The sequence below is a fragment of the Oceanobacillus saliphilus genome (assembly GCF_023522835.1).
Classification (GTDB): Bacteria; Bacillota; Bacilli; order Bacillales; family Amphibacillaceae; genus Oceanobacillus; species Oceanobacillus saliphilus.
The window spans coordinates 115,344-173,014 of sequence record NZ_JALCZU010000003.1 but is presented as its reverse complement, the minus strand read 5'-3'; the positions used below and the strand labels follow the sequence as shown (position 1 = coordinate 173,014).

The following is a 57,671-nucleotide window of genomic DNA, read 5'->3' as shown; positions in this document are numbered from 1 at the left end:
TGGAATTATCCGATTCAAATTATTTCACGCAGCGTTGCGGCGGCTATTGCAATGGGCAATACGGTAGTCGTGAAAAGCGCAGAGGATACACCGATGTCCGCCAATAAACTGACACAATACTTTGATGAACTGGAACTTCCAAGTGGCGTATTCAATCATGTGACAGGATATGGCTATGAAGCCGGTTCAGCATTATCCGGGCATCCAGCTGTGAATCATGTGACATTTACGGGTTCCGTTCAAACAGGGATAGCAGTAGCACAGGCAGCAACTGCGAATGTCGTGCCTGTCACGTTAGAGCTTGGCGGGAAGTCACCGAATATCGTTTTTGCCGATTGTGATATGGAAAAGACAGTTGATGGTGTTGTCCGCGCGATTATCCAAAATGCAGGACAGACCTGTTCAGCAGGCTCCAGATTACTAATTGAGGAATCATTCAAGGATGAATTTTTGGGCAAGGTTGTCGATCGGTTTAAAAGTCTGGAAGTAAGTGCAGGCATCGAAGATAAGGATATTGGTCCGATCCTGAACGAAAAGCAATTCAACCGCATTATGGAATTTGTTGAACTTGCAAAAGAGGAAGGGAAAATCCTAACAGGCGGAAATCAGGCAAACGTTGAAGGCTATGAAGGTGGCTTTTACCTCGAGCCAACAATCATCGATGGGATCACTCCTGAAAGCAAACTTGCCCAGGAGGAAATTTTCGGACCGGTCATGACTGTATTTACATTTAAAGATACGGAGGAAGCACTTGAATTAGCGAACAGTACGGAATATGGCTTAGTCGCTGGAATTTGGACGAAGGATATCAATCGTGCACATTTCCTGGCAAGCAGAATTGATTCCGGGCAAGTGTTTATTAATAATTACGGAGCCGGCGGCGGTGTTCAGATGCCATTTGGCGGCTATAAGAAAAGTGGATTTGGTAGGGAAAAGGGCTGGATTGCGCTTTATAATTATACGGTCGTTAAGAATATAGCGGTAAGGTATAAAGACTAACATCCTGCCAAAAAATGGAACTGTTTATCTCAGCAAGAATCGAATGCTGAGATAAACAGTTCTTTTTCTGCTTTTAGGTATTCCTAAAAATTTCCCAACTGCATACGTACAATGATGATATTTTCTAAAGGCTTGGTGGATGAAACGTATTCTATGTGTTCTAGCTAAAAAAAAGTGTTGCTATAGACTAACGGCTGAATTTATGGAAGAATAGAAATAAAAAGAAATTCAGGAGCAAATACAATATGAAGAAAGTAAACCAATGGGGACTCACCCTTTCCATAATCATCTTTACCATACTGCATTTCTACACTTATTTTAATGCAAATGATAGTTTATTAACTTTACTGTCCATTAGTGGAATGGGCATTTTCGTATTTACAGTGATTACCTATACACCGCCAAAGATAAAAATGCCGTTCGGTCTGTTTATCGTAGGCATCGTGATTTTATTATTCTCGGATACATCAATTACGCAAGGTATATTGAATGGCTTTCTGCAGATGCGGAATATGATTGGGTTGCTTGTTATTGTACCGATGATCAGCTGGGTACTGCGTGAAGAATCCTATCTGGAATCCATCATGGGGTTTGGCCATCGCCTTCTCAATACAAGCAGAAAGTTTTATTTCGGTATGATTTCATTTACGCAAATCATCGCTTATTTCTTATTGTTTGGATCCATCCCAATGATGTATCAATTTGTAAATATGATTCTGAAAGATGAAAAGGGAGAAGCATGGGAGCACTTTAAAGGAACTGCCATCCTTCGGGGATTTGCACTGTCTGTTATGTGGGTTGTGAGTATCCCAAGCTTTGCATATGTCGTGGAGACAATGAATGCCTCGCTTGGAGTTTCCATCTTACAGGGGATGCTTGTAGCTGTCGCTGGTGTTATAGTTGCACTTGTCTTTTCAAAATTTGAAGAGCGAAAATATAGCGTGAACCTGACTGCTGGGCTAAGATCAGAAATAGAAGAACTTCTCAGCCATACTTCCAATAAGAAGACGATGAACCGAAATGTTATCGAATTTACAGTGTTGTTTATCTCCCTCTTCGGTTCGATTTTTATTTTAAGCCCTTTCGTACAAATCGAATTGCTTGTGCTAATCCCGCTGGTCGTTATGGTATGGATTGTTTCATACTATGTTTTCAAGCGCAAAGTGAATCGACTGATCGATACTGCAAAAACATATGTTAGAGAAGATATGGCACATCAATCCTATCAGCTCTGTGTCATGCTTGGAGCTGGGATACTTATTTTTGCCCTGAGCCAAACTGGTTTTGCAAGCTTCTTCGTGAATGGTATCTATTCCTTGCAGGAGGTGCTTCCTTTCCTGAATGTCTTATACTTCCTTCCTTTTATGATTATCATTCTGGGATTTGTGGGGCTCGGACCATTAACGGTAATGGTTCTCGTTGCAGGGATTCTGGAAAGTATCTATCTACCGTATCCACCTGAACTTATCGTTCTGGCTGTAACGTTGGGAAGTTCGATTTCAATTCTGCTGTCCCCAGTACTGATGCCGATTATCGTGCTGAGTGGTGAAAATGGATTGAGTGGGTTCAAGAATGGTGTGAAGTTTAATTGGAAGTTTGCGCTCGTACTGTATGTGATGGTGATGGGGTATGTGCAGTGGAGGGTTTATGTGGGGTGGTGAATCCCCTATATTTCCCGTTTTTTTAGTAGGTAAGAAAACCTACCTACTACCAATAGTATTCTAACGTTTGCTATTAAGATATGATTATAGTAGAATTTAAGTTAAATATTCTAAAAAGTCAATCATAATATTGATAGCGCATACATATACCTATGTGTTCGGTACAAAATATTCCCCAAACATAGGTATGAACTAGTTAAACATAATCCAGGTTTTACAATCAGTTGATCCTCGCTTACAATTCTTTGCTTCTCCCGAATTCTTAAGTGGGGTAAATATCTGTCAGCGCGGGATAAATAATAGCAAGTTGGAAAAGAGGCATAACATGAGCACAGTAGCAAAATTATACAAGGGACAAACAGCGACTTTGGAACGTACGTTTACGGAATCGGATGTGAAAAAAAGCAGTGATTTAACGAGGGATTTCAGTCCGGTATACAATCAGAGTGAAGAGGTTTGGAAAGCTTATTATGATCGTCCTATTGTTCCTGCTTTATTGACCGAGGGATTAATTACGGAAATAATCAGTACGAAGCTTCCCGGGGTACCGAGTGTCTTATTGCAGAAGGATCTCGTTTTCTATTCTCCTGTCCACGTAGGTGATGTCATAACAGCCGAAATGGTAATTATTGATATAAATCTGGAACGAAATTGGTTAACGCAAAAAGTTACTTGCTATGACCATAATGGAATTGAAGTAATAAAAGGTCAGGTTGTTGTATTAGTTTTATCAAATCAGAAATGATAGGTGATTATAATGCAGAAAGAACTGGATCGTTTAGGCTTAACAGATGATTGGGGAGCCATAAAAACGGACAAAAATCAAAAAGTATTATTTGTTAGTTCCACGTTCTGTAATAAATTCTCTAAACACGAGAAAGATTTGATTGGAGTCTCCATTCATTCCATCATCCATCGCTCATCATCCTATGAAAAGCAGAAAATCAGTTTTGCTACTGTATTTGGGCATTCCTGCTTAATCAAGGTGTATCCCGAAAATAGTGGCTTTTTATATAGAATCTTAATTAGGCAGGAAGATATTGCCCCTTCAGAAATAGTTTCGTTTCTCAATTCTATCGATTCCCAAAAGTATAAGAAAAAGTCGATCAAGAAAAATCGCTATAGCTTTGAAGATATTATTGGAGAAAGTCCAGCTATACAACGTGTTAAAGAATTAGCTGCTAAAATATCATACAATAATTCTACGATTCTATTAACCGGTGAAAGTGGCACAGGTAAAGAACTGTTTGCCCAGGCCATTCATGGTTTAAGTGGCAGGAGCCACTCACCGTTTATAGCTGTAAATTGTGTAGCTATTCCCGATGAATTATTTGAGTCTGAACTTTTTGGATACGAATCGGGTGCTTTTAGTGGTGCCAAAAAAGAAGGAAAGCCAGGTAAGGTGGAACTGGCCCAGGGGGGTACGTTATTCCTTGATGAAATATCCGAACTCACCTACCAATCACAAGGGAAGTTGCTGCGAGTCTTGCAGGAAAGAGAAGTGGAAAGACTCGGTGGAACAACACGTAAGCAGGTAAATATTCGTATTATAGCTGCCACAAACCGAGATCTTAAAGAACTCGTGAAAAAGGGAGAGTTCAGAGAAGATTTGTTTTTCAGGCTGTATGTATTTGATTTGCAAATTCCTCCACTTCGTAAAAGGAAAGAAGATATTTTACAATTGGCATATGAATTTGTTGATTATTACAATGAGAAGTTCAACAAAGAAGTAAATTTTATTGACTCAAAACTGGAGGAGTGGCTTTTGAACTATCATTGGCCTGGCAATGTCCGAGAGTTAAAGTCTAGTATTGAACGAGGCATGAATATAATTGAAGGAGATACACTGACTGTGGATATGCTCTATCTTACTTCAAGTGCACCTGAACCGATGCAAAAAGTGGAACCATATGTTATTGAAAGCTTGGAGCATGAAGTCCGAAAAGCAGAAATACAGGCAATCCAACAAGTATTAAAAGAAACAAATGGTGACAGGAGTTTAGCTGCCCAGAAATTGAATATTCATATTGCCAGTCTCTATCGTAAAATTTCAAAGTATGGATTAAAGTGAATCGTATGTTGATGCGAGCAAATCATTATTCTTGATTTGCTCGCATTTAGCATGTAAATAAAATAAATTCGCAATAATAATTCGCAAAATTAAGAATGATAATCCAATTGCGAATAAAATTAATTGCCATTGCCTATTTATGACGTAACTAATGTTGGCATGAATTTTGCAACTATAAAGAAGAAAGGGAGGGAACTGAATGCTTAACTTTTCATTTACAGAGGAGCAAGAAGATTTTCGGAAAATCTTAAAGAAATTCTCATTAGAAGAATTGCTTCCCAACTATACGAAATGGGATAGGGAAATGGTTACACCAAAACATTTATGGAGAAAACTAGGTGATTTAGGTGTTAATGGACTAAGAATTCCCATTGAATATGGTGGAAGTGGAGCAGATTGTGTAACAACAGGTATAGCTGCTGAGGAAATCGGAAGAGGTGACTTCAATCTCACCTATGCGGTCATGTTGAATTCCCTAATTGGTGAAATTATCAATAATCATGCACGAGAAGAATTGAAACAGGAATGGCTGCCACAAATTGCAAGTGGCGAAAAGATTGTAGGTATTGCCATTACAGAGCCTGCTGCAGGAACGGATGCTGGTGGAATTCAATCGACTGCAATACGTAAAGGGGATGTTTATGTATTAAATGGAGAGAAATCTGGCATCAGTGTAGCAACGGCAGGGGATGCCTTTATCATCTTTGCGAAAACAAATCCGGAAGCTGGAAATCGGGGAATCAGTGCATTTATTGTCCCGTCTGATCTTCCAGGAGTGGAATGCAGGGGTTATGAGGATATGGGAAATATTCCAATCGGCAGAGGTTCCATTTACTTAAATGATGTAGAAGTACCAGAGGAATACTTAATTGGCCTTGAAAACAAGGGATTCTCACAGGTGATGAATGGTTTCGATCTTAGTCGATTACTAATTGGGCTACAATGCATTGGTGCAGCAGTACAAAGTCTGGATGAAACAATCGAACATGTGAAAACAAGACATTCCTTTGGAAAACCGCTTGCAAAGAACCAGGGTGTTTCTTTTCCAATTGTTACGCATTATACACAGCTGGAAATGATCAAGTGGCAGGCTTACCGGGGGTTATGGCTTCGCGATCAAGGATTGAAACATACGAAAGAATCGGCTTCCGTAAAATGGCTTGGCCCGAAATGCAGTCAGGAGGCTATCCATGAATGTCTATTGCTAAATGGCCATTACGCCTATACGAAAGAAATGCCACTTGAACAGCGGCTTCGTGATGTCATCGGGCTTGAAATTGGAGATGGAACTGCACAGGTAAATCAGATGGTAATTGCCAATGATATTATCGGAAAAGAGTTTCGTTCTTATGAAAGCGCTGTATCAAACAAATAATGGATGGAGGAAAAGTAATGGAACTGACAGATGTACTTTATGAAAAAGTAGATGGGATAGCCAAAATTACCATCAATCGCCCACAGGTCTATAATGCATTCCGTGCAAAGACAATTGAAGAGTTAATCTGGACATTCCGTGATGCTTGGGATGACAATCGGATTGGCGTCGTAACCTTAACAGGAAGTGGTGAGAAGGCTTTCTGTGTCGGTGGAGATCAGAAGGAAAAGGGAAATGAAGGAGGTTATGATTACTCGGGCGGTTTAGGAGGAGGTATTGGACTTGAGGTAGAGAATTTACACCAGACGATACGTAATATCCCGAAGCCTGTCATTGCATCTGTGAATGGATTTGCAATCGGCGGTGGGCATGTTCTGCATGTGATTTGTGATCTAACCATTGCGGCAGATACAGCAAAATTTGGTCAGAGTGGTCCGAAAGTAGGCAGTTATGATGCTGGTTTTGGCTCAGCCTATTTAGCAAGAATCGTTGGAGAAAAGAAAGCAAGAGAAATCTGGTACTTATGTGAGCAGTATACAGCAGAGGAATGCAAGGATATGGGGTTAGTAAACAAAGTAGTTCCTGCTAATCAGTTAGCAGAAGCAACGGATGAATGGGCCAGAAAAATACTAGAAAAAAGTCCAACAGCATTAAAAATGCTCAAGTATTCGTTTAATGCAGATTCTGCAAATATCCAAGGAATATCTCAACTCTCGATGGGGAGTTTGGCAATGTTTTATAATACGCCTGAATCGGAAGAAGGAAAGAATGCTTTTCTGGAGAAAAGATCTGTTGACTTTCAAAAATTCAGAAAATAATAGGAGGCTAGTAGATGAAATTCGAAACCATTTTAACGGAAGATTATATCCGGGAGTATCAGGATCTTTGGCCAAATAAGACAATCTTGGATTATTTAAATAAAGCAATTGAAGAATACCCTGATAAAGTAGCGATCATCGATAAGAAAAGCCGTTATACGTACAAAGAGCTGGGTAAACTTGTTGATCGGGTCGCATTGGGTCTATTGGAATATGGTTTAGGAAAAGGGGATGTCATTTCACTCCAATTACCAAACTGGAATGAATTTATTATCCTTCATTATGCTGCAACAAGGATTGGAGCAATTACAAATCCATTAGTACCTATTTATCGTGATAGGGAAATCAATTATATGGTTAATATGGCCGAATCAAAAATGATTGTGGTTCCAGATACGTTTCGAAATTTTGATTATCCGGAAATGATTGAACGTCTCCAGCCAAAATGGCCTTCCATGGAAAGTGTATTTGTATTGGGTGAAAATGTACCATCGGAAATGAATCCGCTTACAGTGTTGTTTGAAGAACCATGGGAGGAAAAGGTAGACAAAGCAATACTCGATGAAATAGAAATGGATCCAAACGACATAACAGAAATCATTTTTACCTCAGGCACTACCGGTGACCCTAAAGGAGTTATGCATACACATAATACATTATGTGTATCGACAGACTACTGGATTGATAGATTACGTTTGAGTAAAGATGATGTTATGTTTATGGCTTCCACTTTCGCACACCAGACTGGATTCGGATATGGCGTTAGACTGCCCACTCATATTGCAGGTACAGCAGTTTACCAGGAAATATGGAACCCGCATGAATTTGTAGAGCTAATAAAGAAAGAAGGAATAACCTTTACAGCATCTGCAACACCATTTCTTCAGGATACGATTCAACTGGAAGGAATTGAAAAGGAGGATATCCGTTCATTCCGCACATTTGTTGCACTTGGTGCTCCCCTTCCAAGACCGCTTGTAAAAGAAGCCAATAAAAAAGTAGATTTTAAAATAATTGCAGGCTGGGGTCAATCGGAAAATGGCCTGGTAACATTAACTGCTTTGGATGATTCAGATGAAAAGTTAACGACGACAGATGGTTTCGCTTTCCCGGGAATGGAAGTTAAAGTTGTCGATTCCAATGGAGAAATCTGCCCTCCGAACGTTGAAGGGGCATTACTCAGCAAAGGACCTGCACAATTTATCGGTTACTTGAAGCGGATGGATATAACAAGAGCTGAACATACAGACGACGGCTGGTTTATTACTGGTGACCGTGCAGTCATGGATGAGGATGGTTATATTCGAATTACTGGAAGAAATAAAGATATTATCATCCGGGGTGGCGAAAATATCCCTGTTGCATATGTAGAAAATATCCTACATGAAAATCCAGATATATCTGTTGCGCAACTGATTGCAATACCAGATAAGCGACTTCAGGAGAAAGCCTGTGCAATTGTTAGTATGAAACCGGGAAAAGAGCCACTAACTTTTGAAAAACTAAAGGATTTTTTGAAGGGAAAAGGAGTGGCAAAACAGTATTGGCCGGAACGCTTGGAGATTGTGGATGATTTCCCCCGTACACCAAGTGGTAAAATTCAAAAGTTTCGCCTGAGAGAAGAATTGAAGGAATCTATTGATCAATAAAAATTAACAAAGGAGTTTGGATATGACAAAACAAGTAGCTTTTGTTACAGGAGCAGGTAGTGGGATTGGTAGAGAGATTGCCAGAACATTAGGTTCAAAATCGATGCGTATTATTGTTGCGGATATTAATATGGAAGGTGCTGAGAAAACAGTAGCTATTTTAAAAGAAGAAAATGTGGAGGCTCTTGCGGTCTATTGTGATGTAACTACATTGGAAAGTGTACAGGAAGCAGTGAAGGAATCCTTAACCCACTTTGAAACGATAAATGTTTTAGTAAATAATGCTGGTTGGGATAAAGTAGAACCTTTCCTGAAAAGTGAACCGAGTACATGGAAAACGATCGTTGATATTAATTTAATGGGGCAAATTCATACGTGCAAGGAAATACTGCCGATTATGATTGAAAATGGCTCTGGAAAAGTAGTTAATATTGCATCGGATTCTGGAAGAGTCGGTTCAAGTGGTGAGGCGGTCTACTCTGCAGCTAAAGGAGGAATTATTGCGCTGACAAAAACTCTTGCCCGAGAAATGGCGAGACATAAATTAAACGTTAATTGTATTGCCCCAGGTCCAAGTAATACACCGCTTATAGCAGAAATTGGTTCATATAATCAAGGGATTGTTCAGGCATTGGAAAAAGCAATTCCATTCAGAAGGTTGGCGGAAGCAAAAGATATTGCGAATGCCGTTGCATATTTTACCTCACCTGAAGCTGACTATGTAACAGGTCAAACATTATCGGTAAATGGCGGGTTAACCATGGTATAGGCAATTACTAGTTTAAATTGGAAGGGGTGGACTTTATGGCGGCTGTATATTTGATAGATTCTATAAGAACAGCTATCGGGAAAATGGGTGGCGCATTGAAAAATGTACCAGCAGATTTTCTTGCTGCAAAAGTAATTGAAGAAATCATTGATCGAACGGAAGTTGATAAGCGTTTGGTAGACGAAGTCATACTTGGACATACGAAGCAAAGTGCAGACAATCCAAATATCGCAAGACTTGCTCTCTTGCGGGCAGGTCTGCCTGTGGAGGTGCCGGGATATACGGTACAACGGCAATGTGGATCTTCCCTTCAGGCAATAAATAATGCGGCACTCCAGATAAACGGAGGTGTTGGCGATATGATTATTGCTGGTGGTGTGGAGTCTATGAGCACTGCACCTTTTTATATCCGTCATGCGAGATATGGTTTGGGGACAGGATCCACTCAATTATTGGATTCCAATACGGAAAGTCAGCTCCGATCACAACCAATGGAAGAATATGGAGAACTGACAATGGGATTAACAGCTGAAAATCTGGCTGAAAGATATCGGATCTCCCGAAGTGAACAGGATGCGTTTGCATTCAGTAGCCAGGAGCGGGCAAGTCAGGCAATAAATACGGGTAAATTTGAAAAAGAGATTGTCCCTTATGAAGTAAAAGAAAGAAAGACAATTAACATATTTAAGACGGATGAACATCCACGTGCAACCAGTCCTGAAAAACTTAGTACGTTAAAAGCGGTTTTCAAGGATAATGGTACCGTTACTGCCGGTAACAGCAGTGGCAGAAATGATGGTGCATCAGCTGTTTTGCTTATGTCAGAAGATGCGGTACAAAAACATGGTGTTAAACCAAAAGCAAAAATTGTATCGCATGCTGTCAGTGGCGTTTCACCTCAAATCATGGGCATTGGCCCCGTAAGCTCCACCCAAATTGCCTTAAAACGAGCCGGTTTGACATTGGATGATATCGGACTAATAGAGTTAAATGAAGCTTTCGCTGCCCAGTCTCTAGCTGTTATGAATGAATTAAAGCTGGATCTGAACAAAGTTAATGTGAATGGAGGAGCTATTGCTTTAGGTCATCCTTTAGGTGCTACTGGAGCCATTTTAATGACGAAACTGCTTCACGAAATGGAAAGAAGTGGAGAAAAGTATGGACTTGTAACATTGTGTATTGGCGGAGGCCAAGGGATAAGTACGATTATTGAAAACTGCCAGGTGTAGAGGGGGAATTGTTCGTGGTGGTGAATCATATTGGAGTTATCGGAAGTGGAACTATGGGACGTGGTATTGCATATCAGGCAGCATTATCCGGATATGATGTTATCTTGCAGGATATTTCCAAAGAGGCTATTGAACAAGCAAAGAATTACATTCATGACCTGGCAGCTAAAAGCGCTGAGAAAGGTTACATTAAATCTGATCAGCAAGAGTTAATCCACAGTAATCTCGTCTACACGACAGATATAAGTGTGGCGGTGAAAGAGGCAGATGTGGTTATTGAAGCTGTTTTGGAAAAGATGGATCTTAAAATAGAAATCTTTAAACAGGTAAATGAATTTGCCCCGGCTCATGCTATTTTAGCTACCAATACATCAACAATGAGTCCGACAGAAATTGGAGCTACTACAAAACATCCGGAAAAATTTGTGGCGATGCATTTCTTTAACCCGGTCCACCGAATGAAACTGATTGAAATTATCCGGGGAATGGATACTTCAGATGAAACAGTGAAGATTATTAAGTCTGTCGCAGAAAGAATGGGAAAAGAATCTGTAGAAGTGAATGAATTTCCTGGTTTTGTTACGAGCCGGATGAATTGCATCATTGGTAATGAAGCGATGAACATGCTTATGGAAGGAGTCGCTTCTGCTGAAGATATTGATAAAGCGATTAAGCTCGGTCTGAACCATCCAATGGGTCCGCTTGAGATGGCTGACCTGGTTGGACTGGACAGCAGGCTGCGCAATATGGAATATCTCTATTACCATTTAGGAGAAAAATATCGCCCATCACCATTACTTACGAAATATGTGAAGTCAGGCAGATTCGGAAGAAAGTCAGGACAAGGAATTTATGACTATAGCGCAGAGAGGAGTTAGGATAATGAATTTTGAATTACCAGAGGATATTCAGTCGCTAAAAGAAGGTATACGTGATTTCATTGACAAGGAAGTAGAGCCACATGCAATGACCATTGAAGAGATGAATGAGATTCCGGATCATATTATGGAAAAGTCAAAGCAAATGGGTTTATTCGCACTAAGTGTTCCGGAAGAATACGGTGGTCTTGGATTAAGTATGCTCGGAAAATGTGCGGTTCTTGAAGAAGTTGGCAGAACACATAATGGCTATACAACGGTTATTGGAGGACATACCGGAATTGGTGGAGTCGGTATCGTAGAAATGGGAACCGAAGAACAGAAGCGTAAATATTTGCCAGGGATGGCTTCAGGAGAACGGATTGGTGCATTTGCCCTGACCGAACCAAGTGCAGGATCACATGCATCCAATCTTAAAACGACAGCCGTCAAAAAAGGAGATAAGTACATCCTTAATGGTAGCAAGCATTATATAACCAATGCTCCGATAGCTGATATATTCACAGTAATGGCAGTCACAGATCCATCCAAGGGGGCTAAAGGGATCACTTCGTTTATTGTTGAAAAAGATACTCCCGGATTTCAAATTGGTGCAGTTGAAAAGAAAATGGGACTACATGGCTCTCATTCATCGGAAATATTCTTTGAAGACTGTGAAGTACCTGAAGAGAACGTCTTGGGGGAAGTGGGACAAGGGTATATGAATGCCCTGAAGATCTTAGCAAATGGACGTGCGGGAATGGCTGCAAGAAATCTTGGGTCCAGTGAAAAGCTGCTGGAAATGTCCGTTGATTTTGCCCATAACCGGATTCAGTTTGGTAAACCTATCTTTGAACAGCAAATAATCCAGCACTATATAGCTGAAATGGCAATGGAAATAGAAGCACTTCGCTCCTTTGTGTATCGTGTTGCATCCATGGTGGACCAAAAGAAGAAAGTGATTAAAGAAGCGGCGATGGTTAAATTAATGGGATCAGAGACATATAACCGAGTGGCTGATAAGGCACTCCAGATTCATGGAGGGATTGGCTATATTTCTGAATATCCAATTGAACGCTTCTATCGTGATGCTCGAATTACAAGAATCTATGAAGGAACCTCGGAAATACAGAAAAATATCATTGCAGCGCAAATACACAAAAACTATGAAAAAGGAGGTGTACGACATGGAATATGAAACTATTATTCTTACAAAGGAAGATAAAGTTGCAACCATTACGCTGAATCGGCCTGAAGTAAGAAATGCATTGAATGGCAAAACCGTTCAGGAAATTTCAGCTGCTTTGGAAACTATTGAGAAGGATGATAACATAGGCGTCATAATCTTTACCGGTAAAGGGGAGAAATCCTTTGCTGCAGGAGCCGATATTAACCAACTGACGAAACGTTCATCAATGGATGCCTTTGCTCCTGGAAGTATGACCGATGTCTACCGAAGAATAGAAAACAGTAAGAAAGCAACGATTGCAGCGATTAATGGATATGCTCTTGGGGGTGGATTAGAGCTTGCATTAGCCTGTGATATTCGAATTGCCTCGGAAAATGTAAAATTAGGGCTCCCGGAATTAAATTTGGCTGTCATTCCTGGAGCGGGAGGAACCCAGCGGCTTTCCAGAATAGTTGGTAAGGGAAGGGCATTGGATATGATCTTGACAGGGGAGTTTTTAGTAGCTGATGAGGCAAAAGCAATTGGCCTGGTATCGTCCATTGTGCCGCAGGAAGTTCTACTTGAAAAAGCAAAGGAAAAGGCGGATCGTATAAATCAAAAAGGACCTATCGCCGTACAAATGGCTAAGCTTACTGTCAATAAAGGCCATGAAGTTGATATGGACACAGCCTTAATGATTGAAAACCTAGCCCAGGCTGTACTATATGGAACAGAAGATAAAGTAGAGGGAACAACAGCATTTCTTGATAAGCGGACAGCAGTTTTTACAGGGAATTAAGAAGGAGTGCACTACAATGGATCTTGGAATAAAAGGGAAAAATATACTCATCACCGGAGCAGCAAAAGGAATCGGTCGTGGCATTGCCCTGGCAGCTGCCAGGAATGGAGCAAATATAGCAGTACACTATCTTGGATCAGAGGAAGCGGCATTTCAAACAGCTGAGGAAATTAAGGTATTAGGTGTAGAAGCCATTACCGTGAAAGGTGATATCGCCAGTTTCAAAGATGTTCAAAAGATGAAAGAAATACTAGATCAAGACTTCGGCTCCATTGATGGGATTGTAAATAATGCTGGCTGGGCGCAAATGAAACCGTTCTTTAAATATGAACCAGAGGAATGGCGGCGGGAAGTGGATGTATGTTTTAATGGAGTATTAAACCTGGCGTATACCTTCGTACCAGATATGAAGAAAAACAATCAAGGAAAGCTTATCAATATCGTTGGGGACTCAGCAAGAACCGGTGACAGAAACTTAATTGTTTCTGCAGCTGCAAGAAGCGGGGCCATTAGTTTTATTAAATCGCTGGCAAAAGAAGTTGGCAGGAATAATATTCAGTGTAATACCGTTTCACTTGGGCTGATAGATCAGGGCACATTCGACTTTGATGAGGAAACGATGAAGAAGCTTGTGAAGCAGTATCCTCTTCAACGACTCGGCTCTGTTGATGATGTTACAGGGATGGTGTTGTTTCTATTAGCGAATGCATCGGATTGGATAACCGGGCAGGTGGTTAGTGTGAACGGTGGGCATAGTATGTTGGGGTGAAGAGGATAAAGTTAGAGAATCAGCGAGGATGCTGATTCTTTTTTCCATTTATAATCTTTTTACATCCAACGTCCGGATAAAACGAACAAATGCATGAACAATATTCATCCTCAATGATTCTTCATGATAATACATCCATGTTTTACGTGTAATAGGATTACCTAAATGATTATATATAGGTTTAGTGATAAGTTCGGGGTGTGGACGGACCACTAAGTCTGCCAAAATAGCATATCCCAACCCATTGATAACCATCTCTTTACATGTTTCTACTTGATTGACTTGAATATTTATATTGGGACTTTGCTTATAATTATTGTACCACCAATGATCTACGAGATTTTTCATTCGTTCATCCGTAAAATAATCGATACGCGGTAATGTAGGAAGGGATTCCCATTCGAAATTCCATGGAGATGCGATGCAAATATTCTCTTCATAGAGTAATTCTTTTTGCTCCTTCCAGGGGTAGTCACCTTTGATAAAGCTAATATGTACATCATTATTCAAAATTAACCGATGCATTTCACTACTCCATCCAGAAACAACTTGGAATTCCACGTTTGGATATTCTTTTTTAAATAAACGTAGCAATTTAGGCATTTTATTGAGAGCAAAAAAATTAGAGACTCCCACTCGAAGTGTTCCAGCGACTTGTTTTCCCATATTATTTAACTTTTCTTCAATTTTTCTTTGTTCATTTAGCATATGTATCGCATGCTCTGCAAGCTTTTCACCTTCTGGGGTAAACGTGACCCCTCTTCGCTTTCTCATAATAATTTGTATATTGTAATAGTCTTCTAATTTCTTTATGCGAGAAGTCAATGTGGGCTGTGATAAAAATAAACGTTGTGCTGCTTGTGTGATATTCTCTGTAGAATATAATGTTGCAAGCATTTCCCAATCTTGATAATTCATTACAAACACTCCTTCGTTTTGACAAATTTAAATGGAGTAAGCAAACAGGTATTGATAAAATCTATGGCTAATTATAAATATTATATATTTTCCTAATCTTCAATTCAATACTATAATAGAAATAGTTATAAATATGGTAACGCTTTCTCTGTGTTTTTAGTTGAAGACTTAGCATCATAAGATACCTCATAAAGATTAAATAAGGAGGATTTTGATGAAAACAGTAGACAAGTATTTTCCGGGTTTAGAAGGGGTTATCGCATCAGAAACAGCAATTTCTTTTCTTGATGTGGAACAAGAGAAAATCATTATTAAAGGTTATGACCTGATTGACCTATCGAAAGAAAAGGAATATGTAGACATTGTCAACCTATTACTGGAAGGGACCTTACCGTCAAAAACTGACAAAGTGGCTTTGGAAGAAAAATTAAGTTCAAATTATGATGTGCCCGCCAGTATATTTGATGTCCTTCAATTATTACCGAAACAGACGCACCCGATGGATGGAATGAGAACTGGAATATCCGTGCTTTCTGGTTACGATGAAAATATAGATAATCGCTCACTAAATAAAGAGAGAGCATATCAACTTTTAGGGAAACTCCCAACCATTACTGTGAATAGCTACCGAATTATTAATGAACAAAAACCTGTATATCCGCAGAAGGATCTTTCATATAGCGCTAACTTCTTATATATGATCACAGGTGAGAAACCAACCGAACTAGAGGCAAAGATTTTTGACCGATCGCTTCTTTTATACAGCGAACATGAAATGCCTAATTCAACCTTCACGGCAAGAGTTATTGCATCTACCCAATCTGATATTTATGGTGCTCTGACCGGTGCGGTTGCCTCTTTGAAAGGAAGTTTGCATGGTGGAGCGAACGAAGCTGTTATGTATATGTTGAATGAAGCTAATTCAGTTACAGAATTTGAAGATTTACTGCGAGAAAAATTACTGAATAAAGAGAAAATTATGGGATTCGGTCACCGTGTCTACATGAAAAAGATGGATCCAAGAGCACTTATCATGAAAGAATCCTTAAAGCAATTATGTGATAAAAAGGGCGATTATTTGCTGCTGGAAATGTGTGAGGCGGGCGAAAAGATAATGGAGCAGGAAAAAGGACTATACCCAAATTTAGATTATTATGCAGCACCTGTTTATTGGATGCTAGGAATCCCAATTCCATTATATACGCCAATTTTCTTCAGTGCGAGAACAGTTGGACTATGTGCCCATGTTATAGAACAGCATGAAAACAATCGATTATTTCGCCCTCGAGTAAATTATACTGGTGAACGATATGTGTAAGGAAGGTATACTGTAATTTTCAATTAATTCAAAAATGAAACATAAAGAGAAAGGGAGATAAACATGTTAAAAGTGGAGGAACGGCAGAAAACAGATGCCCTTATAGAGGAAATTACTGACTATGTACTAAATAAAGAAATAACAAGTGAGGAAGCTTTTACAACTGCGCAGTATGTATTAATCGATACCCTTGGGTGTGGAATTCTGGCGCTCAGTTACCCTGAATGTACAAAATTACTAGGACCAGTTGTACCGGGTACAGTTGTCCCTAATGGAAGTCGCGTTCCAGGAACTTCTTATGTACTTGATCCAGTACAGGGGGCATTCAATATTGGGGCGATGATTCGCTGGCTTGATTATAACGATACATGGCTTGCTGCAGAGTGGGGGCATCCATCTGATAACTTAGGAGGGATATTGGCAGTAGCTGATTATGTCAGTCAGCAACGTATTTCCAAAGGTCAAGAGCCCCTTAAAATGTATGATGTGCTGGAAATGATGATAAAAGCACATGAGATTCAAGGGGTTTTAGCACTAGAAAACAGTTTAAACCGTGTAGGGTTAGACCATGTGCTATATGTAAAAATTGCAACAACAGCGGTCGTAACAAAGATGTTGGGTGGCGGAAGAGAGGAAATCAACAATGCATTAACGAATGCCTGGATCGACAATTCCAGCTTACGCACGTACCGACACGCACCTAATACCGGGTCCCGCAAATCTTGGGCTGCTGGGGATGCAACGAGTAGAGCCGTTCGTTTGGCAATGATGGCGGTAAAAGGAGAAATGGGTTATCCTACTGCACTAACTGCACCGGGATGGGGATTCCAGGACGTGTTATTTAACAAACAAAGCTTAAAGCTTAGCCAACCGTTAGATAGTTATGTAATGGAGAATGTATTATTTAAAGTTTCCTACCCAGCAGAGTTCCATGCGCAAACGGCTGCAGAGGCAGCAGTACAATTGCATCCAGATGTAGTAAATAGGATAGATGAAATTGAAAAAGTAACGATTACTACCCATGAATCAGCTATCCGAATCATTGATAAGAAAGGACCTTTAAACAATCCAGCCGATCGTGACCATTGTCTTCAATATATTACAGCAGTGGGACTTTTAAAAGGCGATATTCGAGCTGAAGACTATGAAAATACAGCGGCAGCAGATCCTAGAATTGATTTATTGAGAGATAAAATGGTTGTTGTGGAAAACAAACAGTACACGAAAGATTATCTAGATCCGAGCAAGCGCTCAATCGCAAATGCAGTTCAAGTTCAATTTAAGGATGGGTCTGCAACTGAAAATGTAGATTGCGAATATCCATTGGGACATCGGTTCCGTAGAGAAGAAGCAGTTCCGAAAATTTTAGAAAAGTTTACGGCCAACCTGGCTACACATTATACAGAAAAGCAACGTAAGAGAACAGAAGAAATAAGCAATGATTATCAAAAGCTTATCAAAATGAATGTTAATGAATTTGTTGAATTATTTATTTAAGGAGGACCAACAAGTATGGCATGGATAGTAGATCAGCAATCAACGCAAAAGGAATTAGCAGATCAATTTAAGGAGCTTATACAGTTAGAAACTATTTTACAGATCCCCGGTGCACATGATGCAATGGCCGCACTGGTCGCAAAAGATGCTGGATTTTCTGCCCTTTATTTATCTGGTGCAGCATACACCGCTAGTCGCGGTTTGCCAGACCTTGGTATTGTAACATCAACCGAAGTTGCCGAACGAGCCCGAGATCTCGTTCGGGCTACTAATTTACCTGTACTCGTTGATATTGATACAGGATTCGGAGGAGTACTTAATGCTGCACGAACTGCCCGTGAAATGGTAGAAGCCAATGTAGCAGCTGTACAAATTGAGGATCAACAACTGCCAAAAAAATGCGGCCATCTGAATGGAAAACAGCTTGTTACAACAGAGGAGATGGCACAAAAAATTAAAGCTATCAAAGAGGTAGCCCCATCCTTAATTGTTGTAGCACGTACTGATGCTAGGGCGGTTGAAGGGATAGAAGCAGCTCTAGAAAGAGTGCAAGCATATATTGATGCTGGTGCGGACGCTATTTTCCCAGAAGCATTACAAAATAAAGAAGAGTTTCGATGGTTTGCAGATAAGGTAAAAGTACCTTTACTTGCGAATATGACGGAGTTTGGCAAGACGCCGTTTATAACAGCAGATGCCTTTCAAGATATGGGATTCAGTATGGTCATTTATCCCGTTACATCGCTTAGGGTAGCAGCGAAAGCATATGAGCGTATTTTTAGTTTGATTAAAGAGCAAGGATCTCAAGAAGATGGGGTTTCTGATATGCAGACGCGAAAAGAGCTTTATAAGACGATTAGTTATGATGCGTTTGAGGAGTTGGATGAGAGTATTGCGAAGACGGTGTTGGTGGGGGATGAGTAGGACGTAATAATCATGTGAAATTACTCATTTCACATGATTATTGGAAGTTTGAACAAATTTGGAGAGTCATTGACCTTAAAGTTGATGATTCTTTTTTGTCTCTTAAATATAATCTGGTGAAAATATGTTCAGATATATAGGAAGTCCATTCACGTAATCCTGTCTATCACCGTCAATACATTGTTCCACAATAACTTGAATTACTAGTTGCAAAAAAATTTACCAATAGATCAAAGAAAATATATCTATAAAAAACGATAACTGTTATATATTCTTTCGTTAAATCAGTGAATATTATTCACTGACTTCTGTTGTTTTTGAGAGTCTATTACAGATTAAAATTAGAATTAAATTATACCGATCCTCCCCACATACTTGACATTCAAAAACCTACCCCATAGAATAAATGTAATCGATTTCAAAATAATAAGAAGATTTGGAGGTGGCCCCTTGTCTTTACGAGAAAAAAAGACAGCAAAGAAAAAAGAAGAGATTATTAGCACTGCAGTAAGTATCATCGCCGAAAAAGGCTACCAGCGAACGACAATGGAAGACATTGCCTCACGACTCCTCATGACAAAAGGGTCCGTTTATTACTACTTCAAAGATAAACAGGATCTGCTTTTTCAAAGCCACCAATTGCTGCTCGAACGCAGTATTGAAAACATACATGACATCCAACAACTAGACATACCCATTACAGAAAAACTAAAGCAATCAATGATGGCGCATATTGATCATTTAATTAGCGAAAAATCAGGTTTCGAGTTGATGCTCAAGCCGGAGCAGTATTTTTCTGATTATCAACTGCAGGAGATTCAAAAGCTACGGGAAGATTACAGTCGTTGTTTCGATCAGCTAATCGATGAAGGTATCGAAACAGGTATTTTCGTATCACTGGATAGAAAAATCGTCCGCAATCTAGTACTTGGGGCAATGAACTGGATTACGCAATGGTATTCATCGGATGGAAAACTTGGGAAAGAAGGGTTGTCCGAAACGATTTCTGATTACTTAATGCGTATTCTTATCAAAAAAAAAAATGAAGAAGGGTTAGGGTGAAATCTATGAATCTGGAAAACTGTGTTGTGGTTATTACAGGAGGGGCATCTGGACTTGGAGAAGCCACAGCCAAAAAGATTGTTGCCAGTGGGGGAAGAACAGTATTGCTTGATCTGAACGAAGAAAGAGGTATTAGCTTAGCTGAACAGCTAGGTGAAAATGCAATCTATATTAAAACCGATGTTACTGATGAACAAAGTGTAGAGCATGCGCTCAATGAGGCAATTCATTTATATGGCTACATTAATACGGTTGTTAACTGCGCAGGTATTGCCATAGCAGAAAAGACTTACGGCAAAAAAGGCAGCCACCACTTAAATACCTTCTCCAAAGTCATCCAAATTAATTTAATCGGTACATTCAATGTTATTCGTCTTGCAGCTGAAAAAATGGTCACAAATGAACCGAATGCTAATAAAGAGCGGGGCGTAATCATCAATACTGCATCTGTTGCCGCCTTCGAAGGACAAATTGGCCAGGCAGCATACAGTGCCTCCAAAGGCGGAGTATCAGCCATGACATTGCCGATCGCACGAGATCTTGCCCCACTAGGGATAAGGGTAATGGCAATCGCACCTGGTCTATTTATGACACCGATGTTTGAAACCCTTCCAGAAAAAGCCCAGGAAGAATTAGGGAAGATGACACCATTTCCATCGAGACTCGGTAAACCCGAGGAATATGCACAGTTAGTCCAAAGCATTATCGAAAACCCCATGCTTAATGGCGAGACAATTCGCCTTGATGGCGCAATCCGAATGCAACCTAAATAATATAAGAAGGAAGTGTGTATATGAGAGAAGCGGTAATTGTTGAAGCAGTTCGTACACCGGTAGGAAAACGAAATGGGGCATTGAGCGAAATCCGTGCGGAAGACTTGGCGGCCAAACCTTTAGAAGAAGTAATAAAGCGCGCGGGTATTTCGGCAGAGCTGGTTGAGGATGTCATTATGGGATGTGTCACGCAATCTGGGGAGCAGGCTTTTGATATCGGCAGACAAGCAGCTTTGATTGCAGGCTATCCTGTAGAAGTTCCCGGGACAACCATTGACCGGCAGTGCGGATCAAGTCAGCAGGCAGTCCATTTTGCTGCACAGGCGATAATAAGTGGAGATATGGACGTGGTTGTTGCAGCTGGGATTGAAAATATGTCTCGTGTGCCAATGGGGTCAAATCAACAGGGTGTAAAGCTGAGTAAGGCTCTGACTACGAAATACGAAATCATTAATCAAGGACTCTCTGCGGATCGAATAGCCAGTAAATGGGGAATCAGCAGGGAGGAAATGGATGCGTTTTCGATTCAGAGTCATGAAAAAGCGATTGCGGCGAGAAGCAATGGACATTTCGAAAAGGAAATGATGCCTTTAACTATCAATCGTGCTGATGGTACGCAAGCCATTATTAAAGAAGATGAAGGTCCTCGTAATAATTCCTCCATGGAAAAGCTTGCAAGTCTAAAGCCTGCATTTAAAGAGGACGGAACGATTACAGCGGGGAATGCGAGCCAAATCAGTGATGGAGCTGCGGCTATTCTTCTTATGTCACGCGAGAAGGCGGAAGAACTTGGTTTGAAACCGAGATTTCGGGTACTTGCAAGAACCGTTGTAGGGTCGGATCCGACGTTAATGCTGACAGGGCCAATTCCTGCAACAGAGAAAGTATTAAAGAAAGCTGGACTGAAACTCCATGATATCGATGTTTTCGAAGTCAATGAGGCATTTGCTTCTGTCCCAATAGCTTGGCTTAAAGAAACAGGTGCAGACCCGGATAAGCTCAATCCAAATGGTGGAGCAATAGCGCTTGGGCATCCTCTGGGGGCAAGTGGTGCGAGGCTGATGGTAACGATGATGCATGAACTGGAGCGGACAGGTGGCCGGTACGGATTACAGACAATGTGTGAGGGGCATGGCATGGCCAATGCAACCATTATAGAAAGATTGGACTGATCCAATCGGAAAGGAGGTGCCTCATTGCCATTACATTCTATTCGTGTACTTGATCTGAGCCGATTGCTCCCAGGCCCATACTGTACAATGATGCTTGCAGACTTTGGTGCGGAAGTGATCAAGGTGGAAGATCCTGTTGCAGGAGACTATTTAAGAGATTTCCAGCCGAAGATTGATGAAGATAATGCATTTTTTCATTCCTTGAACAGAAACAAAAAAAGTATCTGTCTGGATTTGAAATCTGAAAAAGATAGAAATCATTTCCTGATGCTCGTCGAAACTGCTGATGTCGTCGTTGAATCCTTTCGTCCTGGAGTCATGGAAAGGCTCGGTTTGGACTATGAAACAATGAAAGATATCAACCCTGGAATCATCTATTGTGCGATAACTGGATATGGACAAACAGGTCCGTACAAGGATAAACCAGGGCATGATATCAACTATTTAAGTGATGCAGGTTTGTTGCATATGATGGGTGAAAAAGATGGTAAGCCAGTGATCCCTGCAACGCAAATTGCAGATATCGGCGGCGGGGCTTATCCGGCCTTAGCAGGTATCCTATTGGCATTGCTGGAACGGGGAAAATCAGGAAAAGGCCAGTTTGTTGATGTTGCCATGCTTGATGGTGTCGTTTCTTGGATGCATATGCTTTTGCCAAGTTTTTTTGCAGGTCAGAATGTAAATCGTGGCGAAGAATTGCTCAATGGTGGGTTTGCATGTTATCAAGTATACGAGACAAAAGATCAGCGGCACCTTTCAATGGGAGGAATCGAACTTAAATTCTGGGCAGCTTTTTGTGAAGGAATAGGTCGTACGGATTTTATTCCTCTCCTGGATAAGCCGGTACATGTTCAAGAACAATTAATAGAGGAAATCGGAAAAATTATTGCTAGCAAAACACTTGAAGAATGGTTGAAAATCTTTTCTGAAAAAGATGCATGTGTTACAGCCATTCAGACATTGGATGAGGCAGCAAAAGACCCTCAAATCATGGCAAGAAAAATGATTCAAACCGTTCAGCATCCACAATTGGGAAATATGAAACAGATTGGAATACCAATTAAGCTATCAGAAACGCCAGGGAGAATACTAACGAATGCTCCAAAACGTGGGGAACATACGAATGAGATACTCAGAGAAATTGGTGCAGTAAAAAGTTAAAAGAAATTATTCTGTCGTTAAATATCAGATTTTTTAAAATAGATAATCAGATAGGATTCTTAAAAACATTGATCAATAAGGCAGATTCTATTTTAAATCCAAGCCAAAAAGGAGTTTTAACCAAATGCAACTAAATGATATAAAGCGAAAGCTCACATTACCCGTCATCATGGCTCCGATGTTCCTCATATCGAATCCGAAAATGGTAATCAGTGCTTGCGAATCAGGCATTATTGGTTCGTTTCCGGCTCTCAATGCCCGTACAAGGGAAATACTTGATGCGTGGATGGGTGAAATCAACTCGGCGTTGGAACAAAAACGAAGGGAAAACCCGGAAAGTGAGATTGCACCTTGGGCAATTAATTTTATAAGCCATAAATCAAATAAACGATTTTATGAAGATCTGGAACTAATTCAAAAACATCAGCCTCCGATCGTTATTACATCCCTCGGAGATCCAAGTCCTGTCGTTGAAATTGTCCATGAATATGGTGGTGTAGTGTTGTCAGATGTCATTAATATAAAATTCGCCAAAAAAGCATTGGAGAAAGGAAGCGATGGTCTCGTTCTTGTTGCGAATGGTGCGGGAGGTCATGGAGGGACACTTAACCCGATTGCTTTTGTACATGAAATACGAAGCTTTTTCAATGGTCCGATAGCACTTGCAGGGGCGATGTCAAAGGGACAGGATATTCTTGCGGCAGAGATTTTAGGTGCGGATTTTGCGTATATGGGGACACATTTCATCGCCACAAAAGAGAGTGGAGCGAGTAAGGAATATATTGAAACAACGATTGAGTCAACCATTGATGATATTATCTACACGCCAGCCTTTAGCGGTATCCCGGCCAATTATCTTATACCTAGTATCGTGAAGTCGGGTCTGGATCCCGCCAATCTGCCACAGAAAGGAAAGGTTGACTTCTCTGAACTTGGAAATCCGGATATTCGTGCATGGAAAGATATATGGGGTGCAGGTCAAGGGGTCGGTGGAATAAAAAAATCCCAGTCGGTTGCAGAAATTACGAAAGAGCTGCTCGAACAGTATCGCACTGCACAGGGAAAAGTGGCAACAAAATATAAGGAGCTAGCAAATAGCAAATAGCAAATAAATCAAAACAAGTGAGGTGGCAACATGTCGGAAGTTGTTAACGTAAGAAAAGAGAATAAGATTGCCTATATTTCAATGAACAGGCCGGATAAGCGCAATGCACTATCCGTTGAAATGGCAAACCAATTTGTCGATGCATTAAAAGATGCCAATCAGGATGAAGAGGTGAAAGTAATCATCCTTTCTGGAGAAGGAAAGGCTTTTTCTGCAGGCGGGGATTTGGAGACATTGAACAGCCTGAACAATACAGCAGAAATTATGAAATATATGAAGCAGGCGCTGGAGGTTATTCAGTCCATAAGAAATAGCGATAAATATGTAATTAGTGCAGTCCATGGTTTCGCGGCAGGGGCTGGATTCAGTATTGCGATCGCTGCTGACTTTGTCGTTGCTGAACAAAATTCAAAATTTGTCTGCAGCTTTACAAATGTGGGGATTATTCCTGACCTCGGACTTGTAAAGGCATTGTCGGAAAAACTGCCTTCAGCAATTGCCAAGGAATGGATTTCTTCCGGAAAACCAGTCACTGCTCATGAGGCATATGAAAGAGGAATCGTTAATAGAGTGATAGATGGTGACCTGTTGGAAGGAGCAGCAGATTTTGCCCAGTTTATTGTCGATGGCCCACCACTCGCAAATCAGTTTGTGAAACAGTTGGTCAATCATTCCGATGAACTGACTTTCGATACGAATGATTTGCAGGAAACAGCTGTACAGACACTGCTTCTTCAGACGGAAGACAATAAAGAAGGAATCCGCGCCTTTTTTGAGAAAAGAAAGCCGACTTTTAAAGGACGGTAGACTCCAAAAATCAAAGAAAGGAGGGGGACAATGGCACATACAAAGAATACAACCAGGGATTCAGAAGACATCGCGTTACTTAGAAATAGTGTTCAGGAGTTTTGCAGAAAAGAAGTAGCTGATCATTATACAGCATGGGAAAAACAAGGAAATATTCCAAGAGAAATGTGGAATAAGCTTGGGGAGCAAGGATTTCTATTGCCTGAAGTGCCGGAGCAATATGGTGGTCTGGGTACGAACTTTTTATTTTCCACTACCATCATTGAGGAGTTCAGCAGACTTGGATTCAATTCTATCGCTGCGAATCTATCTGTTCACGATACGATTATTGCTCAGTATCTACTTAACTATGGAACCCAAAAGCAGAAAACGTATTACCTGCCTAAAATGGTTACAGGGGAACTTGTTGGGGCAATCGCGATGACGGAGCCCGCTGCGGGAAGTGATTTGCAGGGAATTAAAACAATCGCCATTTATAATGAAGCAACATCTTCTTATGTATTGAATGGATCGAAAACATTTATAACGAATGGCCAGCATTGTGATTTTGCCATTGTGGTTGCCAAGACAGATTTGGATGTAAAGCCATCAAGAGGTACGACCTTGTTTCTCGTTGACGTTCCTGTTGATGGGTTCCAACGTGGAACTAATCTAGAGAAAATAGGACTGCATTCTTGTGACACCTCTGAATTGTTTTTTGATGATGTACACGTCAATAAAGATGCAATCTTAGGAGAAAAAAACCAAGGCTTTAAAATACTTATGAGCGAACTTCCGAGGGAAAGGCTGATTGTAGCAAATAGTGCTGTTGCATCGATGGAAGGAGTTTTAGAAAAGACCGTCCAATATGCAAAGGAGCGCGAACTTTTTGGCACGACGCTCGATACGTTTCAGAATACAAGGTTTGTGCTCGCTGAGGTGAAAACGAAGACAACCGTGCAACGTTCTTTTGCAAATGAATGTACGGCGCTGTTGATTGCGGATAAACTGGATTCGGTAACAGCAAGCATGGCGAAATTAAGCTGTACGGAGGTACAGGGTGATGTGATAGACAAATGTCTGCAACTTTTTGGCGGATATGGCTATATGACAGAATATCCGGTAGCAAGAGCATATGCAGATGCAAGAGTACAGCGTATTTACGGGGGAACATCTGAAGTGATGAAACTGATCATCAGCAAAGATATGTTTTCCTAACCATAGCTAATAAACACCCTCTATAAAATAAAAGGAGTTGATAACATGTTTTCACCACTTACCCCCTTGGATTGGAAACGCCGTGCAATTAAATATTATCCTGAAAAGACGGCTGTCATTGATGGAGACAAGGAATTTACGTATAAGGAATTTGGTAATCGGACAGACAGGCTTTCTGCTGCATTACTTGATGCGGGTATTAGGCAAGGCGATCACGTGGCAGTCATGCTTCCGAATACACATTATATGCTCGAATGCTTTTATGGAATCTGTCAGCTAGGGGCAGTCATGGTACCATTGAATTACCGACTGACCGCAAAAGACCTGGCGTATATTATCAAGCATAGTGATGCAAAGATGTTGATTGTTGACGAGGAATTTACAAAACCAATTGAAGAAATTCAGAATAACCTTACACTCGATGAAATTATTGTAGTTCATGTAGATGGTGAGGAAACCACGTTAACCGGAGTAGATTACGAACGTTTTCTCGAAAAGCTTCCGGAAAATTTTAAGCTTCCAGAGATTGAAATGGATGAGAACGACCTTTTGACACTTAATTATACGAGTGGAACAACATCCAATCCAAAGGGTGTCATGCTAACACATCGCAGTAATTACCTGAATGCAGCTAATTTCCTGCATCATCTTCGTGTGGAGCATGATGATGTATACCTTCATACATTACCAATGTTTCATGCCAATGGCTGGGGTGGCGTTTGGGCGGTAACTGCGGCTGGGGCTACCCATGTCTGTTTACGAAAGGTTGACCCGCCTGTCATTCTCGATTTATTTGAAACGAAAAAAATTACTTTATTATGTGGAGCACCAACAGTCGTTAATATGCTTGTAAATGAACCAAAAGCAAAAGAAGTAGTGATTGACACGAGTCCGAGAATGGCAATTGCCGGTTCACCACCAGCGGCAGCACTAATTGGGAAAGCACAGGATATTCTTGGACTGAATATGATTCATGTTTACGGACTGACAGAAACCTCACCATTTATTTTATACAATGAATGGAAGAAAGAATTCGAATCCAAATCTGCCGACGAACAGGCAACAATCAAAGCAAGACAGGGAATAGAACTCGCCTTTAGTGGAGAGACAAAGGTCATCCATCAGGACGGGGAAGAGGTAGGCTGGAATGGTGAGGAGCTCGGGGAAATCATTACCCGAGGAAATGTTGTGATGAAAGGTTATTACAAAGATCCTGAGAAAACGAATGCTGCAATCAGGGATGGGTGGTTCTATACTGGTGATCTTGCAGTGACACATCCGGATGGGTTTATCGAAATTCGTGACCGTGCAAAAGATTTAATCATTTCAGGCGGGGAAAATATTTCTTCTACAGAAGTAGAGGGAATTCTGTACAAGCATCCGGATGTTTTGGAAGTTGCAGTCATTGCCATTCCCGATGAAAAATGGGGCGAGGTTCCGCTCGCTATCATTGTCCTCCATGCTGATGCTCACCTTACCGAAGAGGAAGTTATCCGTTACTGTCGTGATCATATGGCCCATTTTAAAGCACCAAAAGCGGTAACATTTGTGGAAGAACTTCCGAAAACAGCTACAGGTAAGCTGCAAAAATACCGTTTGCGTGAGATGTTCTGGGAAGGCTCAAAAAAGGTTAATTAAATGGACAAGTAGCCCGAGATAACCAGAGAACCAGTCATGGTCATCTCGGGCTACTAAAATTAAAATCGAACGGAAGTGAACGTAAATTGTTGGATGAACTAGGAATTAAAATGGTCACACTCGATCTCCCCTTCCGCCTCAACCATGTAAACTGTTTTATTGGAGAGGGAAAACACGGAATTCAAATAATTGATGCAGGGCTTCATCATGAACCTACGATTAAAAGATGGGAACAGGAACTAGACGGGAAAAAGGTAACGGATATTCTGATTACCCATTACCATCCAGACCATTTTGGTTATGCAGGTGGGTTGCAGGAAAAAACGGGTGCTAACGTTTGGATGACAAAAATTGATGCAGATGCAGGACTTAATGCCTGGCAGGAGAAATTTTTAAATGAACTGTCAGATAACTATCAGCTTGCAGGTATTCCCGAAGAGAAAGCAATTAAAATGACAACCAATACAATAGAGTTCGTGCCATTGGTTACACCATATCCAGAGGTGAATCATTATTTGGAGGAAGGTGATATCATTCCAATTGGCAAGTACGAGTACGAGGTCATCCATACTCCGGGCCATTCAGATGGATTGGTAACGTTTTATAACAAGGAAAAGAACATACTGCTTTCGACAGATCATATTCTACCAAAAATAACACCGAATATTTCCTATTGGTTTCACGGTGAATCAAATCCATTGAAAAACTATCTGAACTCCTTGGATAAAATAAAAAAGCTCGATGCCGAACTCGTCGTTCCATCTCACGGTAAGCCCTTTTACGGTGCTAACAAGCGGATTGAAGAGATAAAAACGCATCACCATGAACGGCTAGAAGCACTGCTTGAAGGAATCAAAGACGGATGCACTGTCCATGAAGCCTCGGAAAAGCTGTTCAACAAAATACTGACGATACATGAAATGCGATTTGCGATAGGTGAAACGCTTGCCCATCTGGAATACTTGCGCTTGGAAGGTCGGTGTAAACGTGAACTGGTAGATGGGAGATATCGTTACTTTACTTAATAGAAAAGAGCCCTGAATGAACTATCATCCAGGGCTTAAATTCATTTTTTCTTCCAAGCTGATTGGAAAGTTTTTATAGAGTTAGCCTTCTTATAAATCTAACATTCCTTTAAACAGAGATCTAAAAAGTATATGATAAAAGAAAAGAAATTTGGAGGAATATCAAATGATCACACATCTGCAAGATACTGTCACACTAAACAACGGTATTAAGATGCCTGGATTCGGTCTTGGTGTTTATAAGGTTGAAAACGGTCAAACGGTGATAAATGCAGTTAAAACAGCGATTATGCATGGTTACCGAAGTGTTGATACGGCTTCCTTTTATAACAATGAAGACGGTGTTGGACAAGGAATAAGGGAAGCGGGCATTCCTCGAGAAGAGATTTTTTTAACTTCAAAAGTATGGAATGAGGAACAAGGATATGAAAGTACACTGAAAGCTTTTGACCGCAGCTTGAAAAAAATCGGTACGGATTATCTCGACCTGTATTTGATTCATTGGCCGGTTAAAGGTAAATATAAAGAGACATGGCGGGCGATGGAAGAACTCTATGCGGATGGAAAGGTTCGTGCGATTGGTGTCAGTAATTTCCATGTTCATCATTTGCAGGATCTGATGCAGGACAGCAAGATTAAACCGGCCATTGACCAGGTAGAATACCATCCACATTTATCCCAGCCCGAGTTACGGGAGTTTTGTGAGAAGGAAAATATACAATTGGAAGCATGGTCACCATTAAAACGAGGCAAGTTGTTGGATGAACCTACATTAACCGAAATTGCAGAAAAACACGGTAAATCCACTGCCCAGGTAATTCTACGCTGGGATATTCAGAATGATGTTATAACGATTCCTAAGTCCATTACGGATCAACGAATTATTGAAAATGCGGATATCTTTGATTTTACACTGACCGATGATGACATGGAAAAAATAAATTCCCTCCACATTAATGATCGTGCAGGGACTAATCCGGACAGTTATGATTTGTAGGATTAACTCGTTGATTTTTTTTACTCTGTTTTGCAGCAGTGAGCATTAACAGCTATATGTCGTTTTGATTTGCATTTGTAAAGCAGCCCGATTCGGATTAGCAATGGCAAACGCGGCCATATACATATGAGACTTTTACGATGCTCAGGAAGACAATACTATAAAAGGTTATTTTGAAACTATAACAAGAATACTTCCCTGAAAAAAATGGCGCTCCTTGTGTAAGGACGCCATTTTTTTGATCCGTAAAATGCCTCTAAGGAAAATTTATATCCGTGCCATACTGTAACAAAATCCAGCATATAATGTTACTGGACTTGTAAACGACTGAGCAGATTATAATGTTAAGGAAATGAGTTTGTATTAAATCATTGCAATTCAAAACAGGGGGCGTTTTTGTGAATGGTAAAAAAATAGTCTGGACTGTTGCAGTGCTATCATTCTTGTTAATTGTGTTTGTTATAACGTGGCAATTTGCGAAGGATAGAGATGAACCTGAAGAGAAGGGAGAGGAAGAAGAAATTGTTGCGGTGGAAACAGACCTGTTTGTGATTCAGCATATGTTATAGAATGTTGCCGTTTCTTCTCCTTCTAAAAGTCAAAAAATAACAACACTTTCAGTATGAAGGCTTTTATGGATTGACCCTCTTAACAAGTGGTAAAAGCTCTGGAAAAAGAGAAGAAGAAGAGGTATTCCGATATATTATATTTAATTTTTGCAAATCTGAAAGGTTAATAGAATTGGTGCAGGAGACTATTCCCTGCACCAATTTTCCACGTTCAGAGTTTAATTTTATCTAAATATAGCTTACAATCTACATGGAAAACGATTTTGTTCACACATAGGTAAGTATAAAAATCTCCTTTGTCATCGAAAGGCAATTGGTGACAATAAAGTTTTCAAATATTACGAGGAGTTTGTTGCATCATGAAGAAAATGATAACGATCCTAATTCTAATCCCGGTCCTATTATTAAGCGGGTGTTTGAACCCTACCGTAGTTTCGTTGGTTGAAAAGGCCTATGAAGCAGCTTTAGTAGAAAATGATGCATTGGTCGAGACTTTTTTTGCGGAGGAATATCTTGCTGAACACCCATTGGAAGAATTGTCTGATGAAATGGCCGAGGATGTGCGGAACAGAGCAGGCGTCAAGTTAATGAATATTAAAGAGCACAGAGAAGATCACTTGGATTCGGAAGTTGTGGAAAAACTGAACGAAGCGTATGACGGTGAATGGTATTTTGTTGCTGCACAAACAGATGATGAAACGATTATGACTTGGGTTGTGCAAAGAGGAGAATATCAATATTATATTGTCGATGGTGAAAAGGTCGACGTGGATACATATCTTGAGGACATCTTAAAATAATGCTTTTTAATACTTTAACACTGTATAGAAAGCATTAGTAGTTCTGTTCTCAGGACATTTTTTTTGCTGTATTGTAAATTTTTCCCCAGTGAAATAAACTATTTGACAGGACTCTTTTTCTGTTTTATTATAGGACACCTAGTTTGTTTATAACCTATTTACAAACTGCATCCAATGAAATTCCCTTATGAATCCCACTTTATAACATTTTAACTGGGACTCGAACTCCCTTGAAAAAAGAATACCATTCCCTTCAAATTCATCTATCCTTGAGCCTTTTAAAATCAGAATATTCAGTTTAGTGAAGTCATATAAATTTAATGAGCGACGCTTTTTATTTAGAAAATCATACGAGGAGGGCTACTATGACCCTAAAAAACACGATAACTCCAATAATAATGGCTATCATTTTTCTCACCCTTGTTTTACTAGGAAATACGGCATTGAATACAGGAGCGCAATCTGATGATTCAGATACAATTCATTTACGTCTTGGACAAGTAAAAGCAGCATCACATGCAGTTTCCTTGGGAATTGATAGATTTGCCGAATTAGTTGAGGAAAAATCGGATGGAGAGGTAATAATAGAAACGTTTCATGATGGTTTGATCGGAAATGATCGTGAGGTAATTGAAAGTGCCCAAATGGGAAGTATTGATTTGGCCAGTTCATCAACGCCAAACATGACCAGTTTTACGAACTATTTTACGGCTTGGGATCTTCCATACATTTTTGAAACAAAGGAAGAGGTATATACTGCCATTGATGGTGAACCAGGAGATATTGTTAGAGAGAAGATGGAGGAAAACGGGTTTAAGGTCATCTTTTTCCCTGATTATGGTTACCGTCAGATTGTCAATAATGTTAGACCTGTACGGGTTCCTGAAGATATGGCAGGTCTTAAAATCAGAACGACCAATTCAAGAATTGAACAAGCCGACTTCGTTCATTATGGTTCAAATCCGACGCCTGTAGCGTGGTCTGAGGTATTTACAGCACTTCAGCAAGGGACAGTAGAAGGAGAAGGAAACAGCTATTCCCTACTGTGGGATTCCAAACACCAGGAAGTATTGGATTATGCAACAGAAGTCAATTATAACTACAGCTCTGATATTGTTGTCATGAACTTGAAAATCTTCAATGAGTTGTCTGAGGAACATCAGCAGATCATCATGGAGGCAGGTGCGGAGGCAACAGAATGGCAGCGTAAGATAGCAAATGAAAATGATGAAAAAGCGAAACAGGATTTTATAGATTATGGGATAGAAGTATATGAACCTACCGATGAGGAAATGAGAGAGTGGAAACAAGTGGTGGAACCGGTATGGGATCAGTTTGTAGTAGAAGGAATCGCAGAACCGAAATATGTTGAAATTATTTTAGACACTTTAGGAAAAACAAAAGAAGACATTTTTGAATAAAAATTTATGAAAAAAGAGATATATGATTAGGGGTTGAAAAAAATGAAACAGGATACGATTATTGGTGGAAACACCAACAAAGAAAAACCTCCCTCGAATAAAGGTAGCACTTTGCAAAGGATCTGGGGATTTATTGATCATAGATTTGAAGAGGTATTCGTAGTAATTGGCTTTGCTATCTTTATCCTTCTAATCAATCTTCAGGTGCTCAACCGCTATGTACTAACATTTGTAGAGGTTGGAAATATAACGACCTGGACGGAAGAGATTGCACGATATATTTTTATATTTGTATCATTTCTGGGTGCCAGCCTGGCAATTAAAAAACGCGAAAGTATTCGGGTGAATATGGTTGTTGACCGCTTTCCGGAGCATATCCGAAATGCGATTGATGCAGCAAATAGTGTGTTCATGCTCTATTTCTGTTTTATCATGGTCACTTATGGATATAACCTTATCAGTTTTCAAATGGAAACAAATCAGGTTACCCCGGCATTGGGCATACCAATGGCTATAGCATATAGTGCGATTCCAATAGGCTTCTTGCTAATGGGAGTGCGTCTAATTCAGACCTTGATTGAAGATATCAAAGGAATGACAGCAAAAGATGGATTACTGACTATGGGAATTTCTATATTATTCATTTTACCGGCCATACTTTTTAGAGATGGTAGTATTACCTTGCTATTATTTGGTTATTTTGTATTATTTATTATTTTTGGTATGCAGATCGCTTTTGCGCTTGGAATCAGTACATTAGCTACTGTACTAGCAACAGATGCGATTCCAGTTGACTTTTTCCCGCAAACAGCTTTTACTAGCATCGATAGTTTTCCAATCATGGCTGTACCTTTCTTCATTGCAGCTGGAATCATAATGGGGAACAGCGGTATTATACAGAAACTATTAAATCTGTCGGATGAGTTACTTGGGTTCCTGCCTGGCGGACTTGCTTTGGTTGCCATTGTAACGAGTATGTTTTTCTCGGCAATCAGTGGATCTGGTCCAGCAACCGTGGCAGCGATAGGTACACTGCTCATTCCTGCGATGATTAAACAAGGATATAATCCAGGATTTTCAGCTGCCGTTGTAGCTGCAGCTGGTACGATTGGAATAATCATACCACCAAGTAATCCTCTTGTTATTTATGGGGTTGTTGGACAGCAGTCGATTACGGAACTGTTCGCTGCTGGTATAATCCCCGGAATCCTGACAGGACTAGGCCTAGTAGTTGTCACTTATTTTATCTCGAAGAAACATGGGTGGAGAGGTGACAAAGAGTTATTTAGCATGAAAGGAACACTGAAAGCGGCATGGGATGCCAAATATGCTTTAATGGTACCTGTCATTATTTTAGGTGGGATTTATGGAGGAATCATGACACCAACAGAAGCCGCGGCTATTGCTGCTGCTTACGGTTTAGTGATTGGTGTGTTTGTCTATAAGGATCTTGATATGAAGGGTGTCTATAAGAGTCTTGCTTCAGCAGGGGTTACATCAGCTGTTATCATCCTGCTGATCGTTATGGCAAATATTTTCGGTCGTTTGATTACTCTGGAACAAGTAGCGGAGACAGTCGCTAACTTTGTGTTGTCCATAAGTGAAAATAAAATTGTGATTCTGCTATTATTGAATGTGTTCCTATTACTGGTAGGACTTGTATTGGAAGCATTGGCCGCAATTGTTATTTTGACACCGATTCTTCTGCCTATGGCGATGGAGCTTGGAATAGATCCAATCCATTTCGGGGTTATAATGATTCTGAACCTTGCAATTGGACTGATCACACCTCCAGTTGGGGTTAACCTGTTTGTATCTGCTGGAGTTATGAAAATGAAAATAGAGGAAGTTATTAAAGGTGTTATTCCTTTGTTGATCATGATGATTGTAATATTGTTATTGGTAACATATATTCCAGAAATCAGTTTGTTTTTTGTAGAATTGACCAGGTAAAAGAAAACGTTAATGGAAAACTTTGGCCAGTTCAAAGCAAATGAAAAAGGGTGGGTTCTAGTACTTCGTTCGAGGAAGCACTAGAACCCACCCTTGCTTTTATCCTAACTCGGGAGAGCACCCATCCAAACGGGAGAGCGCCCCGTCTAAACGGGAGAGCCCCGTCTAAACGGGAGAGAGCCCCGTCTAAACGGGAGAGAGCCCCGTCTAAACGGGAGAGCGCCCCATCTAAACGGGAGAGCACCCCGTCAAAACGGGAGAGACCCCGTCTAAACGGGAGAGAGCCCCGTCTAAACGGGAGAGAGCCCCGTCTAAACGGGAGAGCGCCCCGTCTAAACGGGAGAGCCCCCCGTCTAAACGGGAGAGAGCCCCGTCTAAACGGGAGAGCTCCCCGACCGCTTTACAATTCTAATTAAAATTTTCACGTTGTTCTCTCTTAGCCGATGTGAGCATATTTTTGGAATTTATCCATTTTCATGGGATAATGAAAAAATACCAAATGATTGGAGACATTTAAATGAAATGTAAAATTAATCGCAATGCAGCCAAAGTACTGAAAAATATGCTGACAACAGAGGAAGCAGAGGGCAAGATGATCCGTGTCTATATTTCTCACATGCACGGTGATCACGCACACTATGGCATCTCCTTCGATACACCAACAGAACATGATGAAATTGTAAAAACAGATAAAGATGTGGACATTCTACTTGATACCCGTGAAGAGTTTCTTGACGGAATCTGGATTCAATATTTCTTCGTTGATAATGAAGGTTTTGTCATTACAAACCCATCCAAAGGTTCACACCATCATTAAAAAAGAAATCGGCGCATATGCCGATTTCTTTTTTTGGCACTAAGGCATCCGCCCAAAAGATTGGCGTATTGCCTTCGTTTTCTAACCTGAGCACTCACTATAAGCGCCCGACCTCGAACAGATTAATATCTATTCCTCATCATCAAGCACTCGATATGCTTTTTCAACTAATACCATCTGACTATCGACTTCTTTTTCTCCGTTGCGAGCTGTTGCATAATGGTACGTGCCGTCGGATTTCTGTTCTCTTGCCTTTACATTATCCTTCAGCGAAATCGTCAGCACTTCTTTTATTCGCTTTTTTACTTGGAGATCATAAATCGGAAACAGAAGCTCTACGCGTTTTTGCATGTTTCTTGTCATCATATCTGCAGAAGAAAGAAATATACGTTCATCACCGCCGCTATGGAAATAAAAAATTCTACTATGTTCCAGGAAGCGTCCTACAATGCTCCGGACATGTATATTTTCACTGACTCCTTCGATGCCCGGCTTAAGACAGCATATTCCACGTACAATTAGATCAATTTTTACTCCTGCCTGTGATGCTTCATAAAATTTCCGAATCAATATTTTATCGGTGAGCGAGTTCATTTTGGCAATGATTCTTCCATTTCCCTTATTTTTATGGAAATTGATTTCCTCATCCATATAACGCATAAAGTCATTTTGAATATCAAATGGTGCCATGGCTATATGGTTGAAATCTGGTTTCTCCGTAAACCCGCTTAAATAGTTGAAAAAATGGGTCGCATCAATGCCGAATTTGCGTTTCGTCGTAATGATTCCCATATCCGTATAGAAGTTCGCAGTGGAATCATTATAGTTTCCAGTTCCCAAATGGACAAACCGTTCTATTTTTTCCTTGCGTTTACGTACGATCAATGTAATTTTGCTGTGCGTTTTAAGGAAGTTCATGCCATAAATGACATGACATCCAGCCTTTTCCAGTTCTTTGGCCCAGTGTACATTCTGCTCTTCATCAAATCTTGCTTTCAGCTCAACGAGTACGGTAACCTGCTTGCCGTTTTCAGCTGCCTGTTTTAATCCTTTAATGATCGGGGAGTTTCCACTTACACGGTAGAGTGTCTGTTTAATGGCCAGGACATCTGGATCGTCTGCAGCGTCTTCCACTAAATCAACGACTGGTTGGAAGGATTCATATGGATGATGCAGAAAAATATCCCGTTTTTCTGCAGCTTCAAACACCGTTTCATCATGCAGAATATCCTTTGGAGGCTGTGGCATGAGTGTTTCATAAACTAAATGTTCATTTTCAATTTGGACTTCCTTGCAAAACCCATAAAGATATGTCAAATCGAGTGGCCCGTCGACTATATACAAATCTTTTTTATGAATTTCCAGTACATAGAGAAGAAAACTGACAACCGTTTCATCATACTTATCTGTACGGACTTCAAGTCGGACAGCGGCGCCCCATTTTCTCTTTTTTAATTCTTTTTCTATCTCCTTCAAAAGGTCGCGGGCACCTTCTTCATGAATGGTCATATCGGCGTTTCTCGTTATGCGGAATTCCGTAACGGACCTGACCTGATATCCTTTGAACAATTTGTGAATATAATGCGATATAATATCTTCAAGCAAAATGTACTGGTTCGTGCCGGGAATTCTGCGAAAACGATCCAGTAATGCAGGTACCTGGACAATGGCATTTTTAGTCGTTTTAAATTCATTGTCAAACATGTCCTCCAAAACCACTACCATATTAATAGACTTGTTTGTAAGCATTGGAAAAGGATGGTATGCATCGATGGCCATGGGAGTCAGTACAGGAAAAATATGTTCATCAAAATATTCCTCTAGTTCTGTTTCCTGTTCTTCCGTCAATTCTCGAGCCGTTATGACTGAAATAGTTTCTTCGTTCAATTCGGCAAGGAGATCTCGGTACACCTTATATTGATTAGCTACAATAGAATGATTTTCTTTGGATATCTTCTCCAATTGTTGTTTCGGAGTCAGTCCCGCTTTATTTTCGGGCTTATTGAATCCAGCTTTTACCTGATCTTTTAGACCAGCAACTCGAACCATGAAAAATTCGTCTAAATTGGAAGAAAAAATGGCAACAAATTTGAACCGTTCCAAAAGTGGGTTTTTCTTATCAAAAGCTTCTTCGAGAACTCTTTTATTGAATGCCAGCCAGCTTAGTTCCCTGTTGTTGTAATAACTCGGATTATCCAAGTCAATTACTTTTTCGAATGTCGTCACAATAATCACCCTCTAAATTTCTCTATATATCATAATTATATATTATAATCAAGTGGAGAAATGATAAGTTTTTCTAAAGTTTTGTAACCATAAAGGATGTGACATGAACATTTTATCTTTTATTCATTTGATAAGAAGATTAGCTCCATATTCTTGTCGAGAATTTTTTCCAAATGCTTTTTCTGTTTCTCAGACTGATACTTTTCTGGGTTGAAATCCTTATTGCAGTATATTGTCAACGTAAGATTATTATTTCCTATCTTCATATCGAAGTCTTCAATTACCTGCCTTTTGGTTGCATCCAGACTATACGTGAATTTCAGTATGGCCCCCAGCAGACTTAGCTTTTTTCTTTCTTCTTTTAAAAACCAGTGTTTGTACGGATCTATAAATTGCTTGAAAACAGTCTTGTTTTTATATGAAGCAATTAATGCCATTTTCAGTCGGTCAATATGCATCAGACCATCAATGGTCCTGTTGGCCAGCAGATAGAAAGTATGCTGTGAACTTGATTCAGAATCGATGTATTGTCCAAGGTTGTACACATAGCAGGCTCGCTCAAGATGTACCCAGTCTTCCTTCGTCAATGAGCCAATACCTTTTTTCTGCAGTCCTCTGAAAAATGTTCGGGTTAAAAATTGAATGTGGCGGATTTGATTCATATTCAAATTATATTCATAAATGAGCTCTACAATACTGTCTTCAAGCACGTTCGGATATAAATTTGTCTTGGAATTCTTTGATAAATACTCATAAAACACACCATCCCGCAGTCCTTTCCTGCTTAGGATAAACCCTTCTGCATCAATCGTTTCGTACAGACTGAGGAAAACACATGCTGCCGGCAGTATCGTATCAGCGCGATCCTTGGAGAGACCTTCGACTTTCTCCAAGTCTTCCTTATTTAAAGAAGCAAGGTAAGTGACGATTTGTGCTATATCGCTGTCATTCATTTGATATTGATGAAGGCCAGCCAGTGGATATGCTTTGATATTCTGATCAATTTGAGCAATATTACGCGCACTTCCGCCAATACCAATTAAAGGCACATCGCCATTTTTCAGCCAATCGAGCGTACGAAACTGTTCCTGAAGAAATCCGCGTAACTTGACCATACCTTTTTCATTTGATCTGTTGTTGTCTGGGAAAAATTCTTTCAGTGTCAAAGCTCCAAATGGAAAACTGTGATAATGCTTTAGTATACGATCCTTGAAATAGGTTACTTCGGTACTTCCGCCACCGATATCGACAGTGATTCCCTCGGTGATGGAAGTGGAATTTACAACGGAAAGATATCCGTAAAAAGCTTCTTCCTTTTCCGACAAAATCCGCATATCCCAACCGATTTCTTCCAGAACAATTTTCTTAAGTTCCTCTTTATTTCTTGCCTGGCGGATTGTCGCGGTGGCTATACAGGTAAACTTAGTCAATTCATATGTTTTAACTACATTTTTAAAGCTTTTTAATGTGTTGATTAGTTTTGTGATACCCTCTTCATTTAACATATTTTTGTCATCGAGATAGTTCCGCAGACGGGCCACAGCCTTCACGTTTTCCACTTCATGCAAACGGCCGGAATTTTCCTGAGAATATATAACAAGCCGCATCGTATTTGAACCTATATCGATTATTGAGTAGTAATTTTTGATCATTTCTATCACCAGTTTCTATTTATTAATAGCAGGTAACGGCAACAAACCCTCATTCAAGTAATCACAGAAAATAGAGGTGTCCGTTAATGCGTGTAAGTCTAAGATTTTAGCAGGATGGCATTGTACTAATGGATGAAGTTTCCACTTTATATATGAAGTATAACATAATGACATAAATGTAAGAAAAATACAATTAACATAAAAAGGATCATCATCGCATGACAAATCTTTGGAGAGTTAGTAATATAAATTCACATGAAACTGGGCAGTACATAAAATATTAAAAAAGGATGTGGTCGATCTTGTCCATAATAGGCTATTATGTTAGCGGCAATACAGCAAAAGGTCCCCTTCATTACTTAACCTCAAATTTAAATCATTTAAACCAAGTTATCGTATTGAAACACCCTTCAGAAACTGTGAAAACACGTGTCATTAAAAAAGTCCTCCATGCTTTGGACATGAAACAAGGAGTAGAGATTATAAAAAGCCCACTCGGTAATACGTATTTGGATGGTATTTTGATACGCGAAAGTTCAACAGCCATTTTAACGGATAGAATGAACACCAAACTAGACAGGGTAATTGAATTAGATTTAGGTGAGGCGCAGAAAACAAATGAAAATTATCGGAGTAACGAAGAGAAATACCTTTCTTTAATGCATGATGCTTATGCAAACTTTGCAACAGGTCTTAACATTCATGATGAGCTGGAAGCAATCTATATAAAAGAAATGAACTTTGAACGTGCAGATAAACTGGCAGATGATCTGATAGCGAAACTATTGAAAAGCATCAAAGCCCAATCAAGACAAGGCCATGTATTCCACCGGTTCTTCGGAACGAATACAGTTGACGGCGTTGTAAATGAAGTTCCAGGCCTGATTGAAGACATTGCCAATGTATACTTTATTAAAGGTCGTGCAGGGACTGGGAAATCAACATTTATGAAAAAAATCGCAACTGCATGTGAGCGGTACAATTTCGATGTGGAATTATATCATTGCAGTTTTGATCCAAACAGCCTGGACATGGTTCGAGTTCCTGAACTTGATTTCTGTATTTTTGACAGTACAGACCCACATGAATTTTTCCCGGAACGCGATGGAGAAATCATCATTGATTTGTATGAAGAAACGGTGACAAAAGGAACGGACGAAAAGTATGCAGATCAGATCAATGCTATCAACACGCAATACAAATCCTATATGAAAAAAGGTATTCAGGACATCCAGAAAGCATCTGTGTATCTAGAAAAAAATGAAAACCAATTTACCTATTCAGATGAGGAAATGATGAAGGCATTCCATTCCATTATGAAAATAGTATCGAAATAATTGTAGTAAATATGCTTACCGCTAGCAATATACCCCAATATTAGACAAAAATCCAGAAATTATTTCCCGGGTAATAAGGTTCATTTTATTCGCAAGTAAGAAATTATAAACTTTCTTACTTAAGTGCAACGAAGGCATTCGCCTAATGGCTTAGGCATGCCTTCGTTTTCTAAGAATATAAGAGAATTATAAAACTTGGCAGCAATTAATACTTACACATAAACGGCCACGTCCAGCTCCAGCGCCCAGGGACTAGCGAGACTTCCTTCACCTCCGTACGATAAGTCAACATCGGCTCCCTCCGGTCGCCGTGTTTCCTTTATCTCCTACGGCTCAGTCCAGTCCGTACGTCCCTTAACGGGCACTTGCGCTTTTGAGCGATTGCCAAACGATACAAATAGATGGGTCAGGGCATGAAACGATATGTCCGTGCATAGGATATATAAACCGCTGCACAGATGGAGGGAGTAATATATGAGTATATTAAACAAGGTGAGAAACTATAGGGAAGAAGAAAAGCGCTTAATGTGGGAAGGAACATTTGCTGAATATCTCGAAATAGTAAAAGCACAACCTGAAGTTGCTCAAACCGCCCATTCACGTGTATATAATATGATAAAAAGTTCCGGTGTAACAGAAAAAGAAGGACAAAAGATGTTTGATTTCTTCGGTGAAGGAATCTTTGGGTTAGAAACAGCAATTGAGCGATTGGTCGAGGAATATTTCCATCCTGCTGCAAAAAGACTCGATGTACGGAAGCGGATATTATTACTGATGGGTCCTGTCAGTGGTGGGAAATCTACTATTGTTAGTATGCTGAAAAGAGGCTTGGAACACTATTCCCGTACAGATGAGGGTGCCGTTTATGCTATTAAGGGATGCCCAATGCATGAAGATCCACTTCATTTAATTCCGCAACATTTACGCGAAGATTTTTTTGAAGAGTATGGAATCCGGATTGAAGGAAGCCTTTCCCCATTGAATACAATGCGACTTGAACAAGAATATGGTGGCCGAATTGAAGATGTACGAGTGGAACGAATCTTTTTCTCGGAAGATAAACGTGTCGGAATTGGTACATTCAGTCCTTCAGATCCAAAATCGCAGGATATTGCCGATTTGACTGGTAGCATCGATTTCTCCACCATTGCCGAGTTTGGTTCAGAATCAGATCCAAGGGCCTATCGCTTTGATGGGGAACTGAATAAGGCAAATAGGGGTATGATGGAATTTCAGGAGATTTTAAAAAGTGATGAGAAATTTCTATGGCATTTACTATCGCTTACACAGGAAGGGAATTTCAAGGCAGGTAGATTTGCGTTGATTTCTGCGGATGAACTAATCGTCGCTCATACCAATGAATCTGAATACCGTTCTTTCATAGCCAATAAGAAAAATGAAGCGCTTCATTCGCGTATGATTGTCATGCCGATTCCTTATAATCTTAAGGTTAGTCAGGAAGAAAGAATCTATGAGAAAATGATTAAAGAAAGTGATATTTCAGATGTCCATGTGGCACCACATGCTTTACGAGCAGCGGCGATATTTTCCATCTTAACAAGATTGAAAGAATCAAAGAAGCAGGGAATTGATCTCGTCAAAAAAATGCGTCTATATGACGGAGAGAGTGTGGAAGGCTTTAACCAGATAGATGCAGAAGAGTTGAAAAAGGAATTTCAGGATGAAGGTATGGGTGGAATTGACCCACGTTATGTCATTAACCGAATATCTTCTACAATCATTCGTAAGGAAGTGCCGTCAATCAATGCGTTGGATGTATTACGTTCATTGAAGGATGGTCTTGACCAGCACCCGTCCATATCAAAGGATGATATGGAAAGATATATGAACTTCATTGCCGTTGCCAGAAGAGAATATGACGAAATTGCGAAGAAGGAAGTACAGAAAGCTTTCGTATATTCCTACGAAGAATCTGCCAAGACATTAATGGATAACTATCTCGATAATGTTGAGGCCTACTGCAATAAGAATAAATTGAGAGATCCACTGACAGGTGAAGAAATGAATCCAGATGAAAAACTGATGCGTTCCATAGAGGAACAGATCGGTATTTCGGAAAATGCGAAGAAAGCATTTCGTGAGGAAATTCTGATTCGTCTTTCGGCATATGCTAGAAAAGGGAAGCGTTTTGACTATAATTCACATGAACGGCTCCGTGAAGCAATCCAGAAGAAACTGTTTGCAGATTTGAAGGACGTTGTTAAAATTACGACATCCTCGAAGACGCCGGATGAATCACAACTGAAAAAAGTGAATGAAGTGATAGCACGTTTAATAGATGAACACGGCTATAATTCAACTTCTGCCAATGAACTGCTCCGCTATGTTGGCAGTCTTTTAAACCGATGATCCAATAAGAATTCGTGTAATAAAGTATACTTCCTTATCTTACACTAAAAGGACTAACGACTAAGTTAGTCCTTTTTATAGTAGAATATTGAATTTTTGGAAATAACTTGTTTCCATCTGCATATTATATAGAAAGAATATTTTACGATAAAAAGACTGAAATTTTAAAAAATAGGAGAGGATAAAAATGCAGAAAAAGCAAGAGCAGAATTTTGTTGTCTCCCAGGAAAACTGGTCTCTCCATCGAAAAGGTTATCAGGATCAACAACGGCACATTGATAAAGTGAAGGATGCCATTAAAAATAATTTACCGGATTTAATTAGTGAAGAAAACATCATCATGTCTAACGGAAGAGATGTTATTAAAATTCCAATTCGTTCATTGGATGAGTATAAAATTCGTTATAACTATGAAAAGTCAAAGCATGTCGGCCAAGGGAATGGAGATTCAGAAGTAGGTGATGTAATCGCACGTGACCCGAATGCTGGATCAGCTGGGAAAAATGGTGCAGGCAGTGGGAAGAAAGCAGGGGATAAACCTGGCAATGATTATTATGAAACAGAGGTTTCCATTGCAGAGCTTGAAAATGCATTATTCTCAGAACTGGAGCTCCCAAATCTCAAACAGAAGGAACCAGCAGAAATAACGACCGAAAAAGTTGAATTTAATGATGTCCGAAAAAAAGGGCTGATGGGAAATGTCGATAAAAAGCGGACCATTTTAACCGCATTGAAAAGAAATGCGCGAGATGGTAATGCAGCAATTACTCCGATTCATAATGATGATTTAAGATTTAAGACATGGAATGAAGTTATTAAGAGGGAATCGAAAGCGGTTGTCATTGCAATGATGGATACGAGTGCATCAATGGGTACCTTTGAAAAATATATGGCAAGAAGCTTCTTCTTCTGGATGAATCGCTTTTTACGAACAAAATATGAAACTGTTGAGTTTGAATTTATTGCCCACCATACAGAAGCAAAAGTAGTCACAGAGGAAGCATTCTTTTCTAAAGGTGAAAGTGGGGGAACCATTTGTTCTTCTGCCTATATTAAAGCATTGGAAGTAATAGATGCTAAATTTAGTCCTTCCAGATATAATATTTATCCTTTTCACTTCTCGGATGGGGAAAACATCACTTCCGATAATGCCAAATGTATCGAATTGGTAAATGAAATTATGGGGAAATCAAATATGTTCGGTTACGGAGAAGTTAATGGATATAACCGCTACTCGACATTGATGAATGCTTATAAAAAAATTGACGACCCGAAATTCCGTCACTATGTATTGAAGGAAAAAGGCGATGTCTACTATGCGATGAAGAGCTTCTTCCACAAAGAATCAGCTGCGGTGTAGGATAGTTGGTAAGGGGAAGCTATAGTACGTGATATTCCACGATCAATTCATGAAGCCTATTGATTGAGAAGGAAGTGAAAACAGCATCTGAACAATAATGAAGAATCCCCTTTCACGGAAGGGGATTCTTCATTATTGTTCTTCAATAGTATATACAGCACGTTCCGTATCCAGGGAAAATGATGAGCCATCAAAGCCATAGTTGGCTGCTTCGTCCAGTGGTATTTCATAAAGTGGAGTTGGCAATGGCTCCATCTGATTGTCTTCATTTTCAATTTCACCTTCTCCATTCAGCAATAGAGAATGTTCTGGTACATAATCATCCATTCGACGTGTATGGTTGGCATAAGAAACAGATTTTAATTCCATTACTGTTTCATCAAAATCATGAAGTTCTTTTTTGGTGATTTTAATATTTTTTCCGGTCCAGGTTTTAAGTTTTTCATTAAATTCTTCTATCGTTAAAGATTGGTGTCCCATAAGAATCCCTCCTGCTTTTAGGTTACCCTGAATTCTTGCTTCATACACTTCAACCGATTTTTCCGGGACATTATTTAAGGAAGCAATCATAAACTGTATAAAGCACTTTTGGAGGGATGAAAGTGGAACAAACAAAAGAACTTAGCCGTGCAATTGAAGAGATTACCGAGATAGCAACCGGATTTGGTCTGGATTTTTATCCAATGCGTTATGAAGTTTGTCCGGCAGATATTATATATACATTCGGAGCTTATGGCATGCCGACGAGATTTACCCATTGGAGTTTTGGAAAACAATTTCACAAGATGAAACTGCAATACGACCTTGGTTTAAGTCAGATATACGAGCTTGTTATCAATTCGGATCCTTGCTACGCATTTTTACTTGATACAAACAGTCTGATTCAGAACAAGCTGATCATTGCCCATGTACTCGCCCATTGTGATTTTTTCAAAAACAATGTGCGTTTCTCCAATACAAGAAGAGATATGGTAGAAAGCATGACAGCAACTGCTGAGCGGATTGCTGAGTATGAGATGCTTTACGGGAAAGAAGAAGTCGAAAGCTTTTTGGATGCAATCCTGTCGATTCAGGAGCATATCGATCCTTCCATTGTACGTTCGAAATTGTCTGTGGAGGATATGGATACGGATGCTGAGGAACTGCCAAAAAAAAGGTCGCAGTATGATGATTTATGGGGTTTGGATGAGAAACCAGCGGAACAAAAACCTAAAATGAGAAGAAAAACAAAGAAGTTTCCGCCAAAGCCCGAGAAGGATATTTTATTATTTATCGAAGAACATAGCAGGGAATTGGAAGACTGGCAACGTGATATTTTAACAATGATGCGTGAAGAAATGCTTTACTTCTGGCCGCAGCTTGAGACAAAAATCATGAATGAAGGCTGGGCTTCGTACTGGCATCAGCGAATTTTAAGGGAGATGGACTTAAGCACAAGCGATACGATAGAATTTTCCAAGTTAAATGCAGGAGTTGTCCAGCCATCGAAGACATCAATCAATCCATACTATTTAGGGTTAAAAATTTTTGAGGACATCGAGGAACGCTATAATAATCCAACGGAAGAGATGCTGCGTCTCGGTTATGAACCAAATGCAGGCAGGGAGAAAATATTTGAAGTACGTGAAATTGAGTCGGATATTTCTTTTATCCGAAACTATTTAACGAAGGAAATTGTTCAAAGAGAAGATATGTATTTATTTGAGAAAAAGGGCAGAGATTACCGGATAACAGAAAAGGATTATGAACAGGTAAGAGATCAGCTCATTTCGATGCGTGTAAATGGTGGTTTCCCTTATATCGTAGTAGAAAATGGTGACTACTTACGTAACGGCGAACTATATCTCATCCATGGATATGAAGGGATTGAACTGGATATCCGCTATTTGGAGCATGTGCTTCCATACATTCATCAGCTATGGGGAAGAACGGTTCATTTGGAAACTACCGTTGAGGAGAGGGAGACGGTTTTCTCATATAACGGCAAGGAGATGTCGAAGCGGAATTTGTAGGTGTGATTAGGTTTGTTCTCTATTTTTAATCATTAAAGAGCTTGGGGAAGGTACCGCTCCCCCTCGAAACCAAGCTCTTTTTTATTCGCGGTAAATCATAGATCGGCCCTGTCCCTTTAATGGCAGCTATGGAAATAAAAAAACTAATGTGAAATAAATCAGTTTTAGATATAATAGCGTTAGTTATATAAAGTCAGGGGGATGGAGCAATGAAGGTTGAGGATATTTTTGGAGATTTGCCTACTTTAGAAACAGATCGACTAATTCTCAGAAAGATAAAAAAGCACGACATAGAAGATATGTATTTGTATGGTTCCAATGAAGAGGTTGCCAAGTATGTGACATGGGATGCCCACAAATCGTTGTCAGATACAGAGGCATTTATGAATTATGCGTTAGCTAAATATAAAAATAAGGACGTAGCACCGTGGGCAATACAATATAAAGAAAACGGCAAAATGATTGGTACGATTGATTTTATCTGGTGGAAACCAAAGCATTATAGTGCAGAGATTGGATATGTCATTTCACAAGATTACTGGGGCATGGGAATATGTACCGAAGCTGCCAAGGAAATGATTAAATTTGGTTTTGAAAAAATGAATTTGGTTCGGATTCAGGCTAAGTGCATGCTGGAAAACATAGGTTCAGAAAAAGTGATGGAAAAAATCGGTATGGTCTATGAAGGGACTTTGCGAAAAGAAATGGTCATTAAACAGCAACATCAGGACTTAAAAGTGTATTCTATTTTACTGGAAGAATTTGAAGACAGAAGACAGCCTTAAATGATTTCGAATGCAATAAATTATGAAGAGCCTGGTAACCCAAGCTCTCTTAACTTCGACAGATTTCGGAGAGTGACAGGCACCAATCTTGTCCTCCTACCTTATCTTTTCTTTTTTGCTGAAATATTCATAAAGGGATTTTAATGAATTGGCGTTGAGCTCTATGTTATTTTCGTAAGCGTACTTGATGGCGTACCCAAGGGCTAATGTCATTCCGCCTGCAATACTTCCACCCGCAATTGACCCTGCACCAGGAACGAATTTGACGACCTGCCGGAACAGGGTTTTACCGATATTGCCTGTAATGGTGGCAATCGTTAGTTCCCTTGCTCTTTCTTTGGAAAGGGGCTTCTCATATAGGGCTGCTAATTTGACCATCAATCCAACCTGAATCCCTGTTAGTGGAATAAAGTCTGATCCCGGTAATGGTGCAGCACCTACTGCAGTAGCCGATCCGGATGCCGCTAAAATCCACTTGTTTGCTGTTGAGGATTTTTCTTTCACAAGCCTGGCGAATTGAATTTCTTTATGTTTTTTTTTGAGAATATCCAAAATTTCATTTCTCAGTTTTCCAATATTCTCACCGGTTCGTGAAGAAATTGGAACGACTCTATAGTTGTGATTTGTATTTTTTTTAACGTAACTTACAAGCCCCGGAATATCATCTGCTGCATCGATTTTATTTAATACAAAGAGGATATTCTTATTCTCTCTGGAGATGATCTCAAATGATTTTTTCTCCCCTTCTGAAAAAACGGTACCCGCTGCATTGAGGAAAAATAAAATGATATCTGCATGTTTATAAAATTTCATCGTTTCCTCGGAATTCTTATTATTAATATCATCAAGACCAGGTGTATCTGCAAAAATAATCTTATCTCGATATATATAACGGTCAATTCCGGTGGTTTCACCCGGTTTTGCTCCTACCATGGCAACCTCTTCACCAATAATCTGATTAATAGTGGTGGATTTCCCGGTATTCACATCCCCAATCATGGCAAATAAAATTTCCTTATCCAGTTGTGCATTGACTTTATTCGTTTCTTGTTCGTATGCTTCATTAAATTCCTGTTCGTTGAATTCTGCTGCCAAGACAACCACGCTCCTTGTTATTTATATTACCAAATTAACGCGTCCGAAACACGTATGAACAAAAGCAATCGAAAAAGCTATCGATAGTTATACCATCCACAGCTTTTGTCGGCAGATAGTAAAGTGTTATCTGCATACGTGCAACTTGGCTGTCATGGATTGAAGGCCGTTTAAACTTTACCCTTAGCAAAATCTTCTAAACGGGAACTTTTTTATGCGTTTCGTCAACTTTATTTTCATTAATTTTAAGCGATTTCATTGACAGTTATTTGTTTGGACAGTAACCTAATAGTAAGTAACTATTTTAGTGAGTAGTCCGAGGATATGTAGGATATTTCAGGAAATAAAATATAATAATGAGGAGATTTGATATGAATAAAACACTTAATGGAAAAAATGAGCAGCTTGGTGAAGTCCTGTCAGAAATGGGGCGTGTCTTAATAGCTTTCTCCGGTGGGGTCGATAGTTCTTTTCTATTAAAACGTGCACAGCAAGAATTAGGGGAAAATGTACTTGCAGTAGTCGTTGCTTCTGAACTTTTCCGTCAAGAAGAATTTGATGGTGCTGTTAAACTTGCAGAAAGCATGGGCGTAAAAGTCTTAAAAACAGAAATGAAAGAATTAGAAAATCCAGCAATTGCGGCAAATACGCCAGACAGCTGGTACCACAGTAAAAAAATGCTGTATTCCCGTCTGAATGACATTGCCAAAGAAATGGAATATCCATATGTGCTAGATGGTATGATTATGGATGATATGGATGATTTCCGCCCAGGTCTGAAGGCGAGAACGGAAGAAGGAGCCCGCAGTGTCCTGCAGGAAGTGGGTCTCTATAAACAGGAAATTCGTGAATTCTCGAAACAACTTGATGTACCTGTCTGGAATAAACCAGCGTCATGCAGCCTGGCGTCAAGATTCCCTTATGGAAATCAGATTGACCGGGAAAAGGTAAACCAAGTGAATGAAGCGGAACTATTCCTAATTAAACTTGGCTTTGATATGGTACGTGTACGCTACCATGAAAATGTTGCAAGAATTGAAGTTACTGAAGATAAGATTACAGATTTGCTGGCAAAACGTGAACAAATTCAAATGAAACTGATTGCACTTGGTTTTGATTATGTTTCTGTTGACCTGAAAGGGTATCGTACCGGAAGTATGAATGAAGTATTGCCGAAAGAACAACTGGAAACAGAAATTGGATAAATCGTTGCATTAAATAAATGTAAGCCGTTCGTGATCAGGAGGGATTTCTCCCTGGCTGCGAACGGCTTTAAATATTCCCGTTAGAAAACTTGGTTGTCACCAAGCCTTTCGGTGAAAGCCTTAGTTGCACTTATGCAGGTAGGAAAGTTTTATGCTTTCCTACCTGCCAAGAAAGGCCTCAAATGATATATCCTGAATGATGAACGGACATTCTGACCCCCGGAACGATTGAAGTTTCACCTTATTTATTCATCTGAATCAATAGCTGTTGATATGCCGCAGCTTCTTCTTTATCTCCAAGCTCCAGATAAACTTTGGACAAATACGTGACAGGCTTCTGATCCTCTGGGTGAAGCTCCATTTCCCATTTGAAACAGTCGATTGATTTTTCAAACTGCCGAAATTGAATGTAAAGCTCACCTAGCGCAAATTGCTGATCCGGGTCTTCCATCATTGCTTTCATTTTTAATAGCTTCCTTTCGATAGGGAGATTATATCCTGCATCATGGAAGGCTTGGAGCCAGGCTATGATTTTGCTCAGTTTATAATCCTCTAAAAATGCAGATACGAAAGGTTTAACCATCCTTTCCAATGTGTGTCTGTCGTTATTACAAAGCTGTAATAATCGCTTGCTTGAATGGTCAAAGTGGGAAGTCAAAACACCGCTATCTGCATGTTCAAAGTTTTTAATGATCGTTTCAATTTGCGCATCTTGTGGCATAAATTTGGTAGTCATTAGAAATCTTACCATGTCATTTGCATTACCGGAGTCCATCATCAAATTCATCAGTTTTTCTTTTACGGAGTTGGTTTGTTTTAGCGCTTGTAAGTAGGAGATTTGTTCCTCCACAGGAAAACCATTCAATATGGAGAGGATAGCGGCAAGATTTTTTTGGGAAAATTTATCGTTCAGCAGCGCTGTTCGAACAGCTAGTTCATCAAGGAAACGATTCTGTTCTTGATACAACTGGATTAATAAATCGACGGATTCTTCATGAAACAAATCATCAAATGCAGCGGACTCAAAATTAATAGGGTCTTTTTCATAAACTTTTTTCATGTCCGAATAGATAGCTTTATATTGCTGTAGTTGGAGGTCATTCAACATATCCTGAACAAAATTATTTTCGCGGCCACTGTTGCTAATCGTCTTTAAAAGCTGATAGGCTGTCATGTTCTGGCCATTTCTGCGATAGTCGTAAAATGTATTTTTAAATAGTTTTTCAACTGAACCAGGTTTCGTGAAGGAATCGAAGTAGGAAATAATTAATGACGTTTCTATTTTAGGATAAGATTTTTGAATGTTTTTATAGAGCTGATTGAAAGAAATGAAGTGGAAAGATTTTTGAGATTTAAGCAGTTTTATAGTTAACGGATGGGTTCCGTTGAAGTGGATACCATTTGTGAATGCATGATGAATGTGGGAATTTATTTTAATCTGGTTTCGCTTCATACCATTAATAAAGTCATTTTTATAGAAAATCAAATAGTAATAATTACCGCTATCATCCGTTGCCTCCAGTACTTTGCTTTGTTTGTAAAAGACAAGTTGTTCAGCGGTCAATGTATGGTTTTTCTTATTTGAGTGAATTTCAAACTGATTTTTATTCATAATAAATTCCCTCCCTATTCTTATAACTATCATAACATATTCATTTTATACGAACGAATTAAATCGTTTATTAATTTAACGTTCTCTGTTATAATAATTAGAAATTAGTATCTGGTACTAATACGTATTCACAATTGGAAGGATGATTGAAGTGAACAGGGAAGATTTAATTGCACCAGAGAATTATAATATCGTGATGGAAATTGAAAAATATGCACAGGATGCGAGTCGAAAAGCGGTCATTTGGGAAGATGAAGCAGGGAAAAGAAAAGAAGTTACATATAAAAAACTAATAAAGCAAGCCAATCAAATCGGGAATCTATTTATGGAAAAGGGATTGAAACGGGGAGACAAGTTGTTAGTGATGATGCCTCGCATCATTGAAACCTATGAAGTATATTTAGCTGCTTTAAAAACAGGAATCATTATCATACCAAGTTCTGAAATGTTCCGGACGAAGGATTTACAGTATCGCATTACACATGGCGAAGTTCGTGGAGTTGTGAGCTATGCTGATTATGCGGATGAATTTAAAGGAATCAAGGAATATGAAGACTTAGTGAAATTCTCCGTTGGAAAGTCTGTGGAGGGCTGGAACTTGCTTGATGAATTAAAAGAGACTGCATCAGACGAACTGGAAATGGTTTCATCTACCCGTGATGATATCGCATTTTTACCATATACATCCGGTACAACCGGGAATCCGAAAGCGGTTATGCACACACATGGTTGGGGTTATGCACATATGCGCACCGCACCGGAAAACTGGTTAAGTATCAATGATGGGGACACTGTCTGGGCGACGGCAGCACCAGGCTGGCAAAAATGGGTATGGAGTCCTTTTCTATCTGTACTTGGTTCAGGTGCTACAGGGTTTGTCTATAATGGTAAATTTGAACCTAAAAAATATTTGAGTTTGCTGGAGCAACATGAGGTAAACGTATTTTGTTGTACACCGACAGAATATCGCCTAATGGCAAAACTAGATAATTTATCAGACTATCATGTGCCATCCTTGCATAGTGCAGTTTCTGCAGGAGAACCTTTAAATCGGGAAGTTATTGACCAGTTTGAAAAATACTTTGGTGTTACGGTAAGGGATGGCTATGGTCAAACAGAAAATACATTATTGCTCGGGTTCCTAAAAGGGATGAAGGTGAAACCTGGTTCGATGGGGAAACCTACCCCAGGCAACCATGTTCAATTAATAGATGAAGACTGTAATCCGGTTGCAGTTGGACAAGTCGGCGATATTGCAATTCCATTGGATACCCCAGCATTGTTCAAAGCCTATTATAAGGATCCGGAACGTACGAAAAAATCCTACAGGGGAAACTTCTATATCACAGGTGATCAGGCATCGATGGACGAAGAAGGCTATTTCTGGTTTGAAGGAAGAAACGATGATATTATCGTCAGCTCAGGATACACGATTGGGCCATTTGAAGTGGAAGATGCATTAGTAAAACACCCTGCTGTAAAGGAATGCGCAGTTGTTGCCAGTCCGGACGAGATTCGCGGGAATGTCGTGAAAGCATATATCGTGCTCCAAGAAAATGTGGATGCAAGTGATTCAAGTCTCGTAAAAGAATTGCAGGCACATGCCAAACAATTAACTGCACCTTACAAATATCCGCGCAAAATCGAATTTATCGATGAACTGCCGAAAACATCATCAGGTAAAATTCGCCGGATTGAATTAAGACAGCGTGAACGCGGACAAAATAAATAAACGAGACAAAACAGGGCGAAGAGGATATCTATTCTCTTTGCCCTGTTTGTTAGGAAGCTGCTTATGGAGGATGTTCAAAAAGTCTGGTAAAAATGACACATCGAGTCGTGCACGAATGCTTGCTTTTTACGAAGTGCGAAGCGAATTCATCAGAAGCATCCGTGGTAAACTGTATACAAAGGAGCGGTTATCATGAAAGTAATTGATACACATTGTGATGCACTATTAAAATTACAGCTTGCAAAAAGAGGACAATTCTATAATAAGGGCCCATTGAATTTTAGAAATGCAAAAGAGCTGAATACAAATTTGGAATGTTTGAAACAAGGGAAAGTGAAGGTTCAATTCTTTGCTGTCTTTATTCACCCGGATGTACCTTCCGATGAAAAATGGCAGCATGCATTGGAGCAGATTGACTTGTTTCATACAGAAATTATTGAGAAAAATAAGGAAATGAAGCATATCCGGGCATGGTCGGACTTAGATAGTTTAGAGGAGGGTGAAATTGGCGGAGTGCTGACGCTGGAAGGTGCTGATGCATTCGGTAACGATCTCATGAAGCTTCGCCAGCTGTACCGTCTCGGAGTTCTATCAATAGGATTGACCTGGAACAATGCTAACCTGTGCGCGGATGGGGCAGAAGAACCACGTGGCGGAGGATTGACTTTGCTCGGCAAGGAGGTCGTGAAACTGAATAATGAACATGGTATTTTCACAGATGTGGCCCATTCTACGGAAAAGGGTTTTTGGGACATGATGGAGCTTGCGGAATATCCGATAGCAAGCCATTCCAATGCACGCGCCCTTTGTGATCATCCCCGTAATCTATACGATGATCAACTAAAAAGAATGTTCAATAAAAAGGCCATGATTCATGTTGTCTACTTTCCTCCATTCATCAATTACGATCGTGAAGAAGCTACAATTAGTGATTTGATTAAACATATCGACCATATTTGTTCATTGGGTGGTGTAAAGCATATTGGGCTTGGTTCGGATTTTGACGGAATCTCAAGCTTTGTCGATAACCTTGACAATGCATCAAAACACCAAAACTTAATAAACGAACTACTTAAGTTCTATTCTGAAGATGAAGTAAAAGGTTTTGCATATCAAAATTTTATGGAACTTCGGCCCGGGATTTAATGCTGATGTATATTCTCTTTCTAATTAACGAATATTAACTTAGAATGAGGATTTTCATTAATTTAATGAATGGGCTGATGAATTTGAGAAAACGAATAATCGCAATTAGTCTCTTCTGCGCAATTTTCTTGACAGTGCAGCTGACAGAAGCAACTGCGGCAGTAATGAGTAACGATATACAGGAAACGACTGCAGAGCATAATTGGGTAGAATATAGTACAGATATTAAAGAATTTGAAGTCGGTACACATGAAATTACATATTGGAAAAATTTTATGAGGTATACGCGAACGTGTACCATTTCCCATGTAATAAGGACAGTCGTATATTATTGTGATATTCATGATATTACAAAGTCTGAGACTTTCCTTGAGGATATCGTTCACAGCGAAAAGCATTCGCATTAAATGGACATTCCAAGCGCGTAATCCACGCGCTTGCTATCCTTAGGTTTCCTGAGCAGTCACCTGCGCTTTTGAACGTCGCGGACTGCACTTTCTGTGAGGAGAGATCAAGGAACTTCTTTTGTATATCAAAAAGTTAATTGACAAGTAGTGCATGTCGTTTTGCTGGATGATGTTCTGCAAGTTGATCTCCCTTACCAAAAAGATTATCTCGAAATGAATTTCCTTCATATTCCTTTCTGACGAGACCTCTTTCCTGTAAGACTGGAACAACTAATTCAACAAAGTCGTTAAAAGTTCCAGGTGTAATGGCATATGCAATATTAAAACCGTCAACTCCAGCTTCGTCCACCCATTGCTCCATTATATCGGCAATTTGCTCTGGTGAACCAACAGCAGAAGCTCCTATTCCTCCAATGCCAATCGCATGGATGATATCTTCGACCGTGGCAGGTCTGTCGGGATTCACTTTTGTGAAATTTTCAAGTGCTGATCGTATCGAATCATTTTCAATATAGCTTATTTGCTGATCAGGTTCATAAGCTGATAAATCTATTCCGGTCCAGCCCCCAAATAGAGCAAGAGCTCCTTCTTTACTTATATATGTTTTATATTCGTCATACTTTTGTTTAGCTTCTTCTTCTGTTGGCGCTACAATCGGTATTAACATCGTGAGTATTTTTACTTCTTCAGCAGCTCTCCCGGTTTTCTCGATATCTGCCCGTATTTTAGTTACTGTCTCTTTAGCCGCTGCAATATTCGGTGCACCAATGAATGCCAATTCTGCATTTTTGGCTGCAAATGCCCTGCCCTTTGTGGAGGCCCCTGCCTGGAAAAGCACAGGTGTACGCTGCGGGGATGGTTCACTCAGATGTGCGCCAGGTACTTTATAGTATTTTCCTTCATGGTTTATATTATGAACCATAGCTGGGTCCGTATAGATGGCATTTTCTTTGTCGATTTTAACAGCGTTTTCCTCCCAACTGTCTTCCCATAGTTTATAGCAAACTTCCAAATACTCTTGGGCAATATCATACCGTTCATCATGGTTTATCTGGTCGTCCAATCCCATATTAACTGCGGCACTTTTCAAATAAGATGTAACGATATTCCAGCCTAATCGACCTTTCGTTAGATGATCCAACGTACTTATTTTCCGAGCGAAAGTATATGGATGTTCATGGGTCACAGAAGCTGTAACACCAAAGCCAAGATGTTTCGTCACAGCAGCCATAAATGGCACAATTAAAAATGGATCATTAACAGGAGATTGTACGCCGTTACGTAAAGCAGCATCCCGTGAGCCCTCATATACATCATACGTCCCAAGTACATCTGCAATAAATATTGCATCAAACCTGCCTTTTTCTAGCGTTTTTGCGAGCTCAGTCCAATATTCACTATCTTTATATCGATAGGATTGGTCATCAGGGTGTGTCCAAAGGCCGGGAGCCTGATGGCCTGGCGTATTCATATCAAATGCATTCAAGTAAATGCGTTTCTTTGTCATACTCTTCGTCCTCCTTTTTTAACGCTGATAAGGTATCGCCGCAGCAGAACCAACTGTATGGTTAACCAATTGTATAAAGTAATCGAGCTGCTTTTTTGTTCGCTGAAGTACTTCTACATCAATAATTGGAATCGCGTTTTGCTTGTCGATTTGTTCGTCAAGTATATAAATCCCCTTTAAATTATGTGCCTTTAACGTAGCTAGGACTGGTTTAAGTGTGTACTCCACAGCCAATAGATGGGAAGGGCTTCCACCTGTCATCAGAGGAAGGACAGGTGTATGTTTTAAAACGTCCTGCGGGAGAATGTCGATTAATGCTTTTAATACTCCCGAATAGGCTCCTTTATATACGGGTGACCCTACAATGACACCATCAGCTTCCTCAATGAGACTTGCAATTTGTTTTACTGTGGGACTATTAAAATTCCCTGTGAACAAATCTTCATAGGACACATCCTTTACAGATACATGTGTAACGGAAAAGTGCTCCTTTTTAAGCAGCCCGCCCAAATATTTCAGGACTTGCTCGGATCGGGAAAATTCTGATGGACTTCCGGATATAATTACGATCGAACTCATGGGAACCAATCTCCTTTTAAATTTTATATTTTTGTCACATCTACAGCAAAAAGCCCTCTTCTTCTCCAAATAGCAAGAGAAAAGAGGGCTTCATTTAAAGTATCAGCTCTTATCTCTCAAGAAAGAATCTCGCTGGATTTAGCACCTTTCTGAACGATGTCAGAGGTTGCTGAAGCTTCACAGGGCCAGTTCCCTCAGCTTCTCTTGATAAGAATGTTTGATTGTTGGATATATTCTAATATATTAATTCATATAAGTCAACTGTGTTTTATTAGAATTATTTAATTGACTTTTTCTAACGTTTATACTATTATACGTTAATACTAAATAATTAATTTTATATCTTATCCAGAGAGGTGGAGGGACATGGCCCTGTGAAACCTCGGCAACAGGTTCTTTTAGAAGAATACTGTGCTAAATCCATCAAGCATAAGCTTGAAAGATAAGAAAGAAGAATGGTTCGTATCAACTCTTTTCTTATCTGGAAGGAGTTTTTTCATGTAGAGAAGGGGATGTGAGCTTTATGAAGTACGGATTTTGGCTGCCGATTTTTGGCGGATGGTTACGAAATGTAGCCGATGAAAATATGCCACCTACATATGAGTATGCAAAGAAAGTCATACAATCAGCAGAAAAATGGGGTTTCGATACGACATTAATTGCTGAATTATATTTGAATGACATTAAAGGAACAGATGCTGATTCGATAGAAGCATGGTCAACCGCGGCGGCGCTTGCTGCAGTTACAGAGAAAATTGAAATTATGACAGCTGTACGACCAATTTATCATAATCCTGCTGTAACAGCGAAAATGGCAGCGAATATCGATCATATAAGCAATGGCAGATTTACGTTAAATGTTGTTTCCGGATGGTGGGAAGAAGAGGCTAGACAATACGGAGGAGATTTCACAGAACATGATGAACGCTATGATCGTACAAATGAATTTCTGGAAGTGATGAAAGGGTTATGGACAGAAGATACATTTTCCTATAACGGCAAGTTCTACAAAATAGAGAATACACAGCTCTCACCGAAACCGGTCCAACGTCCGAATCCTATTTTATATGCGGGTGGAGAAAGTGAAAAAGGGAAACAGGTCATTTCGTCTCTGTGTGATGCTTATGTGATGCATGGTGGAACAGTCGAAGAAGTCGAAGCCAAGATTGCGGATATGAAGCATCGGAGAAGGGAAGTTGGAGGAGAGCCGCTTAAATCCTTCAGCTTGGCAGCTTATGTTATTTGCCGTGATACCGAAGAGGAAGCACTAGAAGAATTAAAGCGGATTACAACAGTGAAGGATTCAGCAGGATACGCGGGACTCGAGG

49 protein-coding genes and 2 riboswitches (2 of these 51 cut by a window edge) are annotated in these 57,671 nt (G+C 39.8%); of the genes, 41 read left to right on the top strand and 8 right to left on the bottom strand.

The genetic code is table 11. The annotated features are described in order from the left end of the window. The 13 genes from MN204_RS07060 to MN204_RS07000 all read left to right on the top strand — a co-directional run. Positions 1-999, top strand: the 3' portion of a protein-coding gene (locus MN204_RS07060) for an aldehyde dehydrogenase family protein (RefSeq protein ID WP_249870400.1). Its footprint begins 447 nt before the window's first position; 999 of the gene's 1,446 nt are visible here — the last part of the coding sequence; its start codon lies beyond the left edge, outside the window; the stop codon is at positions 997-999. Between the two features lie 245 nt (positions 1,000-1,244). Beyond that, a complete protein-coding gene (locus MN204_RS07055) occupies positions 1,245-2,660 on the top strand; it encodes a hypothetical protein (protein ID WP_249870399.1) in 1,416 nt (471 codons plus the stop codon). Between the two features lie 325 nt (positions 2,661-2,985). Continuing rightward, a complete protein-coding gene (locus MN204_RS07050) occupies positions 2,986-3,405 on the top strand; it encodes a hotdog family protein (protein WP_249870398.1) in 420 nt (139 codons plus the stop codon). A 12-nt stretch (positions 3,406-3,417) separates the two neighbouring features. Then, positions 3,418-4,731, top strand: coding sequence for a sigma-54 interaction domain-containing protein (locus MN204_RS07045; protein WP_249870397.1), 1,314 nt, complete (start codon positions 3,418-3,420; stop codon positions 4,729-4,731). A 199-nt stretch (positions 4,732-4,930) separates the two neighbouring features. Then, positions 4,931-6,106, top strand: coding sequence for an acyl-CoA dehydrogenase family protein (locus tag MN204_RS07040; RefSeq protein WP_249870396.1), 1,176 nt, complete (start codon positions 4,931-4,933; stop codon positions 6,104-6,106). A gap of 17 nt (positions 6,107-6,123) precedes the next feature. Further along, the gene (menB, locus tag MN204_RS07035; RefSeq protein ID WP_249870395.1) at positions 6,124-6,924 is read left to right on the top strand and encodes a 1,4-dihydroxy-2-naphthoyl-CoA synthase; all 801 of its coding nucleotides are present in this window, start codon (positions 6,124-6,126) and stop codon (positions 6,922-6,924) included. A gap of 14 nt (positions 6,925-6,938) precedes the next feature. Continuing rightward, entirely contained in the window at positions 6,939-8,573 is a 1,635-nt protein-coding gene (locus tag MN204_RS07030) for an AMP-binding protein (protein ID WP_249870394.1), read from the top strand. 22 nt (positions 8,574-8,595) lie between these two features. Then, positions 8,596-9,342, top strand: a complete 747-nt coding sequence (locus MN204_RS07025) for an SDR family NAD(P)-dependent oxidoreductase (protein WP_249870393.1) — start codon at positions 8,596-8,598, stop codon at positions 9,340-9,342. A gap of 35 nt (positions 9,343-9,377) precedes the next feature. Further along, the gene (locus tag MN204_RS07020; protein WP_249870392.1) at positions 9,378-10,571 is read left to right on the top strand and encodes a thiolase family protein; all 1,194 of its coding nucleotides are present in this window, start codon (positions 9,378-9,380) and stop codon (positions 10,569-10,571) included. Between the two features lie 20 nt (positions 10,572-10,591). Next, positions 10,592-11,449 carry a 3-hydroxyacyl-CoA dehydrogenase gene (locus tag MN204_RS07015; RefSeq protein ID WP_249870571.1) on the top strand — a complete coding sequence of 286 codons (858 nt, stop codon included), beginning with the start codon at positions 10,592-10,594 and terminating at the stop codon, positions 11,447-11,449. Positions 11,450-11,453: 4 nt separating this feature from the next. Beyond that, complete coding sequence (locus MN204_RS07010; protein ID WP_249870391.1) at positions 11,454-12,626, top strand: acyl-CoA dehydrogenase family protein; 1,173 nt, start codon at positions 11,454-11,456, stop codon at positions 12,624-12,626. Then, entirely contained in the window at positions 12,616-13,395 is a 780-nt protein-coding gene (locus MN204_RS07005) for an enoyl-CoA hydratase/isomerase family protein (protein ID WP_249870390.1), read from the top strand. The genes MN204_RS07010 and MN204_RS07005 overlap by 11 nt, the downstream gene beginning before the upstream one ends. A gap of 16 nt (positions 13,396-13,411) precedes the next feature. Beyond that, on the top strand, positions 13,412-14,164 hold the full coding sequence (locus MN204_RS07000; RefSeq protein ID WP_249870389.1) for an SDR family NAD(P)-dependent oxidoreductase: 753 nt from the start codon (positions 13,412-13,414) through the stop codon (positions 14,162-14,164). Between the two features lie 48 nt (positions 14,165-14,212). On the opposite strand, the gene MN204_RS06995 is transcribed toward MN204_RS07000, so the two are convergent. Continuing rightward, the gene (locus MN204_RS06995; protein ID WP_249870388.1) at positions 14,213-15,082 is read right to left on the bottom strand and encodes a LysR family transcriptional regulator; all 870 of its coding nucleotides are present in this window, start codon (positions 15,080-15,082) and stop codon (positions 14,213-14,215) included. A 211-nt stretch (positions 15,083-15,293) separates the two neighbouring features. Here MN204_RS06995 and mmgD point away from each other — a divergent pair, with 211 nt between their 5' ends. The 18 genes from mmgD (at position 15,294) to MN204_RS06900 (ending at position 35,318) form a co-directional block, all read left to right on the top strand. After that, positions 15,294-16,400 carry a citrate synthase gene (mmgD, locus tag MN204_RS06990; RefSeq protein ID WP_438804689.1) on the top strand — a complete coding sequence of 369 codons (1,107 nt, stop codon included), beginning with the start codon at positions 15,294-15,296 and terminating at the stop codon, positions 16,398-16,400. A 63-nt stretch (positions 16,401-16,463) separates the two neighbouring features. After that, positions 16,464-17,897, top strand: a complete 1,434-nt coding sequence (locus tag MN204_RS06985; protein ID WP_249870386.1) for a bifunctional 2-methylcitrate dehydratase/aconitate hydratase — start codon at positions 16,464-16,466, stop codon at positions 17,895-17,897. Positions 17,898-17,912: 15 nt separating this feature from the next. Beyond that, positions 17,913-18,821, top strand: coding sequence for a methylisocitrate lyase (gene prpB / locus MN204_RS06980; RefSeq protein ID WP_249870385.1), 909 nt, complete (start codon positions 17,913-17,915; stop codon positions 18,819-18,821). Positions 18,822-19,271: 450 nt separating this feature from the next. Then, positions 19,272-19,883, top strand: coding sequence for a TetR/AcrR family transcriptional regulator (locus MN204_RS06975; protein ID WP_249870384.1), 612 nt, complete (start codon positions 19,272-19,274; stop codon positions 19,881-19,883). Between the two features lie 5 nt (positions 19,884-19,888). Beyond that, a complete protein-coding gene (locus MN204_RS06970; RefSeq protein ID WP_249870383.1) occupies positions 19,889-20,656 on the top strand; it encodes a 3-hydroxyacyl-CoA dehydrogenase in 768 nt (255 codons plus the stop codon). Between the two features lie 20 nt (positions 20,657-20,676). Further along, on the top strand, positions 20,677-21,828 hold the full coding sequence (locus tag MN204_RS06965; protein WP_249870382.1) for a thiolase family protein: 1,152 nt from the start codon (positions 20,677-20,679) through the stop codon (positions 21,826-21,828). A gap of 24 nt (positions 21,829-21,852) precedes the next feature. Then, on the top strand, positions 21,853-22,989 hold the full coding sequence (locus tag MN204_RS06960; RefSeq protein ID WP_249870381.1) for a CaiB/BaiF CoA transferase family protein: 1,137 nt from the start codon (positions 21,853-21,855) through the stop codon (positions 22,987-22,989). A gap of 124 nt (positions 22,990-23,113) precedes the next feature. Further along, complete coding sequence (locus MN204_RS06955; RefSeq protein ID WP_249870380.1) at positions 23,114-24,094, top strand: NAD(P)H-dependent flavin oxidoreductase; 981 nt, start codon at positions 23,114-23,116, stop codon at positions 24,092-24,094. A 30-nt stretch (positions 24,095-24,124) separates the two neighbouring features. Next, entirely contained in the window at positions 24,125-24,901 is a 777-nt protein-coding gene (locus tag MN204_RS06950; RefSeq protein ID WP_249870379.1) for an enoyl-CoA hydratase/isomerase family protein, read from the top strand. A 30-nt stretch (positions 24,902-24,931) separates the two neighbouring features. Beyond that, positions 24,932-26,098 carry an acyl-CoA dehydrogenase family protein gene (locus MN204_RS06945; RefSeq protein ID WP_249870378.1) on the top strand — a complete coding sequence of 389 codons (1,167 nt, stop codon included), beginning with the start codon at positions 24,932-24,934 and terminating at the stop codon, positions 26,096-26,098. Between the two features lie 45 nt (positions 26,099-26,143). Further along, positions 26,144-27,736 carry a long-chain-fatty-acid--CoA ligase gene (locus MN204_RS06940; RefSeq protein WP_249870377.1) on the top strand — a complete coding sequence of 531 codons (1,593 nt, stop codon included), beginning with the start codon at positions 26,144-26,146 and terminating at the stop codon, positions 27,734-27,736. 86 nt (positions 27,737-27,822) lie between these two features. Next, positions 27,823-28,761, top strand: a complete 939-nt coding sequence (locus MN204_RS06935; RefSeq protein WP_249870376.1) for an MBL fold metallo-hydrolase — start codon at positions 27,823-27,825, stop codon at positions 28,759-28,761. A 166-nt stretch (positions 28,762-28,927) separates the two neighbouring features. Beyond that, on the top strand, positions 28,928-29,758 hold the full coding sequence (locus MN204_RS06930; protein ID WP_249870375.1) for an aldo/keto reductase: 831 nt from the start codon (positions 28,928-28,930) through the stop codon (positions 29,756-29,758). Positions 29,759-30,156: 398 nt separating this feature from the next. After that, positions 30,157-30,327 (top strand): hypothetical protein, encoded by a 171-nt coding sequence (locus tag MN204_RS06925; RefSeq protein WP_249870374.1) that lies wholly within the window; start codon positions 30,157-30,159, stop codon positions 30,325-30,327. 359 nt (positions 30,328-30,686) lie between these two features. Beyond that, complete coding sequence (locus MN204_RS06920) at positions 30,687-31,127, top strand: hypothetical protein (RefSeq protein ID WP_249870373.1); 441 nt, start codon at positions 30,687-30,689, stop codon at positions 31,125-31,127. Between the two features lie 365 nt (positions 31,128-31,492). Further along, the gene (locus MN204_RS06915) at positions 31,493-32,548 is read left to right on the top strand and encodes a TRAP transporter substrate-binding protein (protein WP_249870372.1); all 1,056 of its coding nucleotides are present in this window, start codon (positions 31,493-31,495) and stop codon (positions 32,546-32,548) included. A gap of 42 nt (positions 32,549-32,590) precedes the next feature. After that, entirely contained in the window at positions 32,591-34,501 is a 1,911-nt protein-coding gene (locus MN204_RS06905) for a TRAP transporter large permease (protein WP_306798615.1), read from the top strand. A 517-nt stretch (positions 34,502-35,018) separates the two neighbouring features. Continuing rightward, the gene (locus MN204_RS06900) at positions 35,019-35,318 is read left to right on the top strand and encodes an iron-sulfur cluster assembly accessory protein (protein WP_249870371.1); all 300 of its coding nucleotides are present in this window, start codon (positions 35,019-35,021) and stop codon (positions 35,316-35,318) included. A 129-nt stretch (positions 35,319-35,447) separates the two neighbouring features. Here the strand turns inward: MN204_RS06900 and MN204_RS06895 are convergent, their stop codons facing one another. Then, a complete protein-coding gene (locus tag MN204_RS06895; RefSeq protein ID WP_249870370.1) occupies positions 35,448-37,544 on the bottom strand; it encodes an RNA degradosome polyphosphate kinase in 2,097 nt (698 codons plus the stop codon). A gap of 119 nt (positions 37,545-37,663) precedes the next feature. Further along, entirely contained in the window at positions 37,664-39,196 is a 1,533-nt protein-coding gene (gene ppx, locus MN204_RS06890) for an exopolyphosphatase (RefSeq protein ID WP_249870369.1), read from the bottom strand. Between the two features lie 302 nt (positions 39,197-39,498). Here ppx and MN204_RS06885 point away from each other — a divergent pair, with 302 nt between their 5' ends. The 3 genes from MN204_RS06885 (at position 39,499) to yhbH (ending at position 44,263) form a co-directional block, all read left to right on the top strand. Next, positions 39,499-40,533, top strand: a complete 1,035-nt coding sequence (locus tag MN204_RS06885; protein WP_249870368.1) for a hypothetical protein — start codon at positions 39,499-39,501, stop codon at positions 40,531-40,533. Positions 40,534-41,007: 474 nt separating this feature from the next. Continuing rightward, entirely contained in the window at positions 41,008-42,903 is a 1,896-nt protein-coding gene (locus MN204_RS06880; RefSeq protein WP_249870367.1) for a PrkA family serine protein kinase, read from the top strand. A 187-nt stretch (positions 42,904-43,090) separates the two neighbouring features. After that, positions 43,091-44,263, top strand: coding sequence for a sporulation protein YhbH (gene yhbH / locus MN204_RS06875; protein ID WP_249870366.1), 1,173 nt, complete (start codon positions 43,091-43,093; stop codon positions 44,261-44,263). A gap of 132 nt (positions 44,264-44,395) precedes the next feature. Here yhbH and ymzB read toward each other — a convergent pair whose 3' ends face one another. Next, positions 44,396-44,743 carry a protein YmzB gene (gene ymzB / locus MN204_RS06870; protein WP_249870365.1) on the bottom strand — a complete coding sequence of 116 codons (348 nt, stop codon included), beginning with the start codon at positions 44,741-44,743 and terminating at the stop codon, positions 44,396-44,398. 122 nt (positions 44,744-44,865) lie between these two features. On the opposite strand from ymzB, the gene MN204_RS06865 reads away from it, so the two are divergent. Together MN204_RS06865 and MN204_RS06860 are read left to right on the top strand one after the other, a co-directional pair. After that, on the top strand, positions 44,866-46,275 hold the full coding sequence (locus MN204_RS06865; protein ID WP_438804688.1) for a SpoVR family protein: 1,410 nt from the start codon (positions 44,866-44,868) through the stop codon (positions 46,273-46,275). 209 nt (positions 46,276-46,484) lie between these two features. After that, positions 46,485-47,060: a GNAT family N-acetyltransferase gene (locus tag MN204_RS06860; RefSeq protein WP_249870363.1), complete on the top strand. Its 576-nt coding sequence runs from the start codon at positions 46,485-46,487 to the stop codon at positions 47,058-47,060. 96 nt (positions 47,061-47,156) lie between these two features. Here the strand turns inward: MN204_RS06860 and MN204_RS06855 are convergent, their stop codons facing one another. Continuing rightward, positions 47,157-48,155: a GTPase gene (locus tag MN204_RS06855; RefSeq protein ID WP_249870362.1), complete on the bottom strand. Its 999-nt coding sequence runs from the start codon at positions 48,153-48,155 to the stop codon at positions 47,157-47,159. A gap of 371 nt (positions 48,156-48,526) precedes the next feature. On the opposite strand from MN204_RS06855, the gene larE reads away from it, so the two are divergent. Then, positions 48,527-49,360, top strand: coding sequence for an ATP-dependent sacrificial sulfur transferase LarE (gene larE / locus MN204_RS06850; RefSeq protein ID WP_249870361.1), 834 nt, complete (start codon positions 48,527-48,529; stop codon positions 49,358-49,360). Between the two features lie 241 nt (positions 49,361-49,601). Here larE and MN204_RS06845 read toward each other — a convergent pair whose 3' ends face one another. Then, positions 49,602-50,972, bottom strand: coding sequence for a tetratricopeptide repeat protein (locus MN204_RS06845; protein WP_249870360.1), 1,371 nt, complete (start codon positions 50,970-50,972; stop codon positions 49,602-49,604). 151 nt (positions 50,973-51,123) lie between these two features. Here MN204_RS06845 and mbcS point away from each other — a divergent pair, with 151 nt between their 5' ends. From mbcS to MN204_RS06830, 3 genes are all read left to right on the top strand, one after another. Beyond that, entirely contained in the window at positions 51,124-52,704 is a 1,581-nt protein-coding gene (mbcS, locus tag MN204_RS06840; RefSeq protein WP_249870359.1) for an acyl-CoA synthetase MbcS, read from the top strand. Between the two features lie 192 nt (positions 52,705-52,896). Beyond that, positions 52,897-53,850 (top strand): dipeptidase, encoded by a 954-nt coding sequence (locus tag MN204_RS06835; RefSeq protein WP_249870358.1) that lies wholly within the window; start codon positions 52,897-52,899, stop codon positions 53,848-53,850. An 83-nt stretch (positions 53,851-53,933) separates the two neighbouring features. Then, the gene (locus tag MN204_RS06830; RefSeq protein WP_249870357.1) at positions 53,934-54,257 is read left to right on the top strand and encodes a hypothetical protein; all 324 of its coding nucleotides are present in this window, start codon (positions 53,934-53,936) and stop codon (positions 54,255-54,257) included. A gap of 133 nt (positions 54,258-54,390) precedes the next feature. Here MN204_RS06830 and MN204_RS06825 read toward each other — a convergent pair whose 3' ends face one another. Further along, positions 54,391-55,764 carry an LLM class flavin-dependent oxidoreductase gene (locus MN204_RS06825; protein WP_249870356.1) on the bottom strand — a complete coding sequence of 458 codons (1,374 nt, stop codon included), beginning with the start codon at positions 55,762-55,764 and terminating at the stop codon, positions 54,391-54,393. A gap of 18 nt (positions 55,765-55,782) precedes the next feature. Next, entirely contained in the window at positions 55,783-56,343 is a 561-nt protein-coding gene (ssuE, locus tag MN204_RS06820) for an NADPH-dependent FMN reductase (RefSeq protein ID WP_249870355.1), read from the bottom strand. Between the two features lie 106 nt (positions 56,344-56,449). After that, positions 56,450-56,557, bottom strand: a riboswitch (SAM riboswitch). A 127-nt stretch (positions 56,558-56,684) separates the two neighbouring features. Beyond that, positions 56,685-56,792, top strand: a riboswitch (SAM riboswitch). A 74-nt stretch (positions 56,793-56,866) separates the two neighbouring features. On the opposite strand from ssuE, the gene MN204_RS06815 reads away from it, so the two are divergent. Then, on the top strand, positions 56,867-57,671 hold the 5' portion of the coding sequence (locus MN204_RS06815) for an LLM class flavin-dependent oxidoreductase (protein ID WP_249870354.1). Its footprint extends 248 nt past the window's final position; only the first 805 of its 1,053 coding nucleotides appear in the window; it begins with the start codon at positions 56,867-56,869; the stop codon falls past the right edge of the window.

What these genes read in the sequence shown, in the direction of transcription:
- MN204_RS07050 (WP_249870398.1), top strand. Translation starts at nt 2,986, where the DNA reads ATGAGCACAGTAGCAAAATTATACAAGGGACAAACAGCGACTTTGGAA.
- MN204_RS06900 (WP_249870371.1), top strand. Translation starts at nt 35,019, where the DNA reads ATGAAATGTAAAATTAATCGCAATGCAGCCAAAGTACTGAAAAATATG.
- yhbH (WP_249870366.1), top strand. Translation starts at nt 43,091, where the DNA reads ATGCAGAAAAAGCAAGAGCAGAATTTTGTTGTCTCCCAGGAAAACTGG.
- MN204_RS07055 (WP_249870399.1), top strand. Translation starts at nt 1,245, where the DNA reads ATGAAGAAAGTAAACCAATGGGGACTCACCCTTTCCATAATCATCTTT.
- MN204_RS06945 (WP_249870378.1), top strand. Translation starts at nt 24,932, where the DNA reads ATGGCACATACAAAGAATACAACCAGGGATTCAGAAGACATCGCGTTA.
- MN204_RS06985 (WP_249870386.1), top strand. Translation starts at nt 16,464, where the DNA reads ATGTTAAAAGTGGAGGAACGGCAGAAAACAGATGCCCTTATAGAGGAA.
- MN204_RS07010 (WP_249870391.1), top strand. Translation starts at nt 11,454, where the DNA reads ATGAATTTTGAATTACCAGAGGATATTCAGTCGCTAAAAGAAGGTATA.
- MN204_RS06930 (WP_249870375.1), top strand. Translation starts at nt 28,928, where the DNA reads ATGATCACACATCTGCAAGATACTGTCACACTAAACAACGGTATTAAG.
- menB (WP_249870395.1), top strand. Translation starts at nt 6,124, where the DNA reads ATGGAACTGACAGATGTACTTTATGAAAAAGTAGATGGGATAGCCAAA.
- MN204_RS06970 (WP_249870383.1), top strand. Translation starts at nt 19,889, where the DNA reads ATGAATCTGGAAAACTGTGTTGTGGTTATTACAGGAGGGGCATCTGGA.
- ymzB (WP_249870365.1), bottom strand. Translation starts at nt 44,743, where the DNA reads ATGGGACACCAATCTTTAACGATAGAAGAATTTAATGAAAAACTTAAA.
- MN204_RS07025 (WP_249870393.1), top strand. Translation starts at nt 8,596, where the DNA reads ATGACAAAACAAGTAGCTTTTGTTACAGGAGCAGGTAGTGGGATTGGT.
- MN204_RS06950 (WP_249870379.1), top strand. Translation starts at nt 24,125, where the DNA reads ATGTCGGAAGTTGTTAACGTAAGAAAAGAGAATAAGATTGCCTATATT.
- MN204_RS06955 (WP_249870380.1), top strand. Translation starts at nt 23,114, where the DNA reads ATGCAACTAAATGATATAAAGCGAAAGCTCACATTACCCGTCATCATG.
- MN204_RS06940 (WP_249870377.1), top strand. Translation starts at nt 26,144, where the DNA reads ATGTTTTCACCACTTACCCCCTTGGATTGGAAACGCCGTGCAATTAAA.
- MN204_RS06965 (WP_249870382.1), top strand. Translation starts at nt 20,677, where the DNA reads ATGAGAGAAGCGGTAATTGTTGAAGCAGTTCGTACACCGGTAGGAAAA.
- MN204_RS07000 (WP_249870389.1), top strand. Translation starts at nt 13,412, where the DNA reads ATGGATCTTGGAATAAAAGGGAAAAATATACTCATCACCGGAGCAGCA.
- MN204_RS06835 (WP_249870358.1), top strand. Translation starts at nt 52,897, where the DNA reads ATGAAAGTAATTGATACACATTGTGATGCACTATTAAAATTACAGCTT.
- prpB (WP_249870385.1), top strand. Translation starts at nt 17,913, where the DNA reads ATGGCATGGATAGTAGATCAGCAATCAACGCAAAAGGAATTAGCAGAT.
- MN204_RS06915 (WP_249870372.1), top strand. Translation starts at nt 31,493, where the DNA reads ATGACCCTAAAAAACACGATAACTCCAATAATAATGGCTATCATTTTT.
- MN204_RS07040 (WP_249870396.1), top strand. Translation starts at nt 4,931, where the DNA reads ATGCTTAACTTTTCATTTACAGAGGAGCAAGAAGATTTTCGGAAAATC.
- MN204_RS07045 (WP_249870397.1), top strand. Translation starts at nt 3,418, where the DNA reads ATGCAGAAAGAACTGGATCGTTTAGGCTTAACAGATGATTGGGGAGCC.
- larE (WP_249870361.1), top strand. Translation starts at nt 48,527, where the DNA reads ATGAATAAAACACTTAATGGAAAAAATGAGCAGCTTGGTGAAGTCCTG.
- MN204_RS06845 (WP_249870360.1), bottom strand. Translation starts at nt 50,972, where the DNA reads ATGAATAAAAATCAGTTTGAAATTCACTCAAATAAGAAAAACCATACA.
- MN204_RS06905 (WP_306798615.1), top strand. Translation starts at nt 32,591, where the DNA reads ATGAAACAGGATACGATTATTGGTGGAAACACCAACAAAGAAAAACCT.
- ssuE (WP_249870355.1), bottom strand. Translation starts at nt 56,343, where the DNA reads ATGAGTTCGATCGTAATTATATCCGGAAGTCCATCAGAATTTTCCCGA.
- ppx (WP_249870369.1), bottom strand. Translation starts at nt 39,196, where the DNA reads ATGATCAAAAATTACTACTCAATAATCGATATAGGTTCAAATACGATG.
- MN204_RS07020 (WP_249870392.1), top strand. Translation starts at nt 9,378, where the DNA reads ATGGCGGCTGTATATTTGATAGATTCTATAAGAACAGCTATCGGGAAA.
- MN204_RS06880 (WP_249870367.1), top strand. Translation starts at nt 41,008, where the DNA reads ATGAGTATATTAAACAAGGTGAGAAACTATAGGGAAGAAGAAAAGCGC.
- MN204_RS06825 (WP_249870356.1), bottom strand. Translation starts at nt 55,764, where the DNA reads ATGACAAAGAAACGCATTTACTTGAATGCATTTGATATGAATACGCCA.
- MN204_RS07030 (WP_249870394.1), top strand. Translation starts at nt 6,939, where the DNA reads ATGAAATTCGAAACCATTTTAACGGAAGATTATATCCGGGAGTATCAG.
- MN204_RS06920 (WP_249870373.1), top strand. Translation starts at nt 30,687, where the DNA reads ATGAAGAAAATGATAACGATCCTAATTCTAATCCCGGTCCTATTATTA.
- MN204_RS07005 (WP_249870390.1), top strand. Translation starts at nt 12,616, where the DNA reads ATGGAATATGAAACTATTATTCTTACAAAGGAAGATAAAGTTGCAACC.
- MN204_RS06995 (WP_249870388.1), bottom strand. Translation starts at nt 15,082, where the DNA reads ATGAATTATCAAGATTGGGAAATGCTTGCAACATTATATTCTACAGAG.
- MN204_RS06860 (WP_249870363.1), top strand. Translation starts at nt 46,485, where the DNA reads ATGAAGGTTGAGGATATTTTTGGAGATTTGCCTACTTTAGAAACAGAT.